The 57,384-nt window shown below is 69.1% G+C and carries 53 protein-coding genes (1 of these 53 only partly in view); 42 read left to right on the top strand and 11 right to left on the bottom strand.

Translation table 11 applies throughout. The features are described from left to right. Positions 1–14,487, top strand: a 14,487-nt coding sequence (locus ACWDUD_RS10650) for a non-ribosomal peptide synthase/polyketide synthase (RefSeq protein WP_450109292.1), incomplete at its 5' end; no start/stop codon positions are given. A 69-nt stretch (positions 14,488–14,556) separates the two neighbouring features. On the opposite strand, the gene ACWDUD_RS10655 is transcribed toward ACWDUD_RS10650, so the two are convergent. Next, the gene (locus ACWDUD_RS10655) at positions 14,557–15,651 is read right to left on the bottom strand and encodes an alpha/beta hydrolase (RefSeq protein ID WP_450109293.1); all 1,095 of its coding nucleotides are present in this window, start codon (positions 15,649–15,651) and stop codon (positions 14,557–14,559) included. A 256-nt stretch (positions 15,652–15,907) separates the two neighbouring features. Here ACWDUD_RS10655 and ACWDUD_RS10660 point away from each other — a divergent pair, with 256 nt between their 5' ends. After that, entirely contained in the window at positions 15,908–16,126 is a 219-nt protein-coding gene (locus ACWDUD_RS10660; RefSeq protein ID WP_197257071.1) for a hypothetical protein, read from the top strand. Between the two features lie 130 nt (positions 16,127–16,256). Next, positions 16,257–17,330: an alpha/beta hydrolase gene (locus tag ACWDUD_RS10665; RefSeq protein ID WP_450109362.1), complete on the top strand. Its 1,074-nt coding sequence runs from the start codon at positions 16,257–16,259 to the stop codon at positions 17,328–17,330. A gap of 93 nt (positions 17,331–17,423) precedes the next feature. On the opposite strand, the gene ACWDUD_RS10670 is transcribed toward ACWDUD_RS10665, so the two are convergent. The 4 genes from ACWDUD_RS10670 to ACWDUD_RS10685 are packed head-to-tail and all read right to left on the bottom strand — an operon-like array spanning position 17,424 to position 20,927. Continuing rightward, a complete protein-coding gene (locus ACWDUD_RS10670) occupies positions 17,424–18,194 on the bottom strand; it encodes an SDR family NAD(P)-dependent oxidoreductase (protein ID WP_450109294.1) in 771 nt (256 codons plus the stop codon). 23 nt (positions 18,195–18,217) lie between these two features. Next, complete coding sequence (locus tag ACWDUD_RS10675) at positions 18,218–19,081, bottom strand: ABC transporter permease (protein WP_450109295.1); 864 nt, start codon at positions 19,079–19,081, stop codon at positions 18,218–18,220. Then, the gene (locus ACWDUD_RS10680; protein ID WP_450109296.1) at positions 19,078–19,932 is read right to left on the bottom strand and encodes an ABC transporter permease; all 855 of its coding nucleotides are present in this window, start codon (positions 19,930–19,932) and stop codon (positions 19,078–19,080) included. The genes ACWDUD_RS10675 and ACWDUD_RS10680 overlap by 4 nt, the downstream gene beginning before the upstream one ends. After that, positions 19,929–20,927, bottom strand: coding sequence for an ATP-binding cassette domain-containing protein (locus ACWDUD_RS10685; protein ID WP_450109297.1), 999 nt, complete (start codon positions 20,925–20,927; stop codon positions 19,929–19,931). Before ACWDUD_RS10685 ends, ACWDUD_RS10680 begins: the two co-directional genes overlap by 4 nt. A gap of 337 nt (positions 20,928–21,264) precedes the next feature. Between ACWDUD_RS10685 and ACWDUD_RS10690 the strand changes: the two genes are divergently transcribed. Both ACWDUD_RS10690 and ACWDUD_RS10695 read left to right on the top strand, forming a co-directional pair. Next, on the top strand, positions 21,265–22,689 hold the full coding sequence (locus tag ACWDUD_RS10690; protein ID WP_450109298.1) for a wax ester/triacylglycerol synthase domain-containing protein: 1,425 nt from the start codon (positions 21,265–21,267) through the stop codon (positions 22,687–22,689). Between the two features lie 227 nt (positions 22,690–22,916). Then, the gene (locus tag ACWDUD_RS10695; protein WP_450109299.1) at positions 22,917–24,287 is read left to right on the top strand and encodes a wax ester/triacylglycerol synthase domain-containing protein; all 1,371 of its coding nucleotides are present in this window, start codon (positions 22,917–22,919) and stop codon (positions 24,285–24,287) included. Positions 24,288–24,311: 24 nt separating this feature from the next. Here the strand turns inward: ACWDUD_RS10695 and ACWDUD_RS10700 are convergent, their stop codons facing one another. Then, complete coding sequence (locus ACWDUD_RS10700; RefSeq protein WP_450109300.1) at positions 24,312–25,007, bottom strand: GntR family transcriptional regulator; 696 nt, start codon at positions 25,005–25,007, stop codon at positions 24,312–24,314. 114 nt (positions 25,008–25,121) lie between these two features. Here ACWDUD_RS10700 and ACWDUD_RS10705 point away from each other — a divergent pair, with 114 nt between their 5' ends. The 12 genes from ACWDUD_RS10705 (at position 25,122) to rpsQ (ending at position 32,496) form a co-directional block, all read left to right on the top strand. Continuing rightward, a complete protein-coding gene (locus ACWDUD_RS10705) occupies positions 25,122–26,786 on the top strand; it encodes an amidase (RefSeq protein WP_450109301.1) in 1,665 nt (554 codons plus the stop codon). A gap of 438 nt (positions 26,787–27,224) precedes the next feature. After that, complete coding sequence (gene rpsJ, locus ACWDUD_RS10710; RefSeq protein ID WP_003938093.1) at positions 27,225–27,530, top strand: 30S ribosomal protein S10; 306 nt, start codon at positions 27,225–27,227, stop codon at positions 27,528–27,530. 29 nt (positions 27,531–27,559) lie between these two features. Next, positions 27,560–28,213, top strand: a complete 654-nt coding sequence (gene rplC / locus ACWDUD_RS10715) for a 50S ribosomal protein L3 (protein WP_450109302.1) — start codon at positions 27,560–27,562, stop codon at positions 28,211–28,213. Next, positions 28,210–28,893 carry a 50S ribosomal protein L4 gene (rplD, locus tag ACWDUD_RS10720; protein ID WP_450109303.1) on the top strand — a complete coding sequence of 228 codons (684 nt, stop codon included), beginning with the start codon at positions 28,210–28,212 and terminating at the stop codon, positions 28,891–28,893. Before rplC ends, rplD begins: the two co-directional genes overlap by 4 nt. After that, a complete protein-coding gene (rplW, locus tag ACWDUD_RS10725; protein ID WP_197257056.1) occupies positions 28,890–29,195 on the top strand; it encodes a 50S ribosomal protein L23 in 306 nt (101 codons plus the stop codon). Before rplD ends, rplW begins: the two co-directional genes overlap by 4 nt. A gap of 37 nt (positions 29,196–29,232) precedes the next feature. Continuing rightward, positions 29,233–30,066, top strand: coding sequence for a 50S ribosomal protein L2 (gene rplB, locus ACWDUD_RS10730; protein WP_169685525.1), 834 nt, complete (start codon positions 29,233–29,235; stop codon positions 30,064–30,066). Positions 30,067–30,085: 19 nt separating this feature from the next. Then, positions 30,086–30,367, top strand: coding sequence for a 30S ribosomal protein S19 (gene rpsS / locus ACWDUD_RS10735; RefSeq protein ID WP_068163597.1), 282 nt, complete (start codon positions 30,086–30,088; stop codon positions 30,365–30,367). After that, positions 30,364–30,765, top strand: a complete 402-nt coding sequence (gene rplV / locus ACWDUD_RS10740) for a 50S ribosomal protein L22 (protein ID WP_068163599.1) — start codon at positions 30,364–30,366, stop codon at positions 30,763–30,765. The genes rpsS and rplV overlap by 4 nt, the downstream gene beginning before the upstream one ends. After that, positions 30,765–31,559: a 30S ribosomal protein S3 gene (gene rpsC / locus ACWDUD_RS10745; protein ID WP_197257053.1), complete on the top strand. Its 795-nt coding sequence runs from the start codon at positions 30,765–30,767 to the stop codon at positions 31,557–31,559. The genes rplV and rpsC overlap by 1 nt, the downstream gene beginning before the upstream one ends. 3 nt (positions 31,560–31,562) lie before the next feature. Then, positions 31,563–31,979, top strand: a complete 417-nt coding sequence (gene rplP, locus ACWDUD_RS10750; RefSeq protein WP_068163605.1) for a 50S ribosomal protein L16 — start codon at positions 31,563–31,565, stop codon at positions 31,977–31,979. After that, complete coding sequence (gene rpmC, locus ACWDUD_RS10755) at positions 31,979–32,215, top strand: 50S ribosomal protein L29 (protein WP_068163609.1); 237 nt, start codon at positions 31,979–31,981, stop codon at positions 32,213–32,215. The genes rplP and rpmC overlap by 1 nt, the downstream gene beginning before the upstream one ends. After that, complete coding sequence (gene rpsQ / locus ACWDUD_RS10760) at positions 32,212–32,496, top strand: 30S ribosomal protein S17 (protein ID WP_197257052.1); 285 nt, start codon at positions 32,212–32,214, stop codon at positions 32,494–32,496. The genes rpmC and rpsQ overlap by 4 nt, the downstream gene beginning before the upstream one ends. A gap of 102 nt (positions 32,497–32,598) precedes the next feature. Here rpsQ and ACWDUD_RS10765 read toward each other — a convergent pair whose 3' ends face one another. Then, on the bottom strand, positions 32,599–32,964 hold the full coding sequence (locus tag ACWDUD_RS10765) for an MmcQ/YjbR family DNA-binding protein (protein ID WP_450109304.1): 366 nt from the start codon (positions 32,962–32,964) through the stop codon (positions 32,599–32,601). A 234-nt stretch (positions 32,965–33,198) separates the two neighbouring features. Between ACWDUD_RS10765 and rplN the strand changes: the two genes are divergently transcribed. The 13 genes from rplN to map all read left to right on the top strand — a co-directional run bounded on the left by rplN (position 33,199) and on the right by map (position 40,450). Further along, positions 33,199–33,567, top strand: coding sequence for a 50S ribosomal protein L14 (gene rplN, locus ACWDUD_RS10770; RefSeq protein WP_068163686.1), 369 nt, complete (start codon positions 33,199–33,201; stop codon positions 33,565–33,567). Further along, on the top strand, positions 33,567–33,884 hold the full coding sequence (rplX, locus tag ACWDUD_RS10775; protein WP_006947157.1) for a 50S ribosomal protein L24: 318 nt from the start codon (positions 33,567–33,569) through the stop codon (positions 33,882–33,884). The genes rplN and rplX overlap by 1 nt, the downstream gene beginning before the upstream one ends. A 1-nt stretch (position 33,885) precedes the next feature. After that, on the top strand, positions 33,886–34,452 hold the full coding sequence (rplE, locus tag ACWDUD_RS10780; RefSeq protein WP_450109305.1) for a 50S ribosomal protein L5: 567 nt from the start codon (positions 33,886–33,888) through the stop codon (positions 34,450–34,452). A 4-nt stretch (positions 34,453–34,456) separates the two neighbouring features. Further along, positions 34,457–34,642, top strand: a complete 186-nt coding sequence (locus ACWDUD_RS10785) for a type Z 30S ribosomal protein S14 (protein ID WP_006947159.1) — start codon at positions 34,457–34,459, stop codon at positions 34,640–34,642. A gap of 187 nt (positions 34,643–34,829) precedes the next feature. Further along, positions 34,830–35,228, top strand: a complete 399-nt coding sequence (rpsH, locus tag ACWDUD_RS10790) for a 30S ribosomal protein S8 (RefSeq protein WP_068163625.1) — start codon at positions 34,830–34,832, stop codon at positions 35,226–35,228. A 13-nt stretch (positions 35,229–35,241) separates the two neighbouring features. After that, a complete protein-coding gene (gene rplF / locus ACWDUD_RS10795) occupies positions 35,242–35,781 on the top strand; it encodes a 50S ribosomal protein L6 (RefSeq protein ID WP_197257049.1) in 540 nt (179 codons plus the stop codon). Between the two features lie 2 nt (positions 35,782–35,783). Continuing rightward, complete coding sequence (gene rplR / locus ACWDUD_RS10800; RefSeq protein ID WP_248675545.1) at positions 35,784–36,194, top strand: 50S ribosomal protein L18; 411 nt, start codon at positions 35,784–35,786, stop codon at positions 36,192–36,194. Between the two features lie 31 nt (positions 36,195–36,225). Continuing rightward, positions 36,226–36,876 carry a 30S ribosomal protein S5 gene (gene rpsE, locus ACWDUD_RS10805; protein WP_197257047.1) on the top strand — a complete coding sequence of 217 codons (651 nt, stop codon included), beginning with the start codon at positions 36,226–36,228 and terminating at the stop codon, positions 36,874–36,876. After that, complete coding sequence (rpmD, locus tag ACWDUD_RS10810) at positions 36,876–37,055, top strand: 50S ribosomal protein L30 (protein ID WP_006554593.1); 180 nt, start codon at positions 36,876–36,878, stop codon at positions 37,053–37,055. Before rpsE ends, rpmD begins: the two co-directional genes overlap by 1 nt. A gap of 2 nt (positions 37,056–37,057) precedes the next feature. Continuing rightward, the gene (gene rplO, locus ACWDUD_RS10815; protein ID WP_068163632.1) at positions 37,058–37,501 is read left to right on the top strand and encodes a 50S ribosomal protein L15; all 444 of its coding nucleotides are present in this window, start codon (positions 37,058–37,060) and stop codon (positions 37,499–37,501) included. A gap of 272 nt (positions 37,502–37,773) precedes the next feature. Beyond that, positions 37,774–39,087, top strand: coding sequence for a preprotein translocase subunit SecY (gene secY / locus ACWDUD_RS10820; protein WP_450109306.1), 1,314 nt, complete (start codon positions 37,774–37,776; stop codon positions 39,085–39,087). Next, positions 39,084–39,629, top strand: a complete 546-nt coding sequence (locus ACWDUD_RS10825; RefSeq protein WP_450109307.1) for an adenylate kinase — start codon at positions 39,084–39,086, stop codon at positions 39,627–39,629. Before secY ends, ACWDUD_RS10825 begins: the two co-directional genes overlap by 4 nt. A gap of 23 nt (positions 39,630–39,652) precedes the next feature. Continuing rightward, positions 39,653–40,450 (top strand): type I methionyl aminopeptidase, encoded by a 798-nt coding sequence (gene map, locus ACWDUD_RS10830; protein ID WP_450109308.1) that lies wholly within the window; start codon positions 39,653–39,655, stop codon positions 40,448–40,450. 87 nt (positions 40,451–40,537) lie between these two features. Here map and dtd read toward each other — a convergent pair whose 3' ends face one another. Beyond that, positions 40,538–40,975: a D-aminoacyl-tRNA deacylase gene (dtd, locus tag ACWDUD_RS10835; RefSeq protein ID WP_197257039.1), complete on the bottom strand. Its 438-nt coding sequence runs from the start codon at positions 40,973–40,975 to the stop codon at positions 40,538–40,540. A gap of 172 nt (positions 40,976–41,147) precedes the next feature. Between dtd and infA the strand changes: the two genes are divergently transcribed. The 9 genes from infA to ACWDUD_RS10880 all read left to right on the top strand — a co-directional run bounded on the left by infA (position 41,148) and on the right by ACWDUD_RS10880 (position 46,513). Next, on the top strand, positions 41,148–41,369 hold the full coding sequence (infA, locus tag ACWDUD_RS10840; protein ID WP_003418601.1) for a translation initiation factor IF-1: 222 nt from the start codon (positions 41,148–41,150) through the stop codon (positions 41,367–41,369). Between the two features lie 92 nt (positions 41,370–41,461). Beyond that, on the top strand, positions 41,462–41,575 hold the full coding sequence (gene rpmJ / locus ACWDUD_RS10845) for a 50S ribosomal protein L36 (RefSeq protein ID WP_003938068.1): 114 nt from the start codon (positions 41,462–41,464) through the stop codon (positions 41,573–41,575). 227 nt (positions 41,576–41,802) lie between these two features. Continuing rightward, positions 41,803–42,171, top strand: coding sequence for a 30S ribosomal protein S13 (rpsM, locus tag ACWDUD_RS10850; protein WP_197257037.1), 369 nt, complete (start codon positions 41,803–41,805; stop codon positions 42,169–42,171). Continuing rightward, positions 42,171–42,584 carry a 30S ribosomal protein S11 gene (gene rpsK, locus ACWDUD_RS10855; RefSeq protein ID WP_006554585.1) on the top strand — a complete coding sequence of 138 codons (414 nt, stop codon included), beginning with the start codon at positions 42,171–42,173 and terminating at the stop codon, positions 42,582–42,584. The genes rpsM and rpsK overlap by 1 nt, the downstream gene beginning before the upstream one ends. Positions 42,585–42,608: 24 nt before the next feature. Continuing rightward, positions 42,609–43,214 carry a 30S ribosomal protein S4 gene (rpsD, locus tag ACWDUD_RS10860; RefSeq protein WP_197257035.1) on the top strand — a complete coding sequence of 202 codons (606 nt, stop codon included), beginning with the start codon at positions 42,609–42,611 and terminating at the stop codon, positions 43,212–43,214. Between the two features lie 112 nt (positions 43,215–43,326). After that, positions 43,327–44,388 carry a DNA-directed RNA polymerase subunit alpha gene (locus tag ACWDUD_RS10865; RefSeq protein ID WP_197257027.1) on the top strand — a complete coding sequence of 354 codons (1,062 nt, stop codon included), beginning with the start codon at positions 43,327–43,329 and terminating at the stop codon, positions 44,386–44,388. A 30-nt stretch (positions 44,389–44,418) separates the two neighbouring features. Further along, a complete protein-coding gene (rplQ, locus tag ACWDUD_RS10870) occupies positions 44,419–44,961 on the top strand; it encodes a 50S ribosomal protein L17 (protein ID WP_197257025.1) in 543 nt (180 codons plus the stop codon). A 5-nt stretch (positions 44,962–44,966) separates the two neighbouring features. After that, complete coding sequence (gene truA / locus ACWDUD_RS10875; protein WP_231611645.1) at positions 44,967–45,866, top strand: tRNA pseudouridine(38-40) synthase TruA; 900 nt, start codon at positions 44,967–44,969, stop codon at positions 45,864–45,866. An 80-nt stretch (positions 45,867–45,946) separates the two neighbouring features. Then, the gene (locus ACWDUD_RS10880) at positions 45,947–46,513 is read left to right on the top strand and encodes an NADPH-dependent FMN reductase (RefSeq protein WP_450109309.1); all 567 of its coding nucleotides are present in this window, start codon (positions 45,947–45,949) and stop codon (positions 46,511–46,513) included. Between the two features lie 19 nt (positions 46,514–46,532). Here ACWDUD_RS10880 and eccE read toward each other — a convergent pair whose 3' ends face one another. Then, complete coding sequence (eccE, locus tag ACWDUD_RS10885) at positions 46,533–48,155, bottom strand: type VII secretion protein EccE (RefSeq protein WP_450109310.1); 1,623 nt, start codon at positions 48,153–48,155, stop codon at positions 46,533–46,535. A 107-nt stretch (positions 48,156–48,262) separates the two neighbouring features. Here eccE and eccB point away from each other — a divergent pair, with 107 nt between their 5' ends. Further along, entirely contained in the window at positions 48,263–49,714 is a 1,452-nt protein-coding gene (gene eccB, locus ACWDUD_RS10890) for a type VII secretion protein EccB (protein ID WP_450109311.1), read from the top strand. A gap of 27 nt (positions 49,715–49,741) precedes the next feature. Here the strand turns inward: eccB and mycP are convergent, their stop codons facing one another. Next, positions 49,742–51,061 carry a type VII secretion-associated serine protease mycosin gene (gene mycP, locus ACWDUD_RS10895; protein WP_450109363.1) on the bottom strand — a complete coding sequence of 440 codons (1,320 nt, stop codon included), beginning with the start codon at positions 51,059–51,061 and terminating at the stop codon, positions 49,742–49,744. A 49-nt stretch (positions 51,062–51,110) separates the two neighbouring features. Then, entirely contained in the window at positions 51,111–52,586 is a 1,476-nt protein-coding gene (eccD, locus tag ACWDUD_RS10900) for a type VII secretion integral membrane protein EccD (RefSeq protein WP_450109312.1), read from the bottom strand. Between the two features lie 202 nt (positions 52,587–52,788). Here eccD and eccCa point away from each other — a divergent pair, with 202 nt between their 5' ends. Both eccCa and ACWDUD_RS10910 read left to right on the top strand, forming a co-directional pair. Then, on the top strand, positions 52,789–56,808 hold the full coding sequence (gene eccCa, locus ACWDUD_RS10905) for a type VII secretion protein EccCa (RefSeq protein ID WP_450109313.1): 4,020 nt from the start codon (positions 52,789–52,791) through the stop codon (positions 56,806–56,808). Next, positions 56,805–57,384 carry the beginning of a type VII secretion-associated protein gene (locus ACWDUD_RS10910; RefSeq protein WP_450109314.1) on the top strand. The gene runs 881 nt beyond the window's last position, so only the first 580 of its 1,461 coding nucleotides appear in the window; it begins with the start codon at positions 56,805–56,807; the stop codon falls past the right edge of the window. The genes eccCa and ACWDUD_RS10910 overlap by 4 nt, the downstream gene beginning before the upstream one ends.

Here is a 57,384-nt window from a genome sequence, read left to right on the forward strand (position 1 = left end):
CTGGGCCGCACCGATTTCCAGGTGAAGGTGCGTGGTTTCCGGATCGAGCTCGGTGAGATCGAATCGGTTCTGCGGAACCAGGATTCGGTGGCGCAAGCCGTCGTCGTCGTGCACAGCGACCGGCACACGGGCGAGCAACTCGTCGGATACGTCGTCCCCGCGGACGGCGCAGCGGTCGACGTGTCGGCGCTCGCGGCCGGGCTCGCGGCGGAACTGCCCTCGTACATGGTGCCCACCGCGTGGGTGGTGCTCGACGCGCTGCCGTTGAACATCAACGGCAAGATCGACCGCAAGGCCCTGCCGGCGCCGCAGGTGGTGCAGCGCGAGTTCCGGGCACCCACGACCCCGGTCGAGCAGGCGGTCGCCGCGGTGTTCGCCGAGGTGCTCGGCGTCGAGCGGGTCGGCTTGGACGACGATTTCTTCGCGCTCGGCGGTAACTCGCTGGTGGCGACGCAGGTGACGGCCCGGCTGGGTGCGGCGCTGGATGCGCAGGTGCCGGTGCGGGCGGTGTTCGAGGCCTCGACGGTGGCGGCGCTGGCCGCGGCGGTCGAGTCGCACGCCGGTTCCGGTGCGCGGGCGGCGCTGACGGCGCGTCCGCGTCCGGAGCGGGTGCCGTTGTCGTTGGCGCAGCAGCGGATGTGGTTCCTCAACCGCTTCGAGCCGGACTCCGCGGCCTACAACATCCCGATTCCGATGCGGCTGAGCGGTACGCTCGACGTCGCCGCGCTCGAAGCGGCCGTCCGTGACGTGATCTCCCGGCACGAGGTCCTGCGCACCTTCTACCCCGAGGTCGACGGCGCCGGTGTCCAGGAAGTGCTTCCGGCCGGGTGGCTGCCGGACGGTCTCGACCCGGTCCGGGTCGCCGACGACACCGAGCTGCGCACCCGGGTCGCGGAACTGCTGTCCGCGGGCTTCGACGTGACCGCGGCGCCGCCGGTGCGCGGCGCCCTGTTCCGGATCACCGAGGACGAGCACGTGCTCGCTCTCGTCGTGCACCACATCGCGGCCGACGGTGTGTCGACCGGACCGCTGGCCCGAGACATCGTCCTGGCCTACACGGCCCGCGTCGGCGGTCAGGCCCCCGCCTGGCAGCCCCTCGAGGTGCAGTACGCGGACTTCGCGCTGTGGCAGCGCGAGGTCCTCGGCGACGAGGCGGACCCCGATTCGTTGCTCTCGCAGCAACTCGACTACTGGGTCGACACGCTCGCCGGAACGCCCGACGTGCTGGACCTGCCCACCGACCGGCCCCGGCCGGCGGTGCGCGACGGCGTCGGCGGAACCGTCGACTTCGCGGTGCCGTCGGATGTCGTCGCCGGGATCAAGCGTCTGGCGGCGGAGCAGCGCGCCACGCCGTTCATGGTCGTGCACACCGCCCTCGCTGTGCTGCTGGCGCGGTTGTCCGGCAGCGACGACATCACGATCGGCACCCCGGTCGCCGGTCGCGGCGAGGCCGCACTCGACGACCTGGTCGGCATGTTCGTCAACACCCTGGTGTTGCGCACCCCGATCGATGCGGCCGCGTCGTTCCGCGACCTGCTCTCGGGAACGTCCCGCGCCGATCTCGGCGCGTTCGCGCACGCCGACGTCCCGTTCGAACGCCTCGTGGACCGCATCAACCCTGTTCGCTCGCAGTCGTTCTCGCCGCTGTTCCAGGTCATGCTGGCGTTCCAGAACTACGGCCAGTCGGTGGTCGAGCTTCCGGGTCTGTCGGTGTCTGCGCTCGAATTCGACTGGCAGGCAGCGCAATACGATCTCTCGGTCACCCTGGTCGAACCGGCCGGAGGTGACGGGTCCTACCTGGGCGAGATCGGCTACGCCGCGGACATCTTCGATGCAGCGACCGTGTCCGCCATCGCGGAGCGCCTCGTCCGCGTCCTGGCGGCCGCGACGGCCGATCCGGACGTCGTCGTCGGCGACCTCGAACTGGTCGACGACGATGAACGCCGCCGGATGCTCGTCGAGTGGAACGACACCGCCCGACCGGAGACCGACGAACTGCTGCTCGACGGATTCGCCGCGCAGGTGCAGCGGACGCCGGACGCGCCGGCGGTGGTGTTCCGCGACGAGATCCTCGACTACGCGGCGTTCGACCGCCGGGTGAACGCGCTCGCGCAGGTCCTCGTCGACCGGGGCGTGGGTCCGGAAGTGCTGGTCGGCGTGTGCATGAGCCGATCCGTCGACATGCTCGTCGCGATCTACGCGATCCTGCGGGCCGGCGGCGGCTACGTTCCGATCGATCCCGAGCATCCCCTCGACCGCACGGCGTACGTGCTCGAGGTCGCGGCACCGCTGCTCGTGCTCACCACCGCCGCGGACCGTGACGCCCTGCCGGGCGAGGTCGCGGCGATCGACGTCGCGGACCTCGACCTCGGTGTCGATACGGCGCAGGTCGAGACGGCGCAGGTCGTGACGGCCGCCGGTCTGCGACCGGACAACACCGCGTACGTGATCTTCACGTCGGGTTCGACGGGACGCCCCAAGGGCGTCGCCGTCTCGCACCGGTCCGTCGTCAACCAGATCGCCTGGATGGCAGAGCGGTACGACCTCGGAGCCGGGGACACCGCGCTGCACAAGACGCCCATCACGTTCGACGCGTGTGTGTGGGAGCTGTTCTACCCGCTGCAGGCCGGTGCCCGGCTGGTGATCGCGGAGCCCGGCGGCCACCGCGACCCCGAGTACCTCGTGCAGGTCTCCCGCCGGTGGGACGTGTGCATCCTCGAGTTCGTGCCGTCGATGCTCGCGCTGTTCCTCGCCGACGACGGCCTCGCCCTGCCGCCGTCGCTGCGGTACCTGTCGGTCGGTGGCGAGGCACTGCCCCCGGAACTGGTGGCGCGTTTCGTGTCGCGTTCGGATGCGGTGCTCGACAACACCTACGGACCGACCGAGGTCACCGTGACCTCGACGGTGTTCCGTTGTGTCGCAGAGGAATCCTCGTCGGTTCCGATCGGTGAGCCGATCCGCGGCGTCCGTGCGTACGTCCTCGACGCACGCCTGCATCCGGTGCCCGTCGGTGTCCCCGGCGAGCTGTACCTGTCGGGTGTCCAGGTCGCCCGCGGCTACCTCGGCCGGCCGGACCTGACCGCCGAGCGTTTCGTCGCCGACCCGTTCGATACCACCGGTGGTCGCCTCTACCGGACCGGCGACCTGGTGCGGTGGCTGCCCGACGGCACGCTGGACTACCTCGGCCGCACCGACTTCCAGGTGAAGGTGCGTGGTCTGCGCATCGAACTCGGCGAGATCGAGACGGCGCTGACCGACCTGCCGGAGATCGGGCAGTCCGTCGTTGTGGTCCACGACGGTGAATTCGGTCAGCAGCTCGTCGCCTACGTGGTGCCGTCGCCGGGCGCGACCGTCGATGTCGACGCCGCCCGCGACCGCCTCGGCGAATCGCTGCCCCGGTACATGGTTCCCGACGTCGTGATGGTGCTGGACGAGCTTCCGCTCAACCACTCCGGCAAGCTCGACCGGCGCGCTCTGCCGGAGCCGGTGCTCGCCGTGCGCGAGTTCCGCGCCCCGACGACCGCGGTCGAGGAGATCGTCGCCGCCGTCTACGCCGAGGTGCTCGGTCTCGATCGCGTCGGCCTCGACGACGACTTCTTCGCCCTGGGCGGCAACTCGCTCGTCGCCACCCAGGTGGTCTCCCGGATCGGCAGCGAACTCGACACCCGGATCCCGGTGCGCGCGCTGTTCGAGGCCCCGACGGTCGCCGCACTCGCCGCGGTCGCCGAGCAGCACGCCGGTGCCGGCGGCCGGGTCGCGCTCACCGCGCGGCCGCGGCCGGACCGTATTCCGTTGTCGCCGGCGCAGTCCCGGATGTGGTTCCTCAACCGGTTCGATCCGGAATCGGCCGCGTACAACGTGCCGGTCGCGATCCGCCTGACGGGTGAACTCGATGTGACGGCCCTCGAAGCGGCCGTCAACGACGTCGTCGCCCGGCACGAAACCCTGCGCACCGTGTACCCGGAGGTCGACGGCGCCGGCACGCAGGTGATCCTGACGGCCGCGCAGGCACGGATCGAGCTCCCGCCGCGCGAGGTGACCGAGTCCGAGGCGCTCGAGCGGGTGTTCGCCGCGGTGGGAACCGGATTCGACGTCACCACCGCGGTGCCGGTGCGCGCGGAGCTGTTGCGCGTCGCCCCGGACGAGCACGTGCTGGTGGTCGTGGCGCACCACATCGCGGCCGACGGTTTCTCGATGGGACCGCTGACCCGGGACGTGATGGTCGCGTACGCGTCCCGGTCGCGCGGGGAGCACCCGTCGTGGGCACCGCTCTCGGTGCAGTACGCGGACTACACGCTGTGGCAGCGCGAGGTCCTGGGGGCCGAGGACGATCCGCGGTCGCTGATCGCCGGCCAGCTCGACTACTGGACCACCGCGCTGGAGGGTGTGCCGGATCAGCTGGATCTGCCCACCGACCGGCCCCGGCCGGCCGTCGCGTCGAACACCGGCCGCGACCAGCGTTTCGAGATCGGAGCGGACGTCCAGGCCGGCATCGCCGACCTGGCGCGGCGTACGGGCGTGACCGCGTTCATGGTGGTGCACGCGGCGTTGGCCGCGGTCCTGGCACGCATGTCCGGCAGCGACGACATCGCGATCGGCACGCCGGTCGCCGGTCGCGGCGAGGCCGCGCTGGACGACGTGGTGGGCATGTTCGTCAACACGCTGGTCCTGAGGACGCGCATCGACGGCTCGGAGCCGTTCACCGACCTGTTGTCCCGGGTCAAGGACACCGATCTCGGTGCGTTCGGGCACGCGGACGTGCCGTTCGAGCGGCTCGTCGAGGTGCTGGATCCGCCGCGGTCGCAGGCGCGGCACCCGCTGTTCCAGGTGATGCTCACGTTCGAGAACATCGGGCAGTCGAGCTTCGAGCTGCCGGGGCTGACGGTCGCCGGTGTGCAGGCCGAGAACCGCACCGCGAAGTTCGACCTGCAGTTCGTGCTGTCGGACACGTTCGCCGCCGACGGTTCGCCCGCGGGAATCGCCGCCGGTGTCACCTACGCGACCGATCTGTTCGACGAGGCGACCGTGGCGTCGCTCGCGCAGCGGTTCACCCGGGTGCTCGCGGCGGTCGTCTCCGATCCGGTTCTGCGGGTCGGTGACGTTCCGGTGCTGGATGCGGCCGAACGGATCTCGGTCCTCGAAACGTGGAACGACACCGCACACGCGACGGATTCGACGGCGACCCTCGTGGATCTGTTCGAGGCGCAGGTCGCGCGCACCCCGGACGCCCCGGCGGTCGTGTTCGGTGACGAGACCCTGACCTACCGCGAATTCGCGTCGCGGGTGCACCGGCTGGCGCGGGTCCTGATCGCGTCGGGTGTCGGTCCCGATGCGCTCGTCGCCCTGACGATGCGTCGGTCGACCGAACTGCTCGTCGGCATGTACGCGGTGGTCGTGGCGGGCGGCGCGTACGTGCCGATCGATCCCGACCAGCCGGCCGAACGCAACGAGTACGTGCTCGCGACCGCGGATCCCGTGCTCGTGCTGTCCACGAGCACCGACGCGATCGAGGCTCCGGGCCGGGACGTGGTGCTGCTCGATCGGCTCGACGTCTCCGGCTACCCGGACGGTCCGGTCACGGACGCCGAACGGCTCGGTGCCGTCCTCCCGGACAACACCGCCTACGTGATCTTCACGTCCGGTTCGACGGGCCGCCCGAAGGGTGTGGCGGTCGCGCACGCCGCGATCGTCAACCGTCTGCTGTGGATGCAGGGGCAGTACGAACTGACCGCGGACGACGTGGTCGTGCAGAAGACCCCCTTCACGTTCGACGTGTCGGTCTGGGAGTTCTTCTGGCCCTTGCAGATCGGTGCCCGCCTGGTCGTCGCGGCACCGGACGTGCACCGCGATCCGGCGGCGCTGGCCCGGCTCGTCGCCGACGCCGGCGTCACGGTCGTGCACTTCGTGCCGTCGATGCTCGCCGCGTACGTCGCCGAGCCGAGCGCGGCGGCGGGATCCGGACTGCGGATGGTGTTCGCCTCGGGTGAGGCGCTGCCCGCGCCGATCGCCGCGCGGATGCGGGAACTCGTGCCCGGGGTCGCCGTGCACAATCTCTACGGGCCGACCGAGGCCGCGGTGGACGTGACCTTCCACGAGGTCACCGACGCGGACGTCGTGGCCGTGCCGATCGGTGCGCCCGTGTGGAACACCCGGGTGTACGTGCTCGACGACCGGTTGCAGCCGGTGCCCGTGGGTGTCGCCGGGGAGCTGTACCTGTCGGGTGTCCAGGTCGCGCGTGGCTACGTGCGGCGTCCCGACCTGTCCTCGGAACGGTTCGTCGCCGACCCGTTCGCGACCGGTACGCGCATGTACCGGACCGGTGACCTCGTGAAGTGGTCGGCCGCCGGGGAGCTGGAATACATCGGCCGCACCGACTTCCAGGTGAAGGTCCGCGGTCTGCGCATCGAACTCGGCGAGATCGAGTCGGCGCTGACGGACCTGCCCGAGATCGCACAGTCCGTCGTGGTGGTCCACGACGGGGAACTCGGTCAGCAGCTCGTCGCGTACGTGGTGCCGGCGGACGGCGCGGATGTCGAGGTGGCCGCGGTGAAGTCCGCGGTCGGGGCACGCGTGCCCGCGTACATGGTTCCCGACGTGGTGACCGTGCTCGACGCGTTCCCGCTCAACGCGTCCGGCAAGCTCGACCGCAAGGCCCTGCCCGCGCCGGTGTTCGAGGCCCGGGAGTTCCGTGCCCCGGCCACCCCCGTCGAGGAGATCGTCGCGGCCACGTTCGCGCACGTTCTCGGCGTCGATCGCGTCGGTGCCGACGACGACTTCTTCGCGCTCGGCGGCAACTCGCTCGTCGCGACGCAGGTCGCGGCGAGGCTCGGGGCGGCCCTCGACACCGAGGTGCCCGTGCGTGTCCTGTTCGAGGATTCGACGGTGACGGCCTTCGCGGCCCGCGTCGAATCCCGCGCCGGTTCGGGCCGGCGTGCGCCGCTCGAGCCGCAGGCGCGCCCGGACCGGATCCCGCTGTCGCTGGCGCAGTCCCGCATGTGGTTCCTCAACCGGTTCGACACCGCGTCCGCGGTCGACAACATCCCGGTGGCGGTGCGCCTGTCCGGCGAACTCGACGTCGACGCGCTGCGTGCGGCGGTCGCCGACGTCGTGGCCCGGCACGAGGTGCTCCGCACCGTGTACCCGGAGGTCGACGGCGCCGGGCACCAGGTGGTGCTGCCTGCCGGTGAGGCCGGGGTCGAACTGGACGTGCGGGCCGTCACCGCGGACTCGGCGTTCGAGGTGGTCACCGAGATCGTCGAGTCCGGATTCGACGTCACCGCACAGGTTCCCGTGCGTGCCGCGCTGTTGCAGCTCGGCGACGGCGAACACGTCCTGGTCTTCTCGGTCCATCACATCGCCGCCGACGGCTTCTCGATGGCACCGCTGACCCGGGACGTGATGATCGCGTACGCCGCCCGCTCGCGCGGCGAGGCCCCGGCGTGGGCACCGCTGCCGGTGCAGTACGCCGACTTCACGCTCTGGCAGCGCGAGGTGCTCGGCGCCGAGTCCGATCCCGATTCGGTGATCGCACGGCAGCTCGGCTACTGGACCGAGCGGCTGGCGGGCATCCCCGACCAGCTGGACCTCCCGAGCGACCGGCCGCGGCCGGCGGTGGCCACCAACCGGGGCGCGGCCTACACGTTCACGCTCCCGGCCCGGCTGCAGGACGCGATCGGCGCGCTGGCGCGTGACCGTCACGCGACCCCGTTCATGGTCGTGCACGCGGCGCTCGCGTCCCTGCTGGCGCGGTTGTCCGGCACCGACGACATCGCGATCGGCGCACCCATCGCGGGCCGCGGCGAGGCCGCGCTCGACGATCTCGTCGGCATGTTCGTCAACACGCTGGTCCTGCGCACGGACGTCGCGGCGGGCGAAGCGTTCGAGGAACTGCTCGGCCGGGTCCGGTCCACCGACCTCGGGGCGTTCGCGCACGCCGACGTCCCGTTCGAGCGCCTCGTCGAGGTGCTCGACCCGGCACGGTCGCAGGGCCGGCATCCGCTGTTCCAGGTGGCGCTGTTCTTCCAGAACATGAACCGCACCGCGCTCGAACTCGGCGGACTGTCCGTCGCACCCGTCGAGACCGAGACGAACCTCGTCAAGTTCGACCTGCAGGTCGCGGTCGCCGAGATGTTCGACGACGCCGGCGCATCGGCCGGTGCCGCGGTGGAGATCCAGTACGCCACCGACCTGTTCGACGAGTCGACGATCGTCGCGTTCGCGGACCGCTTCGTGCGGATCCTCGAAGCGGTGACCACCGACCCGGCGATCGCAGTCGGTGACCTGCCGGTCCTCGCGGCGGACGAACGCGCCGAGATCGTCGATGCGCGCAACCGGACGCAGCATCCCACCGTCGACACCCTGCTGCTCGACAGCTTCGACCGGCAGGCGGTCCTGACTCCGGACGCGAATGCCGTGGTCTACGAAGGTGATTCGCTCACCTACGCCGAGTTCGATGCTCGTGTCACCGCGCTCGCGCGGCACCTGATCGCGCTCGGGGTGGGTCCGGAGTCGCGGGTCGCGCTCGCGATGCGCCGTTCGCTCGAACTGGTCGTCGGCATGTACGCCGTGCTCCGCGCGGGCGGCGCGTACGTGCCGGTCGATCCGGATCATCCGGCCGATCGCATCGCCTACATCCTCGACGCGGCGGACCCGGTCGCGGTGCTCAGCACCGAACGGGACGACTTCACCGCCGCGAGCGGCCGGACCGTGCTGTTCCTCGACACCCTGGATCTGTCCGGTGTCCCGACCGATCCGATCGAGGACTCCGAACGGCGCGGGTCCGTGTACGCGGGCAACACCGCGTACGTGATCTTCACGTCCGGGTCCACCGGCAAGCCCAAGGGTGTCGCGGTCCCGCACGGCGCGATCGTCAACCAGATGGAGTGGATGCAGGGGCAGTACCGGTTCACCGAGGCCGACGTGTACCTGCAGAAGACCGCGACGACGTTCGACGTGTCGCTGTGGGGCTTCTTCCTGCCGCTGCGGGTCGGGGCGACCCTCGTCGTCGCAACCCCGGACGGCCACCGCGACCCGCTGTACCTCGCGGAGCGGATCCGTTCGGCGGGGGTCACGGTCACCGACTTCGTTCCGTCGATGCTGTCGGTGTTCGTCTCCGCGGTGGCGGCGGGCGACGTCGCGGGCCTGCGCGACGTGTTCGTCATCGGTGAGGCCCTGCCCGCAGCGACCGCCGAGGCGTTCGCGCGGATCAGCGGCGCCGGGCTGCACAACCTGTACGGCCCGACCGAGGCGGCCGTCTCGATCACCTACCGGCAGGCCGCGCCGGGCGATACCGGCTCGGTGCCGATCGGTGTGCCGCAGTGGAATTCGAAGGTCTACGTCCTCGACTCCCGCCTGAATCCGGTACCCGACGGCGTGCCCGGCGAGCTGTATCTCTCCGGCGTGCAGTTGGCGCGCGGTTACCACGGCCGCGTCGACCTCACGAGTGACCGGTTCGTGGCCGACAGGTTCGAGGCGGGCGAGCGGATGTACCGCACCGGTGACCTCGTGTACTGGCAGGGCGGTGAACTCGTCTACATCGGGCGCACCGACTTCCAGGTCAAGTTCCGCGGCCAGCGCATCGAGCTCGGCGAGATCGAGGCGGCGCTGCTCGACGACGACGCGGTCATCTCCGCCGCGGTGCTCGTCGTCGACACCGCCACCGGTGAACAGCTCGTCGCGTACATCGTGCCGGGAGCACCGGAGTCGTTCGACCTCGATCGGGCCCGCCAGGCGCTGAGCCGGAAGCTGCCGACCTACATGATGCCGTCGGCCATCGTCGTGCTCGACGCGTTCCCGCTCAACGCGTCGGGCAAGCTCGACCGCAAGGCGCTGCCGGCGCCGGTGTTCGAGGCGCGGGAGTTCCGGGCGCCGTCCACCCCGGTCGAGCAGATCGTCGCCGGAGTGTTCGCGGACGTTCTCGGCATCGACGCGATCGGTGTCGACGACGACTTCTTCGAGCTCGGCGGCAACTCGCTCGTCGCGACCCAGGTCGTGGCCAGGCTCGGAGCGGCGCTCGACGCCGCGGTGCCGGTGCGTGCGCTCTTCGAGGCGACGACCGTCGAAGCGCTCGCCGCGCGTCTCGAGTCGCACACCGGCGGACCGGGTCGTGCCGCACTCGTGCCGCAGCCCCGCCCCGAGCGGATCCCGTTGTCGGCGGCGCAGTCCCGCATGTGGTTCCTCAACCGCTTCGACCCGGGTTCGGCCGCGTACAACATCCCGATCGCGATCCGCATGGCGGGCGCACTCGACGTGGCGGCACTGCAGCTCGCCGTCGACGACGTGGTCGCCCGCCACGAGGTGCTGCGCACCGTCTACCCGGAGGTCGACGGCACCGGGGTGCAGGACGTGCTGTCCCCGGAGCGGGCCCGCCTGACACCGGCCGTCGAGAACGTCTCGGAGACCGCCGTACTCGAGCGGGTCGCCGAGCTGGTCACGGCCGGGTTCGACGTCACGACGGCGGTTCCGGTCCGCGCGGCTCTGCTGCGGATCGCCGAGGACGACCACGTGTTCGTGTTCGTCGCGCACCACATCGCCGCGGACGGTTTCTCGATCGCGCCGCTGACCCGCGACGTCGTCACGGCGTACGCGGCCCGCGTGCAGGGTGGCACCCCCACCTGGGCGCCGCTGCCGGTGCAGTACGCGGACTACACGCTGTGGCAGCGGGACGTGCTCGGCGACGAGGCGGATCCGCAGTCGCTGCTCGCGCAGCAGCTCGGGTACTGGACCGAAGTCCTCGCCGGGGCTCCCGAGGAGGTGACGCTGCCGACCGACCGGCCGCGTCCCGCCGCGCTGTCGCACCGCGGTGCCACCCACCGGTTCACCGTGCCCGCCGACGTGCGGGCCGGTATCGACCGGCTGGCGGGGGAGCGGGGATCGACGCCGTTCATGGTGGTGCACGCCGCGTTGGCGCTGCTGCTGGCGCGGTTGTCCGGCAGCGACGACGTCACCGTCGGTGCTCCGGTGGCCGGTCGAGGTGACGCCGCGCTCGACGATCTCGTCGGCATGTTCGTCAACACGCTCGTGCTGCGCACCCCCGTGGTGGCCGACGAGACGTTCGCGGACCTGCTGGCGCGGGCCAGGACGGCGGATCTCGGCGCGTTCGGACACGCCGACATTCCGTTCGAGCGTCTCGTCGAAGCGCTCGACGTCGAACGGTCCACGGCGCGCAACCCGCTGTTCCAGGTGGCTCTGGTGTTCCAGAACCAGCCGGCTGCGGCGTTCGATCTCGGTGGACTGCGGCTCGCCGCAGTCGAATTCGAGGACGGAGTCTCCCGCTTCGACCTGCAGGTGACCGTCACCGAGGTCGGTGCCGGAGGCGAATACCGCGTCGACCTGACCTACGCGACCGACCTGTTCGACGAGTCGACCGTGGTGGCGTTCGCCGAGCGGTTCGGCCGGGTGCTCGCCGCGGTCACCGCCGATCCCACGATCGTCGTCGGGGACGTCGAGGTCCTCGCGGACTCCGAGCGCGCGGCCCTCGTCGGCGCCGCCCGCGCGGGCGCCGCTGCCGCTCGCGCTCCTCGCGGCCGGGTGTGGACGTCGACCCTGCCCGCGCTCATGGCGGAGGCCGTCGCGAAGAACCCGGACGGGACCGCGCTGGTCTTCGGCGACCGCTCGCTGACCTACCGGGAACTCGACGAGCAGTCCTCGCGCCTGGCGCGGGTGCTGCTCGGCCGGGGAATCGGATCGTCCGATCTCGTCGCGATCGCGGTGCCGCGGTCGATCGAGTCCGTGCTCGCCGTGTGGGCGGTCGCGAAGACCGGCGCCGGCTACGTCCCGGTCGACGTGAAGTACCCGGCCGATCGTGTCGCGCACATGATCGACGATTCGGGAGTCGTTCTGGGCCTGACGATGTCGGCGCACGTCGACGGACTGTCGGACGGTGTCGACTGGCTCGTGCTCGACGACGCGGACGTGCGGTCCCGGTGCGCTGCCGAATCCGATGCGCCGGTCACCTACCGGGATCTGCCCGCACCGATCCGGTCGTCGCAGGTCGCGTACGTGATCTACACGTCCGGTTCGACGGGTCTCCCGAAGGGCGTCGCCGTCACCCACGCCGGTCTGCACAACTTCTGCGTCGAGCAGTACGAGCGGTACTCGCCGACGGAGCAGTCGCGCGTCCTGCACGTGGCATCGCCGAGTTTCGACGCGTCCGTCCTCGAACTGCTGCTGGCGCTCGGCGCGGCCGCGGCGATGGTGGTCTCGCCGCCGGACGTGTTCGGCGGGGACGCACTCGGGGACCTGATCCGGCGCGAGTCGGTGACGCACGCGTTCATCACCCCGACGGTGCTGGCGTCGATGGATCCGGTGGGTCTGGATTCGTTGCAGCATCTCGTCGCCGGTGGCGAGGCGGTCTCGGCGGACATCGTGGAGAAGTGGGCGCCCGGACGGTCGCTGTACAACGGCTACGGGCCGACGGAGACGACGATCATGTCGAACATCTCCGAACCGATGGTCCCCGGTGCGCCGGTCACGATCGGCGGGCCGATCCGCGGAATGCGGGAACTGGTGCTCGACAGCCGGTTGCGGCCCGTGCCGGTGGGCGTGCCCGGCGAGTTGTACATCGCCGGTGTGCAACTCGCTCGCGGATACCACGAGCGTCGCGGTCTGACCGCGGAGCGATTCGTCGCGGATCCGTTCGGTGTTCCCGGTGACCGCATGTACCGCACGGGCGATGTCGTGACGTGGACGGCGGACGGCGAGATCGCCTACGTCGGGCGCAGCGACTTCCAGGTCAAGATCCGCGGTCTGCGCATCGAACTCGGCGAGATCGACGCGGCCCTTTCCGCGCACCCGTCCGTCGACGTGGCCGCGACGGTCGCGCACAAGGACGGCGAGTCCTCGTCGGCGCAGCTCGTCGGATACGTGCTGCCGGTGGCGGGGGAGCGGATCGATCCGGCCGAACTCAAGGAGTTCGTGGCGAGAAGCGTTCCCTCGCACATGGTTCCGTCGGCGATCATGGTCCTCGACCAGCTGCCGCTGACCCCGGTCGGCAAGCTGGATCGCCGGGCCCTGCCGGCGCCGGTGTTCGAGGCGCGGGAGTTCCGCGCACCCGTCACGCCGGTCGAACTCGCGGTCGCGGCCGTGTTCGCGGAGGTCCTCGGTGTCGAGCGGGTCGGTCTCGACGACGACTTCTTCGAACTGGGCGGGCATTCGCTGCTGGTGATCAAGGTGATCAACCGGTTGCGGGACCTGACCGGTCTCGAGGCCGGGGTCCAGGAGTTGTTCGACCACCCGCAGGTCGAGGATCTCGCGCGGGCGATCGACCCGCAGCGCAGCGGACCGGACGTCGCGAGCTTCGCGGAACACGTGAGCCTCGCCGCGGACATCACCGCCGACGGGGCGCAGCCGCCGCGCGTCGAACCCGAGGTCGTGCTGTTGACCGGTGCCACCGGTTTCCTCGGCTCGCACCTGGTGCGGGAACTGCTCGATCGCACCGACGCCGAGGTGTGGTGCCTCGTCCGGGCCGAGTCGCCCGAACACGGCCTGGCCCGCATCGTGGAATCGATGCGCCGCTTCGGATCCTGGCGGGACACCGGAGCCGACCGCATCGTCGCGGTGCCGGGTGATCTCGGGCAGGACCGGCTCGGGCTCGACGAGGACCGGTTCGCCGAACTCGCCGAGCGGGTCGACGCCATCGTGCACAACGGGGCACGCGTCAACCACATCGAGACGTACAGCCGGTTGCATCGGCCGAACGTGCTCGCGACGGAGGAACTGCTGCGGCTCGCCGCGACCGTCCGGCTCAAGCCGCTGCACTTCGTGTCCACCGGCTCGGTGCTCACCGACGAGGCGGCGCTCGCGGAAGGGCGGCCGTACGTCGCGGGCGAGGACGATCTGCTCGAGGCGGAGCGGGTCGGCGGCTCGGGGTACGTCCAGTCGAAGTGGGTCGGCGAGGCCGTGGTCCGGCTCGCCGGCGAACGGGGCGTTCCGGTGTCGATCTACCGGCCCGGTCTGATCACCGGCGACGTGGAAACCGGTGCGTGCGGCTCGGACGACGCGTTCTGGAACATGGTGCGCGCCATCGTCGCGCTGCAGCAGATCCCGGACATCGCGACCGGCACGGTGCCGATGGTCCCGGTCAACTACGTCGCGCGGGCGCTGGTGCAGCTCGCCGTCGATCCGGTGACCTGGGGCGGGACCTACCACCTCGTGTCGCAGCGGCGGGTGCCGATGGCCGATCTCGAAACACAGTTGCGCGCGCACGGATTCGACCTGCGCACGGTGACGGTGCCCGAGTTCGGGGAGGCGTTGTTCACCACGGCGGAGAAACTGTCCGCGGCCGGTGACGACAGTCTGATGCGTGCGATGCTCGTGTCCGGCCAGTTCGCGACCGGTCTCGCCGAGATCGAGACGTTCTCGGACGAGAAGACTCGCGCGCACCTGGCCGGGACCGGCGTGGACTGCCCGGTCGTGGACGCGGAGGTGCTCGGTCGGTACGTGGAGTACTACGCCCGGACCGGCTTCTTCCGCCGGCTCGACGGCTAGAACCGGAAACGGCCGGACCGGAACGTGGGTTCCGGTCCGGCCGTTCCGGTTTCGAGCTGTAGATACGGATCAGACGCCGAGCGCACCGGCGAGGACCGGCCAGGAGTTCTGGAGCTCGTCACGCCAGTAGCCCCACGAATGCGTTCCGGTGGGCCGGAAGACGACGGTCGCGGGAATGTCGAGTTCGTCGAGCCTTCGCGCCATGTTCTGCGTGCAGCCGTTCGTCGCGGCCTCGATGATCCCCCCGACGACGACCTGGTTCGCGAGTACCCCGATGTCCCCGTCGATGTCGGGTCCGGTGAGGGTGTCGTACTGTCCGGGCAGGCCGCTGCCGTTCGACAGGTACAGAGCCAGACCACGCAGCTTCTCGGCGTTGACGTAGGGATCGTTCTCCACCCAGTCGGGGTCGTCCGGTGGGCCCCACATGTTCTCGGTGTTTCCGTCGCCCCAGGTTTCGACCACGAGATTCACGTACGCCTGCCCGACCGGGTCCGACGTCTGCGCGCAGCCGCTGTACGCGGCGACGCCGCGGTAGAGGCCCGGTTTCGCGAGGGGAAGCTGCAGCACCGACGTGCCCGACGACGAAAGGCCCGCGATCGCGTTGACGCCGTCGGCGCCCAGACCGGCGTCGATCAACGGGGGCAGTTCCTCGGTGAGGAAGGTGGTCCACTTGTTGACACCGAGCACCGGATCGGGCCGCTGCCAGTCGGTGTAGTAGCTCCACTTGCCGGCCATCGGGGTCACCACGTTGATGTTCTTGTCGGCCAGGAACGTCGCCGCGTCGGTCCGTGCCCGCCAGGTCGCACCGTCCTCACCGCCGCCGGCGCCGTTGAGCAGATACAACGTGGGGCGGGGCACGCTCGTGTCCTTCGGACGGATGATATCGAGCGGGATCTCCCGGTCCATCGACCCGGAATACACGTACATCACGAGGGACTGGGCGTCACGCACCTCGATCCGTGTGATGCGTGAACCGTTGACCGACACCGGCGATGCGAGCGGCCGTGCGTTGTCGATGACCGGATCCGCCTCTGCGGCACCGGCGGTGACAACGGGGAACAGTGCGGTGACGAGGGCGAACGCTGCCGCCTGGGCCACTCGCGCACGCCGCGTTCTGCTCTGGCCGGGCGCGCGGAGCGCATCGCGTGATGCCGGTCGGATCATCGTCGTGGACCTGCCTGTCGGGGGCGTCGGAAGCCCCGACGCCGGCTGGGTTCGGTTGTCTCATCGTCGCGAAACGGGTTTCCGTTTCATCACGGCAATAGTCCCTCGACGGCCGATGCACGGCCGGAGATCCGAACTTCTTTACGGTATCGTCACCGTTGGCGTACGGTGTGATCCGCACCGATGGGGGGTTCGTGCTGTCGCCGCCATCGTTGAACCGGCCGCTGCGGCGGTCGCCTACAGGAGGAGTTCTCAGATGCGTCGTGCACTGACCGTTCTGCTCGGCAGCGCAGCCGCTGCCGGTATCGCTTTCGGCGCCGCGGGTGCCGCTCAGGCGGAACCGATCGTGCCGCAGGCGCCGATCCCGTTCATCGGCCTGACCGTGGATCAGCTCACGGACGCGGTCACCCCGCCGAACTGCCCGCCGGGCAACCTGTTCGCCGTGATCGGCGGTCAGTGCTTCGTGATCGGCTGATACGCGACAACCGTTCGCAACAGTCGACGATGGGATCCCTTCGGGGGTCCCATCGTCGCATGTACGAGGGCGCTGCTCCGCGGTGACCCGACACGCAGGAACAGCAATGGAGAAGGTGGGAAGCGAGCGCATGCGCCGAAACACGAACCGTACGGCGGTAGCCGTCGCGAGGTCCGTTGCCGTGGTACTGACCGCGGCCGCACTGCCCATGGCTGTGGGCACTGCCTCTGCGGGGGCCGATCCGGTCCTCGACACCGGGAAGGTTCTCGCTTCGGTCGAGTCGCCCAACGGTTCGAAGATCACCAAGGCCGAGGTGTACGACGAGCACTCGATCATCATCTGGGTCTACTCGGCGTCGATGGGACGTGAGATCCCGGTCGACGTGTGGCGTCCGGCCGACACGAGCGAACCGCGGCCCACGCTGTACCTGCTCAACGGTGCCGGTGGCGGCGAGGACGCCGGGACGTGGCGTCTGCAGACCGACGCGATCGACTTCCTGACCGAGAAGAACATCAACGTCGTGTCGCCGCTGGGCGGCCGGTTCAGCTACTACACCGACTGGTACTCCCCGGACCCGGTCCTCGGCAACAACAAGTGGACGACGTTCATCACCGAGGAACTGCCACCCATCGTCGACGCCGCGCTCGGCACCAACGGCGTCAATGCCATCGCCGGCCTGTCCTCCTCCGGCACGTCGGTGTTCTCGCTCGCGACCGCGAAGCCGGGCCTGTTCAACGGCGTCGCCGCCTACAGCGGGTGCGCGCAGACGTCGGACCCGATCGGCAAGCAGTTCGTCAAGCTCACGGTCGAGACCTGGGGCGGCGGCGACGTCGTCAACATGTGGGGTTCGGACGAGGACCCGGCGTGGGAGGCGAACGATCCGTACCTGCACGCGGAGAAGCTGCGCGGCCTGGAACTGTACGTCTCGAACGGCACCGGCCTGCCCGGCCGCTACGACAACGGCGACGGCCCCGGTATGAACGGTGACGCCGGGAACGTGGCCAACCAGGTCATCGTCGGTGGCGTGATCGAGGCCGCCACCAACTACTGCACGCACAATCTGCAGGACCGGCTGAACGAGCTCGGCATTCCGGCGACCTTCAAGTTCCGCGACGACGGTACCCACTCGTGGGGCTACTGGGAGGACGAGCTGAAGGAGTCGTGGCCGGTGCTGGCACGCGCGCTCGACATCGACGAGAGCTGATCCGCGAGCGCATCGCGACAGCCGCGACGAACATCTCGGGGCCGGTGACGAACTTCGTCACCGGCCCCGAGGTCGCTTCTACCGGGGAGCGGTTCAGGCCCGCCAGACGAACCGGCGCGGCTTGAGCCGGTCGAGGGTGGTCCACAGCTTGTAACGCCGGCCGGGGATGCTCACGACCCGGCCCTTCGCCGCGTCCTCGAGGGCGGTCCGCGCGACGTCCGCGGTGTCGAGCCACAGCTGCTTCGGGACGCCGGACACGTCCTGCCCGCCACGAGGATGGAACTCGGTGTCCATGAATCCGGGGCACAGCGCGACCATGCGCACCCCGTCCGCGGCGACCTTGTGGGCGAGACCTTCCGAGAACTTCACGACCCACGCCTTGCTCGCGCTGTAGGTCGACGCCGGGCCCGTGAACAGACCCGACACGCTCGCGACGTTGACGATCGTGCCGCGGCCGGCCGCGCGCATCGGCGGCAGCGCGGCGTGGGTCAGTTCCATCACCGCGGTGACGTTGACCCCGAGCTGGCCGCGCAGCAGGTCGAGGTCCGCGTCCCAGAACTCACCGTCGGTGAGGAAACCGGCATTGTTGACGAGGACGTCGACACCCTTCGCGAGCCGTTCGGAGGCCGCGTCCCGCCCGGCCTCGGTCGCGAGATCCGCCGCGATGATCTCCGCGCGGACGCCGTGCGCGCCGGCGAGTTCGTCCGCCAGCGCGTGCAGCCGCGCCTCGTCGCGCGCCACCAGAACCAGATCGTGCCCCTGCTCGGCGAGCAATCGGGCGAATGCAGCGCCGAGTCCGGAGGTGGGGCCGGTGACGAGTGCGACCGGGCGGGTCGACGGTGATGTGGCTGCGGAATCAGTCATGCGGCCACCGTAGTGGACCTCGCTCAATTGTGGGCGGCTGCATGGCGATAGCCGCGGACAGCCGGATACAGGAAGACCGCGATCATTCCGAACGACCACGCGCAGGTGAGCAGCAGCGGCTCGAGGACGGGTCCGCCGAGCGAGAGACCCTTCATCGTGTCGACCGCGCAGGAGAGCGGCTGGTACTGCACGACCGGCTGCAGCCACGTCGGATACGCCATCACCGGCACGAACCCCGAATTGAAGAACATCAGCAGAGTGCAGACGATCGACACCGTCTCCACGAGCGGGGAATCGCCGGACATCACGGCCAGCGCGGTGATCATCACCGCGAAACCCATTCCGAACAGAATCGGGATCAGCAGCATGACGACCCCGGCGAGCGGTCCCTGCAGGAAACGGAATCCCAGGGCGGTTCCGACGATCACGATGAGCAGGGTCGTGGCGAAGATCCGTACGGCCTCGGCCATCATGCGGCCGACGAGGCCCGAGGCGCGGTGGACGGGCATCGCCCAGAACCTGCTGAGCAGGCCCTTCTTGCGCTCTTCCCGCAGTCCCACGGCGCTGACGACCGACCCGAACATCGCACCGATCAGCGCGATCAACGGAACGTTGCCGTAGATCGCGGGTTGCCCGGTCGCCGCGGTGATCGAATCGCCCAACACGAGCCGGAACATGAGGAGCGTCAGTGCCGGATACAGCAGTGCCTGAATCATCGTCGCCGGGTCGCGTGACCAGCGTCGCAGCAGCCGGCCGCACTGCATCAGGCTGTGTTCGACGAGCGCGCGTGCCGAGCCCTCCGGATGCGCCGCGTCGGGCTCGGGGAAATCGAACATCCGGTCGGCGTCGAAGGCGCGCTGCGGTACGCGGTCGGTGTTCGTGCTCATCCGCGCCTCACACTCGCCCAGACCGCGAGGGGCGCGCACACCACGAGCAGGCCCGCGCACCACAGGGCCGCCGGCAGCAGCACCGAGGCGGTGATGCCACCCTCTGCCATGTCGCGCATCGCGAAGGAGAACTGGGAGATGGGCTGGTTGCGGACGAACGGGCGGATCCACTCGGGAAAGCCCTCCTCCGGAACGAACCCGCAGGACAGCATGCCCAGGATCAGCTGCGGCAGAGCCAGCGCCTGCGAGGTCGCCTCGGGACTCTTCGCCAGCGAACCGATCGCGTCGGCTCCCAGCGACAGGGTGACGCCTATGAGCAGTCCGAATCCGCAGAACGCCGCTGCCTGCCAGAAACCGGCGCTGAACCGGAACCCGATGACGTGCCCGAAGAGCAGCGCGGCTGTCAGCGCCACCACGGACCGAAAGAAACTGCTGGTCATACGGGAGGTGAGCGGTGCCGGCGCCGATACCGGCATCGTCTTGAGCCGGGTGGTGAATCCGTTCGCGGATTCCCTCGCGGCGACCTGCGAAGCGGAGATCGCGGTGAAGGCCATCGCCTGCAGCACGATGATCGGCATGAGGAACTGCGCGTAGTCGATGCCCTTGATCTGCATGACGAACTTCAACGGCAGGTAGAAGCCGATCGTGAAGACCAGCGGCGCGATGATCGCGATGAACAGTTGTCCCTCGCGGACCATCGCCCGGATGGACCGGCCCGACAGGGCCCGCCACTGGTGGAAACCCGACGGTTCGACCCGTCGGTGCACACCGACGTTCCTGTCGGGTAGCGACAGCCCGGCATCGCGTCGAAGGCCGCGCTGTGCAGTGGCCCCCTTCGCGGTCGCGGTCACGGGGCCACCTCTTCTGCCGGCTGTTCATCGGGAAGGGCGGAGTGACCGGTCAAGGTGAGGAACACGTCGTCGAGTGACGGGCGGCGCAGTCCGATGTCCGCAAGCGGAATCGTCTCGGAGTCGAGCCGGCGCAGCGCTTCGGCGAGCGTTGCCGCCCCGCCCGGCGCGGGAATCGAGACGCGGTCGATACTCGGGTGCTGCGCAACCTCGGCACGCACCTCGTCGGGCACCAGGTCGCCGAGCGCTTCGATCACCCGCGGCACCGCTGCCGGGTCTGCCGGGACGACCTCGCAGAAGCTGCCACCGGTGCGGGCCTTCAGTTCGTCGGCCGTACCCTCCGCGACGATGGTGCCCCTGTCGATGACGATGATGTTGTCGCTGAGAAGATCGGCTTCTTCGAGATATTGCGTGGTCAGCAGCACCGTGATGCCCTGGTTCTTCAGTGCCGCGACGAGCGACCAGACGCCCTGGCGGCTCCGGGGGTCCAGGCCGGTGGTCGGTTCGTCGAGGAACACCACCTCGGGCCGCACGACGAGTCCGCACGCGATGTCCACCCGTCGCCGCATGCCGCCCGAGTAGTGCCGGACCGCGCGCCGACCCGCCTCCACGAGATCGAATTCCTCCAGGAGGGCTTCCGCCCGGGCCTTCGCCGTCGCGCGGTCGAGTCCCATCAGGCGACCGAAGAGGATGAGGTTCTCGCGGCCGGTCAGCGCCTCGTCGAGCGCGGCGTACTGCCCTGTCATCATGATCGAGCGCCGGACTTCCGGCGCCTGGGTCACCACGTCGTAGCTGGCGATCCGCGCGCGGCCGCTCGTGGGCCGGATCAATGTCGACAGAATCTTGACGGTTGTCGTCTTTCCGGCGCCGTTCGGTCCGAGGATTCCCAGGACGCTGCCCGGGGGTGCGGAAAAGGAGATTCCGCTGAGTGCGTGCACATCACCGAACGATTTGTGGACGTCCTCCACCACTACCGCGTCGTCCTGATATCCCAGCATCACGCTCCGCCGTCGAGTTCGATCGAAATGGCCCGCTCGGTCCCGTACCCCTGCTCTCCTTCTCGCCGCGAGCACCATCGCTGTCTCGCTGATGCTACCCGCGCGGGCGAACCGGACACGTCCGTCCGGAATCGCGCCGTCCGGAATCTTCGCGGATCCGGACCGGGAGGCAACTTCGCGTGTTCTGGTTGTAATGCCCGTTTCCGGTCCGAACCGACAACGTGTCGGCTATCGTGAAATCCGCGTCGGGGCGGGACTTGCGGGGAGATTCCGAGTGAAAATCCTTCTGCGTGATGGCCAGGCACGACTCGCAAAGCGAGTGCAATATCGACGGGCGATGACACCGCGCCACGCCCTCGAATTGGTTTCCGACGCGGCTGCGGGGGAATCGGCGATCGTCGACGTCTGGGTATTCGCTCCCGGTCCGGACGGTGCCGGGCCGCTCGACCGGAATTCTCTGCTCGAATGGATCGGCGACCGCATCGCGCGCTCGCGGGCACTCACCGAGCGAGTCGAATTCCACCGCTTCCCGGCGGAACCGAACTGGATTCGGGACAGCGACCCGCAGTGGGAACAGCAGGTGTATTTCGTCGACGTCGCCGGGGAGAACTGGGCCGCATTGCGGCGCAGATTCGCGGCCGTGCTCGCGGAACCGATGGATCTGAGCAGACCGCCCTGGGAATTGCATGTATTGACCGGGGCGAAAGGAATCGACGGTTTTCCCGACTGCTCGACTTTCGTCGCCCTGAAATTCCACCACTGTGTCGGCGACGGAATCGAGACCGTGGCGATCGCTCGCCGGCTGTTCGACGACACGGACGGTGAAGCCGAGCCCGCCGATCCGGACGTGCTGTCCGGTCCACCGCTCCTCGTGCAGGCGGCGGCCTTGCCCGTCCGGGTCGTACGCATGCTGCGCGCCTGGCGCCGGGCCCGCGCCGCGGTCGCGGAGTTCGAGGATCTGGTCGCCCGCGAGGAGATCACCCCGGCACCGGCAGCGCCTCGTACCCGCTTCAACGGGCCGTTGTCCGGCCGCACGACCGCCAACGTCCTTCGGTGGGACCTGCGCGCCGTGCAGGAGACGCGGCGGAAGGTGCCCGGCGCGACCCTCAACGACTTCGTCCTGGCCGTGGTGGCCGGTGGTCTGCGCCGATACCTCCAACGCCACGGGGAATTGCCCGCGGAATCACTCGTCGGAGCGATCCCCATGTCCGTGGTCCCCACCGCGGAGCGGTCGCGTGCACCCGAGCGTGGTTCCAACCAGTTCTCGATGGTCCTGCTCTCGCTGGGCACCGACCAACCCGATCCGCTCGTGCGTTTCCGGTCCATCGTGTCCGCTGCGGCCGCGGGCAAGGCCCGGGCACGAACCGCGGCCGCCGTAGCCGTGACCACCGCGCTCGACGACTACCCCTGGTGGGTCGCCAAGCGCATCGTCGCCGCTCACCAGCGACGGGTATCGGCGGGAGCGCGGGTGGTCGCGAACACCACCGTGGCGAACGTGCCCCGGGGTTCGGGTGTGCTCACGTGCTGTGGTGCGCAGGCAGTTTCGGCGTTCGGTGTGCTCGCCGTCCACGGCGGGGGAGGGCTCGGACACATCGTGACGTCGTTCGGAGACGAACTGGCGCTCACGTTCACCGCCGACGAGTCGATGATGCCGGACCCCGACGCCTACCGGGACGACCTGCTCGCCTCCTTCGACGCGCTGGTGACGGCTCTCGACGGTCGTTCACAGGGTGATCCCCCGAGGAACCGCATCTCAGTGTGACCTGAGACAGCTTCGACGTGTATTTCCGTTACCCACCGTTACCGAAAGGTAATGTCCGTATTCGGTGTCGTACCGACTGCCGGTACGACACCGACACCGCAAGGGGTGTCGTGACATCACCAGATAGGGACGGACGCGGAATGAATGGACGGTCGGGGGCCGGACGCACAGCACGACGCCGGGTGATGACACCCAGGCACGCACTCAATCTGACGGATCCACGGACCGTGGACGAATCGAAGTTCATACAGATCTGGGTCTTCGAACCGGGCGAGCCCGGCCAGGAGCCGATCGGCCGCGACGAACTCGTCGAGTGGATGACCACCCGGCTCGACCGGTCCCGGGTGTTCACCGAGATCGTCGAATTCCGGTCGCCGTTGGCATATCCCGTCTGGCGGACGGCCGAGCACGTCGACGTCGCCGACCACATTCGGTGCCTCGACCTCGACGGTGCCGGCTGGGACGGGTTGACCGCCGAACTGGCTCGTATCGTCGCCGCGCCGATGGATCTGAGCAGGCCGCTGTGGGAACTGCACGCGATCACCGGGGTGCGGGACGTGCCCGGCATTCCGGACGACGCCTACTACATCGTGATCAAGTTCCAGCACGCGATCGGGGACGGCATCGAGGCGGGCGCGATCTCGCGGCGGCTTTTCGATGCTCCCGACGCGGACGTCGAGAAGCCCGAACCCGAGTACACCCCGCCGGGGCTGTTGCGTCAGGTCGCGGCGGTCCCCGGGCAGGTGGTGAGCATGCTGCGCGCCGCACGCCGCACCAAGGAAGCGGTCGCCGAACTCGACGCCCTGACCGCCCGCGGGGAGATCCCGCCCGCGCCGACCGCGGTGCCGAACCGGTTCAATTCGCCTGCGAGCGGCGGTGCGGTGGTCGTGGACGTCGCACGGCGATCGCTCGATGCCGCGCAGGCCGCTCGCCGGACCGTGCCGGGAGTCACCGTCAACGACTTCGCACTCGCCGTCATCTCCGGGGCGATGCGTGAGTACCTGCGCCACCACGGTGAGCTCGGTGCCGACCCGGTGGTGGTCGCGTCGCCCATGTCGCTGGTGCCGCTGGCCGAGCGTCGCGGGAACCCGGAACAGGCGTCGAACCAGTTCGGGATGATCCTGGTCGACCTGCACGTGCAGGAACCCGACCCGAGAGTCCGCCTCCAGAAGATCGCCGAATCCACCGCGCAGGGCAAGCAGCGCAGCCGCAGCGCCCCGGCGATGATTGCGACCACCGCCCTCGACGACTACCCGTGGTGGATGGCCCGCAAGGTCGTGGCGGCGACGCACCACGCCGTCGAAGCCGGGACCGGTATCTCCGCGAACGCCATGATCACGAACGTTCCCCGTGGATCGTCCGAACTCACCCTGTTCGGCCGGCGCTCCCTCGAGGCCTTCAACCTGTCGTCGGTCCACTCGGGATTCGCGATGAGCATCACGTCGCTCGGCAGTGAATTGTCGATCAGCTTCACCGCGAACGCGGCGGCGATGCCGGATCCGCAGCGCTTCCGGCGGGCACTGGAGGATTCGTTCGACACGCTCGTGTCCGCACTGGGTACCACCGATCCGGACCGCCCGGCCGTTCCCGTCAGCTGATCTGCGCGACCGGGACCCGCTCGCTCAGTCCCAGACTCCGACTTCGTCGAGGTGCCGGACCAGCCGCTGGGCACCGTCGGTGAAGTGCTGCCGGGTCACCTCCCCGGCAGCATCGGAGTCGCCGCGGGCGAGCGCGTCGATCAGGCGTGTGTGACTCTGCACGGCGGCGGCGCCCCAGTCGGGGTCCGAGGAATAGAAGCTGGCCGGCGTGTAGCGGGTGGCATTGAGCAGGAACCAGGACAGTTTGCGCGCGTCCGCCGCCCGGTTCAGGGTCCGGTGGAACACGAACTCGATGTCCTCGATCCGTCCGCCCTCGTTGGCGCGCACGGCCTCACGCAGCTGCTCATTGAGTTCGGTGAGTTCTGCGACCGTCTCCGGTGTGATGGCCCGCGCCGCGCGCCGGGCGAGTTCCTCCGCGATCTGTCCCTGGAGCCAGAACAGGTCGTCGATGTCGCCGCGACTCAGCGGTGCGACGACGTACCCGCGGTGCGGGACCAGCTCGACCAGGCCCTCGCCGCGCAGGGTCAGCAGCGCCTCCCGCACGGGTGTGACGCTCACGCCGAGTTCCGCGGCGGTCTCGTCCAGCCGGATGAAGTCTCCGGGCCGCACGCCGCCGGACATGATGCGATTGCGTACGTGGACGGCGACGTCGTCGGACAGCTGGGGACGGCGGCGCAGCGCGCGGGACCCGACGGGACGCGGCCGGGCGGACGATGTCATGGGCACTCCTCGGGTCCGGGGCTCGGTGGGGGACCGGATCCGGTCGGTGCAGTATCCCACCCCGGCGCCCGCCCCGGGCCCGCACGGCGATGCGGATCCACCTATTGTCGTTCCGTGACTGCGACCATCAGCCGTCGGCGGTTTCTGGGAGGAGCGGCAGCGGGCGTAGCCGCATGGGGCATGGCCGGGACGCCGGCCGGTGCCGCGACCCCGGAGCGTCGGCTGCCCGACCCCGGCTCCATTTCCGAAACCGACCCGGCGCTGATGAGTGCGCTCTCGGCCGCCGCACTGCTGCACGGCGGCGACCTGCATCCGCGTGAACTGCTCGACGCGTGCATCGCGCGCAGCCGAGCGTTCGACGGTGAGATCGGCGCATGGATCCGGATGTATCCGGAGGTCGCGTACGCGGCGGCGGATGCGGCTGCCGAACGGCTCCGACGCGCCCGCCGCGACGGTGTCGCGGAATCACCGCTGTGCGGATTGCCGGTCGCGTTGAAGGACATCTTCGCGGTGGCTGGGTTACCGCTGACCGCCTCGAGCCGTGTGCGCGAGGGCAACATCGCGGCAGGGGATTCCGGGGTCTGGAGCAGGCTGCGTGACGCCGGGGCCGTTCTCGTCGGTCACGTGCACACCGACGAATTCGCGTTCGGGGTTGCGACCCCGCAGGTAGGCAACCCCTGGAACACGGATTTCTCGCCCGGCGGGTCGTCGGGTGGAAGTGCGGCGGCTCTGGCTGCGCGGTTCGTTCCGCTCTCGGTCGGCAGCGACACCGGGGGCTCGGTGCGGCTGCCGGCGAGCGCGTGCGGCGTCAGTTCGATCAAGCCGTCGTTCGGCCGGGTCACCAAGTCCGGCATGATTCCGCTGACCCCGACCCGTGATCACGTCGGTGTGATGGGACGCAGTGTCGCCGATGCCGCACTGCTCCTGGACGTGCTCGCCGGGGAGGACCCGTCCGACCCCGGGACGCTGCTCGCACCGCCGCTCGCGGGGGAGGGCTTCGCGATTTCGGCGCGCGGCGGCGCCGCCCCGCTGGGTCGGGTGCGTCTCGGTGTCCCCGACGCTGCCGTCGTGAAACTTCCCGCGGCGCTGCGGTCGCTGTTCGACGACCTGCTCGATGCGGCCCGTGCCCTGGGAGCGCAGATCGTTCCCGTGGTGGCCCCGGCCGAGCCCGACTCGATGGTCACCGGCGACAGGGTCGAGGTCGGGGCCTACCATCGGCAGTTCTCGGACCGACTGCACCTGTACCGGCCCGACCTCCTGCCCTCTCTGGCGGCGGCCGCGGCGGGACTGGCGCTCCCGGCGGCCGAGTATTTCGGCCTCGAACGCGACCGGCTCCGGTTCCAGTACGACTACAACCGGATGTTCGTCGACAACAACCTCGATGCGGTGGTGTATCCGGGGACGTTCGTCGACGGCGCGGGCAGGGACGAATTCCTCGGGTACACCGTGTCCGAAAGTGTGCAGGGGGATGTTCGGTGGGCGAATTATGCTGGGGCGCCGGTGGTTTCGCTTCCGGTCGGCCGGTCGTCCGCGACCGGCATCCCGTTCGGTGTGCAGCTCGGTGCCCGAGCCTGGCAGGACCGTGAGGTCGTGGCTCTCGCTCTCGAGCTGCAGGAGGCGTTGCCTGCCTGGCGTGACGTGCCGGCGATCGCAGCGGCGCCTCGCGAGATTCCCGAGGCGCGGGTGATTGCGCCGGGCCCCGGACCCGACCCGACGAACACCCTCGACGCACGAGCGACGATAATTCCTTCCATCACGACGGCCACCGGGCCGAAGTGACGCCGGCGCACGTGGGCACCGGGCCTCCCGAGTTGAGTTTGTGGGAGCAGTCCTGCATACTGGTCGGGTTGCCTTGACCGGGTCATGGTTTTTTTGCGGCTCGGAACGGGTTGGTGTGACAGTCGCGGATCGAGCCTGACGGCCTGGTCGCGGCCACATGCAAGACGGAAGCAGTACCCCTGTGTGCCCGTATGGGTGCATCCGGTGGGTTCCCGCGGCATCGAGCTTCGGTGCCGGGGAATGAGCGGAAGGGCGACACGCCCGACCGCGTGGACCGGAGAACTATTGACAGATGAACAGCGGCAGCGGATCGGGTGCGTCCCGGTATCGCATCGTGTCAGTGCTGTTCTCGGTCGCCGTTCCGGTGGGGCTGTGCAGACGAGGTGGCTCCCGGCTCGTTCGGGTGCTACGAAACGCGGCAAGAAAAGGACACTAAGCGTGGCGGGACAGAAGATCCGCATCAGGCTCAAGGCCTATGACCACGAGGCGATCGACGCATCTGCGCGCAAGATCGTCGAGACGGTGACCCGTACGGGTGCCCGCGTGGTCGGCCCGGTGCCGTTGCCCACCGAAAAGAACGTGTACTGCGTCATCCGCTCGCCGCACAAGTACAAGGACTCGCGCGAGCACTTCGAGATGCGTACTCACAAGCGGCTGATCGACATCCTCGACCCGACGCCGAAGACGGTCGACGCTCTCATGCGCATCGACCTCCCGGCCAGCGTCGACGTCAACATTCAGTGAGCTTGTAGAAGACGCAGCGGAGATAACAAATGACTAACCAGATCAAGGGAATCCTGGGCACCAAGCTCGGCATGACCCAGGTCTTCGACGAGAACAACCGGGTCGTTCCGGTCACCGTCGTCAAGGCCGGACCGAACGTGGTCACGCAGATTCGCACCGAGGAGCGCGACGGCTACAACGCCGTGCAGCTCGCCTTCGGCGCCATCGACCCCCGCAAGGTGAACAAGCCGGTCAGCGGCCAGTTCGCCAAGGCCGGCGTGACCCCCCGCCGCCATCTCGTCGAGCTTCGTGTCGAGGACACCTCGGCTTACGAGATCGGCCAGGAGCTCACTGCAGAGGTCTTCGAGGACGGCGCGTTCGTCGACGTCACCGGCACCTCCAAGGGCAAGGGCTTCGCGGGCACCATGAAGCGCCACGGCTTCGCCGGCCAGGGTGCCTCGCACGGTGCGCAGGCCGTGCACCGTCGTCCCGGTTCCATCGGTGGCTGCGCCACCCCGGGCCGCGTGTTCAAGGGCACGCGCATGTCCGGCCGCATGGGTAGCGACCGCATCACGACGCAGAACCTCTCGGTCCACAAGGTGGACGCCGAGAACGGCCTGCTGCTGATCAAGGGTGCGATCCCGGGCCGCAAGGGTGGCCTCGTGATCGTCAAGACCGCAGTGAAGGGTGGTGCACGGGCATGACCAGCACCGAGACCGCAACCAAGCTGACGCTGGACGTCAAGGCGCCGGGTGGCAAGACCGACGGCACCGTCGATCTCCCCGCCGAGATCTTCGACGCTCCCGCGAACATCGCGCTGCTGCACCAGGTCGTCGTGGCACAGCTCGCCGCGGCTCGCCAGGGCACGCACGCCACCAAGACCCGCGGCGACGTCCGCGGCGGTGGCAAGAAGCCGTACCGGCAGAAGGGCACCGGCCGCGCCCGTCAGGGTTCGACCCGCGCGCCTCAGTTCGCCGGCGGTGGCACGGTCCACGGACCGCAGCCGCGTGACTACAGCCAGCGCACGCCCAAGAAGATGAAGGCCGCCGCCCTCCGCGGTGCCCTCTCCGACCGGGCGCGCAACGAGCGCATCCACGTGATCACCGAGCTCGTCGCCGGGCAGACCCCGTCGACCAAGAGCGCGCGCAGCTTCCTCGCGGAGCTGTCCGATCGCAAGAACCTGCTCCTCGTCGTCGGCCGTGAGGATCTCGCGGCGTGGAAGAGCGTGCAGAACCTGCAGAACGTGCACCCGATCGCGCCGGATCAGCTGAACACCTACGACGTGCTCTACAGCGACGACGTCGTCTTCAGCGTCGAGGCGCTCAACACGTTCATCCACGGACCGGCCGAGTCCGTGCAGCTCGCGAAGGAGGAGAGCAAGTGAGCACGATCGCCGATCCCCGCGACATCCTGCTGGCTCCGGTCATCTCCGAGAAGTCCTACGGGCTGATGGAGGAAGGCACCTACACCTTCCTGGTGCACCCGGACTCGAACAAGACGCAGATCAAGATTGCCGTCGAGAAGGTCTTCGGCGTCAAGGTGAGCAGCGTCAACACCGCCAACCGTCAGGGCAAGCGCAAGCGGACCCGGTTCGGTTACGGCAAGCGCAAGGACACCAAGCGCGCGCTCGTGACCCTCACCGCCGACAGCAAGCCCATCGAGATCTTCGGAGGCCCGGTCGCGTAAGCGGTCGGAACTCGAGAGATAGAGGACGAGAAGACTCATGGCAATTCGTAAGTACAAGCCGACTACCCCGGGTCGGCGCGGCGCGAGTGTCTCGGACTTCGCCGAGATCACTCGGTCGACGCCCGAGAAGTCGCTGATTCGCCCGCTGCACGGTCGCGGTGGTCGTAACGCGCACGGCCGCATCACCACCCGTCACAAGGGTGGCGGACACAAGCGCGCCTACCGCCTGATCGATTTCCGTCGCAACGACAAGGACGGCATCCCGGCCAAGGTCGCTCACATCGAGTACGACCCCAACCGCACCGCCCGCATCGCGCTGCTCCACTACGTGGACGGCGAGAAGCGCTACATCATCGCCCCCAAGGGCCTGGTGCAGGGTGCTCCCGTCGAGTCCGGCCCGACCGCGGACATCAAGCCCGGCAACAACCTGCCGCTGCGCAACATCCCGACCGGTACCACCATCCACGCGGTGGAGCTGCGTCCGGGTGGCGGCGCCAAGATGGCCCGTTCCGCCGGCGCGAGCATCCAGCTCCTCGGTAAGGAAGGCACCTACGCCACGCTGCGTATGCCCTCCGGTGAGATCCGTCGCGTCGACGTGCGCTGCCGCGCCACCGTCGGCGAGGTCGGCAACGCCGAGCAGTCGAACATCAACTGGGGCAAGGCCGGCCGTATGCGCTGGAAGGGCAAGCGCCCGACCGTCCGCGGTGTCGTGATGAACCCGGTCGACCACCCGCACGGCGGTGGTGAGGGCAAGACCTCGGGTGGTCGCCACCCGGTCAGCCCGTGGGGCAAGCCCGAGGGCCGCACCCGCAAGAACAAGGCGTCCGACAAGCTCATCGTCCGTCGTCGCCGTACCGGCAAGAAGCGCTAGTCAAGGAGGGAGTTAGAGAATGCCACGCAGCCTCAAGAAGGGCCCGTTCGTCGACGACCACCTCCTGGCGAAGGTGGATCTGCAGAACGAGAAGGGCACCAAGCAGGTCATCAAGACCTGGTCGCGCCGTTCCACTATCCTGCCCGATTTCATCGGTCACACGTTTGCCGTCCACGACGGCCGCAAGCACGTGCCGGTGTTCGTCTCGGACTCGATGGTCGGACACAAGCTCGGCGAGTTCGCGCCGACCCGTACGTTCAAGGGCCACATCAAGGACGACCGGAAGAGCAAGCGTCGATGAGCACTGAAACCACCAACCCCAGCGCTCGGGCTGTTGCGCGCCACGTGCGTGTGACCCCGATGAAGGCGCGTCGCGTCGTCGACATCGTTCGCGGCAAGTCGGTCGAGGACGCCCTTGCGATCCTCAAGTTCGCTCCGCAGGCCGCTGCCGAGCCGGTCGCCAAGGTGATCGCCTCCGCCGCTGCCAACGCGCAGAACAACCTGGACCTCGACCCCAGCACGCTCGTCGTCGCGACGGCGTACGTGGACGAGGGTGCGACCCTGAAGCGGTTCCAGCCGCGTGCCCAGGGCCGCGCGTTCCGGATCCGCAAGCGGACGAGCCACATCACCGTGATCGTCGAGAGCGTCGCCTCCCGCTCGACCGCGTCCAACCGTAACCGCCGGAAGGGAGCTCAGTAGTGGGCCAGAAAATCAACCCGCACGGCTTCCGCCTGGGCATCACCACCGACTGGAAGTCGCGTTGGTACGCGGACAAGCAGTACGCGGAGTACGTGAAGGAAGACGTCGCGATCCGTAAGTTCCTGGCCTCCGGCCTGGAGCGCGCGGGCATCGCGAAGGTCGAGATCGAGCGGACCCGGGACCGCGTGCGGGTGGACATCCACACCGCGCGTCCGGGCATCGTCATCGGCCGCCGCGGCGCCGAGGCCGATCGCATCCGCGCCGAGCTCGAGAAGCTGACCGGTAAGCAGGTCCAGCTGAACATCCTCGAGGTCAAGAACGCGGAGTCCGAGGCGCAGCTCGTCGCCCAGGGCGTTGCCGAGCAGCTCAGCAACCGTGTCGCGTTCCGTCGTGCGATGCGCAAGGCCATCCAGTCGGCCATGCGTCAGCCGAACGTCAAGGGCATCCGGGTGCAGTGCTCGGGCCGTCTCGGCGGCGCCGAGATGTCCCGCTCGGAGTTCTACCGTGAGGGTCGCGTTCCGCTGCACACGCTGCGCGCGGACATCGACTACGGCCTGTACGAGGCGAAGACCACCTTCGGTCGCATCGGCGTGAAGGTCTGGATCTACAAGGGCGACATCGTCGGTGGCCGTCGTGAGCTGGCCGCTGCTGCCGCTCCTGCGGATCGCCCGCGTCGCGAGCGCCCCAGCCGTCCGCGTCGCTCCGGTGCTTCGGGCACCACCGCGACGAGCACGGAAGCCGGCCGCGCCGCCTCCGCCGATGCACCCGCTTCGACTGAGAATCAGGAGGGCTGACGCATGTTGATCCCACGGCGGGTCAAGCACCGCAAGCAGCACCACCCGAGCCGTACGGGTGCCGCCAAGGGCGGAACCCAGGTGACCTTCGGTGAGTACGGTATCCAGGCTCTCGAGCCGGCCTACATCACCAACCGGCAGATCGAGTCCGCTCGTATCGCCATGACCCGGCACATCAAGCGTGGCGGCAAGATCTGGATCAACATCTTCCCGGATCGCCCGCTCACCAAGAAGCCGGCCGAAACCCGAATGGGTTCCGGTAAGGGCTCGCCCGAGTGGTGGGTCGCGAACGTCAAGCCCGGTCGCGTGCTGTTCGAGATGAGCTACCCGAACGAGGAGATTGCCCGCGAGGCCCTGCGCCGCGCGATGCACAAGCTCCCCTGCAAGTGCCGCATCGTGACGAGGGAGGAGCAGTTCTGATGGCTACCGGTACCCCCGCCGCGGAACTCCGCGAACTGAGCGACGCAGAACTGGCCGACAAGGTCCGTGAGTTCAAGGAAGAGCTGTTCAACCTGCGCTTCCAGATGGCCACCGGACAGTTGGACAACAACCGTCGCCTCCGCGTGGTGCGGAACGAAATTGCCCGGATCTACACGGTGCTGCGCGAGCGTGAGCTCGGCCTGTCCACCGGCCCGAATGCGGGTGACGTGGCATGAGTGAGGAAAAGGCAGTGAGCAAGAACGAAGAGCGCGCGAGCCGCAAGGTCCGCATCGGCTACGTCGTCTCGGACAAGATGGAAAAGACCATCGTGGTCGAGCTCGAGGACCGTGTGAAGCACCCGCTGTACGGCAAGATCATCCGCCGTACCACCAAGGTGAAGGCGCACGACGAGAACGGTCTGGCCGGCATCGGCGACCGCGTCCAGCTGATGGAGACGCGTCCGCTGTCCGCCAGCAAGCGTTGGCGTCTGGTCGAGGTGCTCGAGAAGGCCAAGTAAGGTCCTCTCGCCCTCGCGGAGCGAATCACGCGGCCCGGCATCCCTTTTCGGGGTGCCGGGCCGCGCCGCGTTCGGTGCCGGGGGCGGGGGAGGGCGAGGCAGTCAGTTCCCGGGCCGGTTCACCGAATCCGCCAGCGTGGCGGGTGCCTGCACGCAGTAGGAGTCGGTGAGCATCTCGGCGAGTTCGGTCCAGTCCGTCGCGTCGTCGAGCAGGATGCCGACTGTGGTCTCACCCCAGTTCGTCCGGAAGTAGGGCTCGCCCATGTTCTCGAATGCGGGGACCTCGCCGGGTTCGGTGCGGAAGACGATCCGGAACAGGCCGTCCTCGCCGCCGAACGCGTGCGCGACCGTCGCGCCGCGGACCCGCCAGCGCACTCCCGTCCACGCAGGTTCGTCGACGCATTCGGGAAACGCGCGGAGGATCTCGTGCAACCGCTCGAGAATCGGGCCGGGAAGGTCGGGACGCATGTGCCGACGGTAACCGGCCGGGCCGACAGAGTGTCTGCGCCGCGTCGCGGGCGTCGAGCGGGGAGCGACCTCACAGTTCGCGGATTTGCCCTGCATGCTGTATATCGCCTACCCTGGACGGGTTGCTTCGCGGGACCCGTGTGTCTTTCGCACGTGCGCCGCGAGTAGCCGACGACCGCGTACGTCCAGGTCGGAAATCTGACGTACAAACCAATCCAGGTCAAGGAGAAGTTAGTGATCCAGCAGGAGTCGCGACTGCGCGTCGCCGACAACACGGGTGCCAAGGAGATTCTCTGCATCCGCGTTCTCGGTGGCTCGTCCCGTCGCTACGCCGGAATCGGCGACATCATCGTCGCCACCGTCAAGGACGCGATCCCCGGTGGCAACGTCAAGCGTGGCGACGTCGTCAAGGCCGTTGTCGTGCGCACCGTCAAGGAGCGCCGCCGGCCGGACGGCTCGTACATCAAGTTCGACGAGAACGCCGCGGTCATCATCAAGGGTGACAACGACCCGCGTGGCACCCGCATCTTCGGCCCCGTCGGCCGCGAGCTGCGCGACAAGCGGTTCATGAAGATCGTCTCGCTCGCTCCGGAGGTGCTGTGATGAAGGTGCACAAGGGCGACACCGTGCTCGTCATCTCGGGCAAGGACAAGGGTGCCAAGGGCAAGGTCATCGCGGCCTACCCGAAGGAGAACCGTGTCCTCGTCGAGGGCGTGAACCGGATCAAGAAGCACACGGCGGTCTCGGCCAACGAGCGCGGCGCCTCCTCCGGGGGCATCGTGACGCAGGAGGCCCCGATCCACGTTTCCAACGTCGCGGTCATCGACTCGGACGGCAACCCCACCCGCGTGGGCTACCGGACCGACGAGGAGACCGGCAAGCGCGTTCGGATTTCCCGGAAGAACGGGAAGGACATCTGACATGACCACCACCGAGAACAAGACCCAGCCGCGCCTGAAGGCCCGCTACCGTGCCGAGGTCCGGGACGCGCTGCAGGCGGAGTTCGACTACGCCAACGTCATGCAGATCCCGGGCGTCGTCAAGGTCGTCGTGAACATGGGTGTCGGTGACGCCGCTCGCGACGCCAAGCTGATCAACGGCGCGGTCGCGGACCTGACCCTCATCACCGGTCAGAAGCCCGAGATCCGCAAGGCCCGCAAGTCCATCGCGCAGTTCAAGCTGCGTGAGGGCATGCCGATCGGTGCGCGCGTCACGCTGCGCGGCGACCGCATGTGGGAGTTCCTGGACCGTCTCGTGTCCATCGCGCTTCCCCGTATCCGGGACTTCCGCGGCCTGAACGGCAACCAGTTCGACGGAAACGGCAACTACACGTTCGGCCTGAACGAGCAGTCGATGTTCCACGAGATCGACGTGGACAAGATCGACCGCCCCCGCGGCATGGACATCACCGTCGTGACCACCGCTACCAACAACGAAGAAGGCCGTGCCCTGCTCAAGCACCTCGGCTTCCCGTTCAAGGAGAACTGAGCCCATGGCTAAGAAGGCACTGGTCAACAAGGCCAACAAGAAGCCGAAGTTCGCGGTTCGCGCCTACACCCGCTGCCAGCGTTGCGGCCGTCCGCACGCTGTGTTCCGCAAGTTCGGACTCTGCCGTGTCTGCCTTCGCGAGATGGCACACCGCGGTGAACTTCCCGGGGTTCACAAGAGCTCCTGGTGACGTGAACGGCGGGCGGGTCGCCACTGCGTGACCCGCCCGTCCTCACACCCGTCAGGGGTCCGATCCGTTCTCGCAGTTCGGACCCGCACGAAACCAAGTTCGTTGTAGGCCCACGGCCGGAACCGCGACCACGTCGCGGCGTCGGTGTTGTATGGGAACCGCAGCGAGAAAGGTGAACAGGTCAGCTATGACCATGACCGACCCCATCGCAGACTTCTTGACGCGTCTGCGCAACGCCAACACGGCGTACCACGATCAGGTGAAGCTGCCCCACTCGAAGATCAAGGCGAACATCGCCGAGATCCTCAAGCGTGAGGGCTACATCGCCGACTTCCGCACCGAGGATGCCGAGGTGGGCAAGACCCTCGTCGTCGACCTCAAGTACGGGCCTTCCCGCGAGCGCAGCCTCGCCGGTGTGCGCCGCGTGTCGAAGCCCGGCCTGCGCGTGTACGCGAAGTCCACCAACCTGCCCAAGGTCCTGGGCGGCCTCGGCGTGGCGATCATCTCCACGTCCTCCGGCCTGCTCACCGATCGCCAGGCGGCCAAGCAGGGAGTGGGCGGGGAAGTCCTCGCCTACGTCTGGTAAGGGAGGCCAACACATGTCGCGTATCGGAAAGATTCCCGTTACCGTCCCCGCCGGCGTCGAGGTGACCATCGACGGCCAGGACGTCGCCGTCAAGGGCCCCAAGGGCAACCTGTCGCTGACGATCGCCGAGCCCATCGCCATCGCGAAGGGTGAGGACGGCGCGCTCCAGGTCACCCGCCCCAACGACGAGCGTCGCAGCCGTGCGCTGCACGGTCTGTCGCGCACCCTCGTGCAGAACCTCATCGTCGGTGTGACCCAGGGCTACACCACCAAGATGGAGATCTTCGGCGTCGGTTACCGCGTGGCGCTCAAGGGCCAGGACCTCGAGTTCTCGCTCGGCTACAGCCACCCGGTGCTCATCGAGGCCCCGGAGGGCATCACCTTCGCGGTCGAGACCCCGACGAAGTTCTCGATCTCGGGTATCGACAAGCAGAAGGTCGGCCAGATCGCGGCCAACATCCGTCGTCTGCGCAAGTCCGACCCCTACAAGGGCAAGGGCATCCGCTACGAGGGTGAGCAGGTCCGTCGCAAGGTCGGAAAGACGGGTAAGTGATCATGAGCGAGCAGACAGAGAACCAGAAGGCCAAGCGCATCCCGCGCGGCAAGGACGTGTCCACCACGCGCCGGCTGTCGAAGACGCGTCGTCACTTCCGTCTCCGCAAGAAGATCTCGGGCACCGCAGATCGTCCGCGTCTCGTCGTCAACCGGTCGTCGCGTCACCTGCACGCGCAGCTGGTCAACGACCTGACGGGTACGACGATCGCAGCTGCGTCGACGATCGAAGCCGATGTCCGCGCCCTCGAGGGCGACAAGAAGGCCCGTGGCGCCAAGGTCGGTCAGCTGATCGCCGAGCGCGCGAAGGCTGCGGGCGTGGAAGCTGTGGTCTTCGACCGCGGCGGCCACACCTACAGCGGCCGCATCGCGGCCCTCGCGGACGCGGCTCGCGAAGGCGGGTTGAAGTTCTGATGACCATTTTTTCGAACGGAAGGAACGCCTGATGCCGGGACGTCAGCGGCGTGACGGCGGCAACGGCCCCGCCGGACAGAGTGGCCCCAACACCGGGGACAACCGTGGTGGTCGCGACCGCCGCGATCGCGACTCGCGTGGCGGCGCTGCCGCCGAGAAGTCGAACTACATCGAGCGTGTCGTCTCGATCAACCGTGTGTCGAAGGTCGTCAAGGGCGGTCGTCGCTTCAGCTTCACCGCTCTGGTGATCGTGGGCGACGGCAACGGCCTGGTCGGCGTCGGCTACGGCAAGGCCAAGGAAGTTCCCGCGGCCATTCAGAAGGGTGTCGAGGAGGCTCGCAAGGGCTTCTTCCGCGTCCCGCTCATCGGCAAGACCATCACCCACCCGGTGCAGGGTGAGGCCGCTGCAGGTGTCGTCCTGCTGCGTCCCGCCAGCCCCGGTACCGGTGTGATCGCCGGTGGCGCGGTGCGTGCCGTGCTCGAGTGCGCAGGCATCCAGGACATCCTGTCGAAGTCGCTCGGCTCCGACAACGCCATCAACGTCGTGCACGCGACCGTGGCTGCCCTCAAGCAGCTGCAGCGTCCGGAGGAAGTCGCGGCTCGCCGCGGTCTGGCCCTCGAGGACGTGGCTCCGGCCGGCATGCTGCGTGCGCGTGCACAGGCTGCTGGGAGCGTGAACTAATGGCAGAGCTGAAGATCACCCAGATCAAGAGCACCATCGGCGCCAAGTCGAACCAGCGTGACAGCCTGCGCACCCTCGGCCTGCGGAAGATCCGTCAGTCCGTCGTGCGTGAGGACAACGCGCAGAACCGCGGCTTGATCAACGTGGTGCGTCACCTCGTCACGGTTGAGGAGGTCTGAGAATGACCATCAAGCTGCACCACCTGCGTCCCGCTCCGGGCGCGAAGACGGACAAGACCCGCGTCGGCCGCGGTGAAGGTTCGAAGGGCAAGACCGCAGGCCGCGGTACGAAGGGCACCAAGGCGCGTAAGAACGTCTCGGCGGCCTTCGAGGGTGGCCAGATGCCGCTGCACATGCGGCTTCCGAAGCTCAAGGGCTTCAAGAACGCCTTCCGCACCGAGTACCAGGTCGTCAACGTCGGCGACATCGCTCGTGTGTTCCCCGAGGGTGGCACCATCGGCGTCGACGAGCTCGTCGCCAAGGGCCTGGTTCGCAAGAACCAGCTCGTGAAGGTGCTCGGCGAGGGCGAGATCTCCGTGGCCGCTCAGGTGACCGCGGACAAGTTCTCCGGCTCCGCCAAGGAGAAGATCACCGCAGCCGGCGGCACCGCGACCGTTCAGGCCTGACCTGTTCGCTCGTGCCCGTGCACGGCTCTCGAACGGCCGCGCTGCAGCTACTGCTGCGGTGCGGCCGTTCGTCGTTTCGAGTTGCTGACGTACCCTTGCGGGCACGTCCTTGCGTCTGCGTGGCCCGGCATCGGGCCACGCGCCCGGTGTCGTGCGAGGCCCCCTCGCGTGGTCGCCGCACCGGGCCGCACTGTTAGAGTTCAAGAGTTGTCCACCGTCCGACGGGTGGTACCCATGACCCGTCGTCCCCGCCCGGCCTGCCAGGAGGATCTTTGCTTTCCGCCTTCGTTTCGGCCCTCAGGACCCCGGACCTGAGGCGGAAGATCCTCATTGCGATCGGACTGGTCGCGTTGTACCGGCTCGGTGCGACGCTGCCGTCCCCGGGCGTCGACTACGGAAACGTCCGCGCCTGCATCGACCAGATCTCCGGAGGCGAACAGGCGGGCATCTACTCGCTGATCAACCTGTTCTCCGGCGGCGCGCTGCTACAGCTGTCGGTGTTCGCGATCGGCATCATGCCGTACATCACCGCCAGCATCATCGTGCAGCTGCTCACCGTCGTGATTCCCCGGTTCGAGGAACTCCGCAAGGAGGGCCAGTCCGGTCAGGCGAAGATGACGCAGTACACCCGCTATCTGGCGATCGCATTGGCGGTGCTGCAGTCGACCGGCATCGTGGCGCTCGCCGCGCGAGGGCAGCTCCTGCAGGGATGTTCCGAACCGATCCTGGCCGACGACAGCATCTTCGGCATGGTCGTCATCGTGCTCGTGATGACGGCGGGCGCGGCGCTGGTCATGTGGTTCGGTGAGCTCATCACCGAGCGCGGTGTCGGCAACGGCATGTCGCTGCTGATCTTCTCCGGTATCGCCTCGCGCCTGCCGTCCGAGGGGAACATGATCCTCGAATCCCGCGGCGGCCTCGTCTTCGCGATCGTGTGCGTCGTCGCGCTGGCGATCATCACCGGCGTGGTGTTCGTCGAGCAGGGCCAGCGCCGGATCCCGGTGCAGTACGCCAAGCGCATGGTCGGGCGCCGCATGTACGGCGGCTCGTCGACCTACCTGCCGCTGAAGGTCAACCAGGCCGGCATCATCCCGGTGATCTTCGCGTCGTCCCTGCTGTACCTGCCGAACCTCATCGCACAGCTCACCGGTGCGAGCACGGCGACCGATCCGAGTTGGTGGCAGCGGTTCATCAACGAGTACCTCGTCAATCCGAACAACCCCGTCTACATCGCGATCTACTTCGCGCTGATCGTGTTCTTCGTCTTCTTCTACGTCGCGATCACCTTCAATCCGGAGGAACGCGCCGACGAGATGAAGAAGTACGGCGGGTTCATCCCCGGCATCCGTCCCGGCCGACCCACCGCGGACTACCTCACGTACGTGCTCAACCGCATCACCGTGCCGGGCGCGCTGTACCTGGGTCTCATCGCCACGCTTCCGCACTTCTTCCTGTCCGGTAGCCAGACCGCGTCGAGCATCTTCGGCGGCGCAGCGGTGCTCATTCTCGTCAGTGTCGCGCTGGACACTGTCAAGCAGATCGAAAGTCAACTCATGCAGCGCAACTACGAAGGGTTCCTCAAGTGAGACTTGTACTCCTCGGTCCTCCCGGTGCCGGCAAGGGCACGCAGGCCGCAATCCTGTCGGAGAAGCTCGGCGTCCCTGCCATTTCGACCGGCGATCTCTTCCGCGCCAACATCGGCCAGGGCACCCCGCTCGGCGTCGAGGCCAAGAAGTACATCGACGCCGGCGAGCTCGTGCCCGCCGAGATCACCAACAACATGGTGCGCGCCCGCCTCGCCGAGCCCGACGCGGCGAACGGCTTCCTGCTCGACGGGTTCCCCCGCAGCGTGGAGCAGGCCCGCGAACTCGAGTCGATGCTCAAGGATCTCGACACCGCCCTCGACGGCGTGCTGTCCTTCGAGATCGACGAGGAGATCGTCGTCGAGCGGATGCTCGCCCGCGGTCGCGCCGACGACAAGGAAGACGTGATCCGCAACCGCCTCCGGGTGTACCGCGAGGAGACCGCGCCGCTGCTCGACTACTACGCCGATTCGCTCGTCACGGTCGATGCGGTCGGTGAGGTCGAGGAGATCAACGCCCGCGCACTCGCTGCGCTCGGCAAGTAACAAGCAGGACCGAGGAGTTCGACATGGGTTTCGGGCGCAAGCGCAAGGTCGTCCCGTTCCGCACGTCCGGTGAACTGGACGCGATGGCGGCTGCGGGCGCGATCGTCGGGGCCGCGCTCGTCGCGGTGCGCGACGCCGCGAAGCCCGGTGTCAGCACCCTCGAGCTCGACCGGGTGGCGGAGGCGGTCATTCGCGATGCGGGGGCCGTCCCGTCGTTCCTGGGCTACCACGGGTTCACCGGTTCGATCTGCTCGTCGGTGAACGACCGCGTCGTCCACGGCATCCCGTCCGCCGACGACATCCTCGCCGAGGGCGACCTCGTGTCCATCGACTGCGGGGCGATCCTCGACGGATGGCACGGCGATTCGGCGTGGACGTTCGGCGTCGGTGAGCTGTCGCAGGCCGACGCCGATCTGAGCGAGGCGACGCGGCTGTCGATGGAGGCCGGCATCGCCGCGATGCTTCCCGACAACCGGCTCACCGACGTCTCGCACGCGATCGAACTCGGCACCCACGCCGCGGAGAAACTGCACGGCCGCAGCTACGGGATCGTCGACGGATACGGCGGTCACGGCATCGGCCGCGAAATGCACATGGACCCGTTCCTTCCGAACGAGGGCGCGCCCGGCAAGGGTCCGCGTCTGGTCGTCGGATCGGTGCTCGCGATCGAGCCGATGCTCACGCTCGGCACGTACGACACCGAAGTGCTCGAGGACAAGTGGACCGTCGTGACCACCGACGGCAGCCGGGCCGCGCACTGGGAGCACACCGTCGCGGTCACCGGGGACGGGCCGCGCATCCTCACGCTCCGACCCGAGTAATCGCAGACCCCTGCTTTTCCGAGCGAATGTACCGTTCGATCGGTTGAAGGAGACGAACGGTACATTCGCTCGGATGGGGGAGGCGGCTCACACCTCGAGCAGGAGGGTCACCGGGCCGTCGTTGACGAGGCTCACCTCCATGTGCGCGCCGAACACTCCGGTGGCGACCTCGGCTCCGAGAGCGCGCAGGGCTGCGACGAACTCGTCGACGAGAGGTTCGGCGACCGGACGCGGTGCCGCCGCCGACCACGACGGGCGCCGGCTCTTCCGGGTGTCGGCCATCAGCGTGAACTGGCTGACGACCAGCAGCGGAGCACCCAGATCGGACGCGGATCTCTCGTCCTCGAGGATCCGCATCGTCCACACCTTCCGGGCCAGGGTCGCGGCCTTCGCGGCGTCGTCGTCGTGTGTGACGCCGACGAGAACGAGCAGTCCGTGTCCGCCTTCGGCGGGGGAGATGCGCGCGACCTCGGTGCCGTCCACCGACACCGCCGCCGTCGTGACCCGTTGAACCAGTGCCCGCACCCGCGGTCCTCCTCATGTCGGCTTATTTGGCCAGGTGGGAAACTTCCCGTACGATTGATCGGTGGTGCGCTCTGCGCTCCGGTGATCGGCTTGCCCGTGAACCGGGACTCGCCGAGCGTCACGGTATCGGATGCCGATGCAACCACACACCGAACGACGGATCGCGGAGGATATGGCTAAGAAAGACGGGGCAATCGAGGTCGAAGGCCGTGTTGTCGAACCGTTGCCCAATGCGATGTTCCGCATTGAGCTCGAGAACGGTCACAAGGTCTTGGCTCACATCAGTGGCAAGATGCGCCAGCACTACATTCGCATCCTGCCCGAGGACCGGGTTGTCGTGGAGCTCTCCCCCTACGACCTGTCGCGCGGACGCATCGTCTACCGCTACAAGTAAGAGCTTCCCCGGCTACACGGTCGGGGAGAACCATGTCTTCGACACGGTCTTTTGCCGTGTCCGGGGGCGTACATACAGGAGATCGGACGCACGTGAAGGTTCAGCCTAGCGTCAAGAAGATCTGCGAGAAGTGCAAGGTGATCCGCCGCAACGGCCGGGTCATGGTGATCTGCGAGAACCTGCGTCACAAGCAGCGTCAGGGCTAGATCGACTCTTCTTCGCGAAGATCGGCTTGGCAACAAGCAGCTCGGCAACGAGCACGAAGACCTTCCAGCACCAGTCGCACGGTTACGATTCCCGATTCGTCGGGAAGCTGTGCGATCAACCCCCGGTTCGGAGGCCGGGGCCCCACTGTGTTTGTCGACACACAGTTTCTTCGACGCAGGGGACGGGCTGGGAGCAGACCTCCGCACACCGAAAAGGAATGCCACTCATGGCACGTCTCGCAGGTGTCGATCTTCCCCGCGAAAAGCGGATGGAGATCGCACTGACCTACATCTACGGCATCGGCCGTACCCGCTCCAAGGAGATCCTGGCGGCAACCGGCGTGAGCCCGGACCTGCGCAGCAAGGACCTCTCGGACGAGGACCTGGCGAAGCTCCGCGAGTACATCGAGGAGTCCTACAAGGTCGAGGGTGACCTCCGCCGCGAGGTCCAGGCGGACATCCGCCGCAAGATCGAGATCGGCTGCTACCAGGGCCTGCGACACCGTCGTGGTCTGCCCGTGCGTGGACAGCGCACCAAGACCAACGCCCGCACCCGTAAGGGTCCGAAGCGCACCGTCGCAGGAAAGAAGAAGTAATGCCTCCCAAGTCACGCAGCACCGGTCCGAAGAAGACCCAGAAGGCACGGCGCAGGGACAAGAAGAACGTTCCGCACGGCGCTGCTCACATCAAGAGCACCTTCAACAACACGATCGTGTCCATCACGGACCCGCAGGGCAACGTGATCTCGTGGGCGTCCTCCGGCCACGTCGGCTTCAAGGGCTCGCGCAAGTCGACCCCGTTCGCCGCGCAGCTCGCCGCCGAGAACGCCGCCCGCAAGGCGCAGGAGCACGGTGTCAAGAAGGTCGACGTCTTCGTGAAGGGCCCGGGCTCGGGCCGCGAGACGGCGATCCGTTCCCTCCAGGCCGCGGGCCTCGAGGTCGGCACCATCTCCGACGTCACCCCCCAGCCGCACAACGGCTGCCGTCCGCCCAAGCGGCGTCGGGTCTAACGGGAAAGGAATAGGTACTAGAAAATGGCACGTTATACCGGTCCCGTTACCCGCAAGTCGCGTCGTCTCCGTGTCGACCTCGTCGGAGGCGACCAGGCGTTCGAGCGTCGCCCCTACCCGCCGGGCCAGCACGGCCGCGCGCGGATCAAGGAGAGCGAATACCTGCTCCAGCTGCAGGAGAAGCAGAAGGCCCGCTTCTCCTACGGCATCATGGAGAAGCAGTTCCGCCGTTACTACGAGGAAGCCGCCTCCCGTCCCGGTAAGACCGGTGAGGTTCTGCTGACCATCCTCGAGTCGCGTCTGGACAACGTCGTCTACCGTGCCGGCCTCGCCCGCACGCGTCGCCAGGCACGTCAGCTCGTCACGCACGGCCACTTCCTGGTGAACGGCAAGAAGGTCGACATCCCGAGCTACCGCGTCTCCCAGTACGACATCATCGATGTCCGCGAGAAGTCGCTGAGCACGCTGCCGTTCCAGGTCGCCCGCGAGACCCTGGGCGAGCGCCCGGTTCCGGGTTGGCTGCAGGTCGTCGGTTCGCGTCTGCGGGTGCTGGTCCACCAGCTCCCCGAGCGCGCGCAGATCGACATCCCGCTGCAGGAACAGCTGATCGTCGAGTACTACTCGAAGTAAGGCGCACATGCGCTGCGGTGTTCTTCCGACCCGGATTCTTCGGGGTCACGGCCGGGAGAACACCGCATCCCACGAGGGCGTCATATAGCGGACGCCCACAAGGAGGCAACTCATGCTCATTTCGCAGCGACCCACGCTGACCGAAGAAGTCATCGCCGACAACCGCTCGAAGTTCGTCATCGAGCCGCTCGAGCCTGGCTTCGGGTACACCCTCGGCAACTCGCTTCGTCGCACCCTGCTGTCCTCGATCCCGGGCGCGGCCGTCACCAGCATCCGCATCGACGGCGTGCTCCACGAGTTCACCACCGTCCCCGGTGTGAAGGAGGATGTCACCGACATCATCCTGAATCTCAAGGGCCTCGTGGTGTCCTCGGACGAGGACGAGCCGGTCACCATGTACGTCCGCAAGCAGGGCCCCGGCACCGTGACCGCGGCTGACATCGTGCCCCCGGCCGGTGTCACCGTCCACAACCCGGACCTGCACATCGCCACCCTGAACGACAAGGGCAAGCTGGAGATCGAGCTCGTCGTCGAGCGCGGTCGCGGCTACGTCCCGGCCGTGCAGAACAAGGCGTCCGGCGCCGAGATCGGCCGTATCCCGGTCGACTCGATCTACTCGCCGGTGCTCAAGGTGACGTACAAGGTGGAGGCGACCCGCGTCGAGCAGCGCACCGACTTCGATCGGCTGATTCTCGACGTGGAGACCAAGAACTCGATCACCGCGCGGGACGCGCTCGCTTCGGCGGGCAAGACCCTGGTGGAGCTCTTCGGTCTGGCTCGTGAGCTGAACGTCGAAGCAGAAGGCATCGAGATCGGTCCCTCGCCCGCCGAGGCCGACCACATCGCCTCCTTCGGACTTCCCATCGAGGATCTGGACCTGACGGTCCGGTCCTACAACTGCCTCAAGCGCGAAGGTGTCCACACCGTCGGCGAGCTCGTGGCACGCACGGAGTCCGACCTGCTCGACATCCGCAACTTCGGTCAGAAGTCCATCGACGAGGTCAAGGTCAAGCTGCACTCGCTCGGCCTGTCGCTCAAGGACAGCCCTGCATCGTTCGACCCGAGCACCGTGGCCGGCTACGACGCCGCGACCGGTACCTGGAGCGACACCGATGCCGGTTCCTTCGGCGACACCGACGGCAACGAGGACTACGCCGAGACCGAGCAGCTGTAGCAGCTCACGGTCCGTTACTAGGAGAAAATCATGCCCAAGCCCAAGAAGGGCGCCCGCTTCGGCGGGTCGGCCTCGCACCAGAAGGCGATCATGGCCAACCTGGCCACCGCCCTCTTCGAGCACGGCCGCATCACCACCACCGAGGCCAAGGCCAAGGCTCTGCGTCCCTACGCGGAGAAGCTCGTCACGCACGCGAAGACCGGCACGCTGGCCTCGCGTCGTGAGGTGCTGAAGGTCATCCGCAACAAGGACGTCGTGCACGCCCTGTTCGCGGAGATCGGTCCGTTCTACGAGGACCGCAACGGCGGCTACACCCGCATCATCAAGACCGTCCCCCGCAAGGGCGACAACGCTCCGATGGCGATCATCGAGCTCGTCAAGGAGAAGACGGTCACCTCCGAGGCCGATCGCGCTCGCCGCGTCGCCGCCTCGCAGGCTGCCGAGGAGAACGTCGTCGAGGCTGTCGAAGCCGACGCGACCGACGCCGAGGTCGAGAACGCGGACGCCGTCGTCGAGGGTATCGAGGACAGCACCGCGACGGCCGCCGACGCCGACGAGGCCAAGAAGGACTAGTCCACTTGGTTTCGGCATCCGCTGATGCGAACGAACCCGTCGTCCCCTCGGGGGACGGCGGGTTCTCCGCATCCGAGCCCGGGGACATCACCCGGCTGCGACTCGACATCGCCTACGACGGCACCGACTTCTCCGGCTGGGCCCGGCAGCCCGGCCTGCGCACCGTGTGCGGAGAGATCGAGGAGAAACTCTCCGCGATCGTGCGCACCCCCGTCCTGCTGACGGTCGCCGGGCGCACCGACGCCGGCGTGCACGCCTCCGGGCAGGTCGCCCACGTCGACGTGCCCACCTCCGCCCTGCCCGACGACCCGTCCCGCTGGGTGCGGCGCCTCGCCCGCTTCCTGCCCAAGGACGTGCGGGTGACCGCGATCTCGATCGCCCCCGAACACTTCGACGCCCGGTTCTCGGCGATCCGGCGGCACTACGAGTACCGCGTCACCACCGCCGTGTACGGGGCGGAGCCGCTGCGCGCCCGCGACACCGTCGCGTGGCCGAAGGCCGTCGACCTCGACGCGATGCAGCGGGCGTCGGCGTCGCTGCTCGGCCTGCACGACTTCGCGGCGTTCTGCAAGCGCCGCGAGGGCGCGACCACCGTCCGCGAACTGCAGCGCTACGAGTGGACCCGGGACGGTGACATCCTCACCGCGCACGTGAGCGCCGACGCGTTCTGCTGGTCGATGGTGCGCAGCCTCGTCGGCGCGGCCCTCGCGGTGGGTGAAGGCCGGCGGACCGTCGAATGGATGACCGGTCTGCTCGACGAACGCGAACGCGCGGCGTCGGTCGCGGTCGCGCCGGCGCACGGCCTGTCGCTCGTCGGGGTGGACTATCCCGCCGACGAGGACCTCGCCGCCCGGAACGCGGCGACCCGCGAGGTGCGCGGCCCGATCGCTCCGGGGTGCTGCTAGGGGGCTTCGCCCCGGTGTGTCGTTGTGGCGGTTGGGGCCGCCACAAAGGCACACGGCCTACCGGGTGGTTGGATACAGCCATGGACGGGACCGAGCCGATCAAGCTGGACATCATCGTGGCGAGCGTGCGCGCGGGACGTGTCGCTCCTGTCGTCGCGAACTGGTTCGCGGACACCGCGCGCCGGCGATCCGAATTCGACGTCGGGATCCTCGATCTCGCCGACACCCCGCTGCCGCAGGATCTGTCCGGGGGAGCCGGGGCCGAGGCGTTCACCCGCCGGATCGGTGCCGCCGAGGCGTTCGTGATCGTCACCTCCGAGTACAACCACGGCTATCCGGCGTCGCTCAAGACCGCGATCGACACCGTCAAACACGAATGGCGCACCAAGCCGGTCGGATTCGTCGCCTACGGCGGGCTGTCCGGAGGGCTGCGGGCCGTCGAGCAACTCCGTCAGGTGCTGATCGAGGTGCACATGGTGCCGGTCCGCGAATCCGTGAGCTTCCACCGCGTCAAGCACGCGTTCGCCGCCGACGGCAGCACCTCCGACGGTGCCGCGATCGATGCGGCCGAACGGATGCTCGACGAGATCGCCTGGTGGGCGCGCACCGTGCGGGCCGGGCGGAAGACCGAACCCTATCCGGGCTGACACGCCCTGATCGGCGACCTCAGCGCGCGGTCGCGGGTTCGGCCGTGCGAGGCCGGCCGATGTGCGCGGTTTCGGCGGCGATGGTCACCAGCGTCAACGCGGTGCGTTGCGAGCCGGCGGTGAGAACCACCCGGTTGCCCACGGCACCCGGCTGCACGAGTGTCAGATCGGGACGCTCGCGCGGCCACTGATCCGGATGGGTGTGCACGTGCAGTGCGGTGACGTGCGGCGGCACGGTCGCCGGTCGCACGCCGTCGTAGACGACCGTGTCGAACTCGACGTCGCCCGGATGACGGCCCGCCAGACGCAGCCGATCCGGACCGGCCGCGCCGTCGAGCAGCGGCTGCCACGCGTGCGGGCGGTCGGTGTGGACGACGACCCGGGCGCCGACCGCGACCGCCCGGAACACGATCTGCAGGGCCAGATACAGTTCCCCGGCCACGTGCACCGAGCGCACGCCCGCCCCCGTCAGCCGCGCGGCGACCGCCTTCCCGGACTCGTCGGATCCGATGAGCTGGCCGCATCCGGCAACCGGCAGCGTCAGCGCGTCGAGATCCGCGGTCGTCAGGGAGCGCAGCATCGTCAGATTCTCGAGTCCCGGCACGGCGAGCGGCAACGCGGCCACGAGAGCGGCACGGTCGCGGCCCCGCACCGGACGCAACCCCGGCGCGGCGAGCGGCTCGGCGGAGCGTGTCGTGGTTCGCACGAGTGCACCGGCCCGGAACCGGTCCGGTGTCGAACCCGGCCGCAGCCGCACCGTCACGGTGGACGACAGCGACGGAAGGGACCAGAACCCGGTCAACGTCGCACGTTCGAGCCGGCGCGCCTCGACGACTCCGCCGCTGTCGAATCCGCCGGGCAACGGGACGTTCCGCCAGTGCCTTTCGAGCTCGGCGGGATCGACACCCCGGGTGATGCGCGCGACCGCGGCATCGATCTCGGAAGAACCGAGAATCCGTGTGCGCAGACCGGATTCACCCAGGATCCGCGCGAGTCGTTGCGCCGCGACCGTGATCGTCCGGGCGGCCCCTTCGGCGCCGCCGCCGCGCCGCGTGACGGCGTCGCGGCACCGGGACACGTCGAGCCGCAACGCAAGTCGTACCGTGCACACCGACGCGGCCGGGAGCGGCCCGACGAGCTGTGCGTAGACCCGGCCGGCCGGCGTCGTGTCGAGGACGCGCCGACCGTGCGCGACGACGTCGATCGCGTCGAGGGCGACGTCGTGGTGCGACAGGCCCCGCGCGATCGCCGCGAGCGGCAGCACCCGGCCCGGCGCGGCACGATCGCGGTCGAGGCGAGCGCTGTCGGCAGGCGGGGGAAGAACTTCGAGTACCGCGCTCAGGCAGCTTCCGTCCCGGATCAGTCCGATACGGTCGGATCCGAGGGGGTGATCGACCGGTCGCCCCGGCCGCCGGTATCGCCCGGTGAAGTACAGCCACAGCACCACCGCGAGGTCGGGCACACCGCGACCGCGGATGCGCACGAGTACCACCGCGGCGACGCACACCGCGACGGCGGCGGCGATCGCCACGGGTGCACCGGCCGCCGCCACGGCCACCCACGTCGCCGCGGCGACACACTGGGCGACGACGAGCCGCACGAGGCCCGTCCCTTGTGCCCGTGCGGATTCCACTCGGTCCATCGCTGTTCCCCCGACTCCGGTCGAGGCGGACCGCAGGGCCCACCCGACATTCCCCGAGCGAACTGTACTGTGTGGCGGCAGGGGGCGTGCGGTACGGGGGAGGAAGCATGGCAGCGCAACCCACCACACGGTGGCAGGTCAGCGGTTACCGATTCCTGGTGCGGCGCATGGAGCATGCGCTGGTCCGCCGGGACGTGCGGATGATCGGCGACCCGATGCGTTCGCAGGCGCGGGCACTCGCGGTCGGCGCCGTCGTTGCCTGTCTCGTTCTCGCCGGGTGCGCGGCGCTGGCGCTGTTCCGGCCACAGGACAAGATCGGCAACGCCGCCGTCGTGATCGGCCGCGACTCCGGGGCGATGTTCGTCGCCGTCGACGGTGCGTTCCATCCGGTGCTCAACCTCGCATCCGCGCGCCTCGTGCTGGGCAATGCGGCCGAACCGGTGGTGGTCGCGGACGAGGAGTTCGCGACGCGTCCGCGCGGCCCGCTCGTCGGCATCCCCGGGGCCCCGTCCGCCCTGACGCACCGCTCCGGCGACGAACCGTGGACCGTGTGCGACACGGTGGAGACCGGAAACCGTTCGACGACAACCACTCTCGTCGTCGGAACACCCGAGTTCGGTGATCGGATCGGCGTCCTCGACGGTGAAGCACTGCTCGTCGCCGCCGGAGGAACGCACTACCTGATCTACGACGGGACGCGAGCGGAAATCGACCTGCACGACCGCGCACTGACCCGCGTGCTCGGCATCGACGAGACGATGGTGCGCCCGGCCGGGGCCGGACTGATCGAGGCGATCCCGGAGGTGCCACGACTGACCGCACCCCTCATCGACGGGGCCGGCACCGAACCCGGTTATCCCATCGACGGACTGACGGTGGGCTCGGTGGTCGCGATGGCCGAGCCGGACGGCCGCCGCTACTACGTCGTGCTGCGTGACGGGGTACAGGAGGTGTCCGAGGCCACGGCCCAGATCATCCACTACTCGGATTCGCAAGGCGCCGCGGAGATTCCGATCGTCCCTCCGGATACGACCAACCAGGCGCCGACGGTGCACGAACTGGCGGTCGACACGTTCCCGCGGACCGTCCCGTCGATCGTCGACGCGGCCGACCGGCCCGTCGGCTGTCTGACGTGGCACCCCGTCGACGGTGCCGGCGAGCAGCGCCGCTCGGAACTGACGGTCTCCGCGGGTCGCGCACTGCCGATCCCGGAGGACGCCGTGCCGGTCGGGCTGGCCCAGGCCGACGGTCCGGGCCCGAACGCGGACACCGCATACGTGCCACCCGGGCGCGGCGCCTACGTGCAGAGCACCTCGATCGTTCCGGACGGCGACCGGCGCGGCTCGCTGTTCTACGTCGCGGACACCGGAGTGCGCTACGGCATCGTCGACGCCGAGTCCGCTGCCGCGCTGGGATTTCCGCAGACGCCGGCCCGCGCACCCTGGCAGATCCTGTCGCTGTTCGCGCCGGGACCGGCGCTGGGGCGCGCGGAGGCGCTCGTCGCCCACGACGGTGTCGCGCCCGACCCGCGACCCGCTCCGATGCGTCCTGCCGGATGAATCCGGCCGACACGAAAGATCGTTCGGTCAGGACGGGTGGCGGGTTCGGCGCCGCAACGGAATCGATGCGAGCACCGCGACCGCGAGCACCCCGCACACACCGCCGCCCGCCGCCACTGCGACAGTGCGCGGCCGGTGGTCCGGCGGTGGGACCGGCCGCGGCGGGTCGACCGGCACGGATGCCACGACCTCGGTCCGGGCGATGGGATCGGGGTCGGCGACCGCGGCGAGCGGGTCGATCACGCCGTGCCCGACCCGGGGATTCCAGCCTTCGGCGGGGGCGTGCGCGGTCGCCTCGATGCGCGCCGCCACGGCGCGGGCGTCGAGGTCGGGGTGGCGGGCACGCACCAGGGCGACCGTTGCCGCGACCAGCGGTGCCGCGAAACTCGTGCCCGCGATCGGCTGCGGTCCGTCCTGTCCCAGGTAGGCGTCGGTGAGCCCACCGGAGGTGGGATGCAACGACACCACGCCGCTGCCGGGCGCGGCCACGTCGACCCACGGCCCCGGCAGGCTGTACGACGACGGGGAGCCGTCCTCCTCGACCGATCCGACGGTGAGCACGTACTCGTCGTACCAGGCGGGCGACGCGATCGTGGTGATCGCGGACCACGGATCGCCGTCCGGTGCCAGCGGATCGACAGTGCCGGGATTCGATGAGCGGCACAGGTCTCCGGTGTTGCCGGCCGCCGCGACCACCACCGCGTCGTGGACGTCGGTCGCATACCGGACGGCGGCCCCGAGCGCGCGATCGTCGAGACCGTCCGCGGCCGCCACGCACGCGACCTCCGAGATGTTGATGACGGTCGCGCCCAGGTCGGCGGCGGTCCGCACCGCTGCCGCCATCGTGCGCACGTCCCCGTAGCCGGGGGAGTTGCGCGCGGTCGCGTCGTCGGGACGGTGGTTGCGGTCGGAGAAGTTCCGGCTGGACTGGCGGATCGCGATCACCTCGACATCCGGTGCGCCCCCGGCGAATCCCGAACCCGGCACCGGCTGTGCCGCGATGAGTCCCGCGACGAGGGTGCCGTGCGCATCGCAGTCGTCGGTGCCGTCTCCGGTGGAGACGTAGTCCCCGCGGGGGGACAGCTTCGGAAGTCGCGGATGCCGCGACACCCCGGTGTCGATCACCGCGACCTTCTGTCCGGCGCCGCGGGTGAGGGGCCAGACCGCCGCGAAGTTCAGGATGCGCTGGGCGGCAGGCGGGTGCGGAGCGTCCGCGGCGTCCCGCACCTGCGTGCACAGGTTGCGTTGTTCGGTCTCGTCCGGCGGCGCCGGCGCGGCGGCCGGCGGCAGCGCTCCCGCGTCGACGATCGGCGGTGCCGAGGTCGCGGGAGCGGCCGTGGCGAGCATCCCGGTGGCGACGAACGCGGCGGTCACGGACAGGGTGCGGGCCCGCACGTCAGATGCCGCGCACGGCGGAGTAGAGCCCGAGAACCCAGCAGGCCAGCGGGACGATCGTCGCCACGACGGCGTACTCGGTGATCTCGGCGAACCGGCGCTGCACCGGTGTGAAGGTGCGTCGAGGGGCGACGACCCCGAAGACCAGGGCCCCGACGAGCAGCACGCTCGCCGCCGAGAACAGCACGATGGGCGGCGCGGCATCGGTGATCGCTGCACCGGCGAGCAGCCCGAGCAGGACGAGGCCGCCGCCGAGCACCAGCGGCGCGGCCGTCTCCGCCCCGGCGTGGGTGCGACCGCGGAACATCAGCGCGATTCCCGAGGCGGCCGCGAGTGCGACACCCGGCCACTCGATTCCGTCACCTGCCCGGGGAATCGCCGCGCACCACGCACCCGCGACGGTCAGGACGACGACGGCATACACGAGGCCGGTGAGATAGGACCGGGCCAGGGCGGCACCGGCTTCGAGTTCGTCGAACGTCGGTGCCGGGTTCGTGTCGTCGGGGTCCGCGACCACCGGATCGAGGGACGTCCCGGGTGCCGGCACCGGTGGCAGCGGCAGCCGCGCGAGCATGATCGCGATCCGCGGCGCGAGCGTCCCGGCGAGCAACCCGGCCAGGACGAGACCGGCCCCGACCGAGGCCACCGGAACCTGAACGTACACCGCGACGGTCGACGCGATCGCGGTCACCGCCGCGACCGTCGCGACCGCGGTGAACGTCGCCGTCCCGACCGCGGCGAGGCGCAGGACCACCACGGCGACCGTCCCGGTGAGGACCGCACCGAGCAGCAGATGCGGGAGGTCGTAGTCCCCGGGTACGAGGAGCAACCCGGTCGCGAACGCGGCCGGGATCGCACACACCGAAAGCAGCAGCGCGACGGCACGGTCGCGGTAGACGCGGTGCAGGACGGCGGCCGCGGCGACGAGCAGCACGGTTGCGATCGCCGTCGCGGCGCCGGCGATCGCGCGCTCGGTCCCGGCCGGGGTCTGCAGCAGCGCCGCCGAACCCACGACGACGGCGAGGACCGCGACGACCGCGGCGACCGACTGCGCGGCCGGCGCCGACCAGCGGCGCAGGCGATCTCGGTCGGCGACCGCGACGTGATACATGACGTCGTCGAACAGCGGTGGCGGCGCGGGCGCGGCGGCGTTCTCGAGCACGAGCAGTTCACCGTCCCGGATGCCGTGTTCCTCGAGTGCGAGCGCACCGGACAGCGGCGCCCGGCCCAGCCGCGCGAGGGTCCACCGGTCGGGCTCCACCTGATCGGGGGTGGAGTCGAAATCGTTGTCGGTGCGGTGTGCCGCAACCAGATCCACGATCCCGGGTACGAGCAGCGCGACGGGTACACCCAGCGGCAGGGCCAGATCGACCTGGCTGTGCCGGGTCAGCACGGTGATCCGGCACAGGTCCGGAGCGCCGATGCCCCGGCTCGGTTCGGCGCCCGCGCGCGTCGGGTCGATGTGCGTAGCCGTCAACGATGTGTCCCCCCAGTCGCATCGAGTGTTCCGGTCCGGCGCGTCGAATTTCCCCTGCGGACGGACCGAACCCGCCGCAGACGATACGACATCCGAGGGACGGACGCCGGGCGCGGGGCGGGATGCGTTACCCTTCGTCGACCGTGGGACGGCGGGCGCGGGGGCGGCCGTGGGGGACGAAGGCGGTCGGGGGGAGTTTGCCGTGAGTACGGTGCGGTTCGTGCGCAGGGCCCGTCGGGAGGCACCGCGCATCCCGGGCGGTGAGGTGAGTCTGCAAGCGCCACCGGAGATTCCACGCGCGACCCCGGGTAACCTGCTGATGAAGTTGCTGCCGCTGGTGATGGTCGCCGCGATGATCGGCATGGTCGCGTTGATGTTCACCTCCGGGATGGCCCGCAACCCGATGTCGCTGATCTTCCCCGTCATGATGATGGTGTCGATGCTCGGGATGCTCGCCGGCGGCGGTCGTGGGGGTGGGGCGCGCAGCGCGGAGGCGAACGAGGATCGCAAGGACTATCTGCGGTACCTCGATCAGTTGCGCCGGGACGTGACCGACACCGGTGACCGGCAGCGCCGGGCACTCGAGTGGTCACACCCGGACCCGGCACTGGCCTGGACCCTCGCCGGAACGGTGCGCATGTGGGAACGGCGGGTGACGGATGCGGACTACTGCCATGTGCGCGTCGGCCTCGGCGGTCAACGACTCGCGACACGGCTGATCCCGCCCGAGACCGGTCCGGTCGAGGACCTCGAACCGATTGCGGCCGTGTCGTTGCGCCGGTTCGTGCGCACCCATTCGGTGGTGGCCGCGTTGCCGACCGCGGTGTCGTTGCGGGGTTTCCCCGTGGTCGCGATCGACGGTGACCGGGATGCCGCGCGGCGGCTCACCCGGGCGATGCTGGTGCAGCTGTGCACCTTTCACGGACCGGATGTGCTGCAGGTCGCGGTGGTGTGCGGCCCCGACACCGCGGCGGAGTGGGAATGGGTGAAATGGCTTCCCCACGCCCAGCATCCGGAGATGCGCGACGGAGCGGGAAGCGCGCGGACCGTGTTCGGTTCGATGCTCGAGCTCGAGACGGTCTTCGGACCGCAGCTGGCGATGCGCGGCCGTTTCGCGCGCAACGCCCCCGCGGTGGAGGGCGTGCCGCAGATCGTCGTCGTGGTCGACGGCGGCGTCCACGGGTCCGGTTCCGGTGTCTTCGGCGACGGCGGGATCGATTCGGTCGTGGTGCTCGATCTGTGCCGGTTCGTGCCTCGGCTCGCCGCGACCCGGGGGCTTCAATTGGTCATCGACGGCAGCGAGTCGGACGGCACGGAATCGGACGGCGGGAATCTGGGTGCCCGGGCGGGCAGCACGGTGGAGACGTTCGCGCGGGCGGACGGACTGAGCGTCGCGCAGGCACAGACCATGGCCCGGCGTCTGGCTCCCTACCGGATCTCCGCGATGACGGCCGGTGACAACGGAGGTGGCGACGAACGGCCGTCGACCTGGCAGGACCTGCTCGGTCTCGGCGATCCGGCGCAGTTCGACCCCGCCCGGGCCTGGGTGCCGCGGCGGGGCCGGGACCGGCTGCGGGTCCCCATCGGTGTGGGTGTCGACGGCGCCCCGGTCGAACTGGATCTGAAGGAAGCCGCGGAGAACGGCATGGGGCCGCACGGATTGTGCATCGGGGCCACGGGCTCCGGAAAATCGGAGTTTCTGCGAACACTCGTGCTGGGCCTGATCGCGACGCACGCACCCGACGCGTTGAACCTCGTGCTCGTCGACTTCAAGGGCGGCGCCACGTTCCTCGGTCTGGACCGGGCACCGCACGTGGCCGCCGTCATCACCAACCTCGCCGACGAACTGGCGATGGTGGACCGGATGAAGGACGCCCTCGAGGGCGAGATGAATCGCAGGCAGGAATTGCTCCGCGCTGCAGGCAATTTCGCGAACGTGGGGGACTACGAGCGGGCGCGGGCGTCGGGAGCGCCGCTGGCGCCGCTTCCCGCGCTGTTCATCGTCGTCGACGAGTTCTCCGAATTGCTCACCCAGCAACCGGATTTCGCTGATCTGTTCGCCGCCATCGGCCGGCTCGGCCGGTCGCTGCACATGCACCTGCTGCTCGCCAGCCAGCGCCTCGACGAGGGTAGGTTGCGCGGTCTCGACAGTCATCTGTCCTACCGGATCGGACTGAAGACGTTCTCGGCGAACGAATCCCGCAGTGTGCTCGGTGTGCCGGACGCCTACCACCTGCCGTCGTCGCCGGGCGCCGGTTATCTCAAGTGCGATTCCGCGGAGATCGTGCGGTTCGCCGCAGCCTACGTCTCCGGCCCCTACGAACCCGGCCGCGCCGCGCACCGGAACCCGGGCACCCGCGGACCCGATGCGGCCCGGCCCCGGCTGTTCACGGCGCGGGAGGTGCCCACCGAGCTGCCCCCGCCGATGCCGGTCCCCGACGCGACCGTCCCGGACCCGGTGCCGGACGGCCGCACGGTGCTCGACGTTCTCGTCGACCGGGTCCACGGCCGCGGCCTGCCCGCGCACGAGGTGTGGCTGCCGCCGCTCGACGAGTCACCGAGTCTCGACCGGATCGTGCCGCGGTCGCTGCTGACCGGTGAGACGCTGCGGCACGCCACCCTGCGCACCCCGATCGGCATCGTGGACCGGCCCTTCGATCAGCGCCGGGACCCGCTCGTCGTCGACCTGGCGGGCGCGGCGGGCAACGCCGTGGTGGTCGGTGGCCCCCGCTCCGGGAAATCGACGATGCTGCGCACCCTGATCATGTCGATGGCGATGACCCACACCGCCGAACAGGTCCAGTTCTACTGCCTGGACTTCGGTGGCGGCACACTCGCCGGGCTGGCGGGACTGCCGCACGTCGGCTCGGTCGCGGGCCGGCTCGACGCCGACCGGGTGCGCCGCACTGTCGCGGAGATGACCGGCTTGCTGCGGCGCCGCGAACGGATCTTCGCCGAATGGGGGATCGAGTCGATGGCACAGCTGCGCCGGCTGCGCGGCGACCGGCTCGTGGACACGTCCGCCGACCCCTTCGGCGACGTCTTCCTCGTCATCGACGGGTGGCCCAGCATCCGGAACGATTTCGAAGCCCTCGAGCATCCGATCGGCATCCTCGCGGCGCAGGGCCTGTCCTACGGGATCCATGTCGTGGTCTCCGCTCCACGCTGGGGGGATGTGCGGCCCGCGATGCGCGACCACCTCGGTACCCGCCTCGAACTGCGCCTCGGCGATCCGGCGGATTCGGAATTCGGCCGGAAGAAGGCGGAGACCGTCCCGGCGAACCGGCCCGGACGCGGCATCGACCGCGAGGGACTGCACGTGCTCTCGGCGCTGCCCCGCGTCGACGGCGGTTCCGATGCGGACGACCTCGGGGCGGCGGTGGCCGCCGCTGTGGACGCGATCTCGGCGGCGACGCCGGGTCGTCCGGCACCGCCGGTGCGGATGCTGCCGGAACTCGTCGAACACCGGGCGCTGCTCGCCGCACTTCCGGCCGGCACCCCCGCGTCGGCACACGCGCCGACGGCGGAGCGGCTGCGGATCCCGATCGGAATCGACGAGGCGGAGCTCGCGCCGGTGTGGCTCGACTTCGCGGAGAACCCCCACCTGCTGGTGTTCGGGGACTCCGGCTGCGGCAAGACCGCGCTGCTGCGGGGGATCTGCCGGGGCCTCATGGAATCGAACACCGGCGCCCAGGCCCGCATCGTCGTCGGCGACTACCGGCGCACCATGCTCGGTGTCGTCGAAGGCGATCATCTCGGGGGATACGCGCCGTCCGCGGCGGTGCTCGCCGCGATGGCCCGGGACCTGGCCGCGGTGTTCGAGAAGCGGCTGCCCGGCCCGGACACCACCCAGCAGCAGCTGCGGGACCGATCGTGGTGGACGGGGCCGGAGGTCTTCGTCGTCGTCGACGACTACGACATGGTCGCCACCTCGGGCCAGAATCCGCTGGCGCCGCTGGTCGAGTACCTGCCGCACGGGAAGGACATCGGTCTGCACCTCGTGATCGCCCGCCGCTCCGGCGGCGCGGGACGTGCGCTGTTCGAACCGGTGATCGGACGGCTGCGCGAGCTGTCGTCGGCGGGTCTGATCATGAGCGGAAACCGCGACGAAGGAGCACTTCTCGGCGCGATCCGGCCGAGCCGGATGCCGCCGGGACGGGGCATCATGGTGCAGCGCAGCGGCGAATCGCTCGTCCAGGTCGCGTGGGTTCCCGAACAGTGAGCCACCCCGACACGCTCGGCCTGCTCCTGGCGCCCGGCGGGGTCTTCGCGCGGTGGGCGGACGTCACGCTCGACTGTCCCGCGCTCGCCGCGGACATCGGCGACGGATTCGTGTTCGCGGAAGCGGCCGCGCGCCGCCCGTCCGAGACCCACCTCGACGTCGTCGCCCGGATCGGGGACCGGCCCGGCACCGAGGACGGCCCCGACCTGACCGGCGCACTGACCGGGCTGGTGCAGTACGCGGCGGCCGCGGTCTCCGCGCCCCCGGACGCCGGCACCGTCACGATGGTGTATCCGACTCGATGGAGCGAACGGCGCCGCGAGATCGCCCACACCGCAGCGCGAAACGTCGCCCGCAACGCCGTCCTCACCGCGGCGGCGGTCGCGGCGCGGCAGGCGGTGACCGCGTCGGCGGTGGAACGCTGTGTCGTCGTCGAGGTGGCGGACGGCGAGATCACCGCGTCGCTGCTCGGAGCGGCCCCGGCGTCGGACATGACGCCGCCCGTCGACCGCACCGCGGTGGACAGCCACCTCGGCGCCACGGATCTGGACACCGCGCACGGTTTCGCGCGCTTCG

The sequence above is a fragment of the Rhodococcus sp. NPDC003382 genome, from assembly GCF_053589135.1.

Bases quoted from the DNA above. Each gene is read 5' to 3' on its own strand.
- ACWDUD_RS10655 (WP_450109293.1), bottom strand. From the start codon at position 15,651: ATGATCCGACCGGCATCACGCGATGCGCTCCGCGCGCCCGGCCAGAGC.
- ACWDUD_RS10660 (WP_197257071.1), top strand. From the start codon at position 15,908: ATGCGTCGTGCACTGACCGTTCTGCTCGGCAGCGCAGCCGCTGCCGGT.
- ACWDUD_RS10665 (WP_450109362.1), top strand. From the start codon at position 16,257: ATGCGCCGAAACACGAACCGTACGGCGGTAGCCGTCGCGAGGTCCGTT.
- ACWDUD_RS10670 (WP_450109294.1), bottom strand. From the start codon at position 18,194: ATGACTGATTCCGCAGCCACATCACCGTCGACCCGCCCGGTCGCACTC.
- ACWDUD_RS10675 (WP_450109295.1), bottom strand. From the start codon at position 19,081: ATGAGCACGAACACCGACCGCGTACCGCAGCGCGCCTTCGACGCCGAC.
- ACWDUD_RS10685 (WP_450109297.1), bottom strand. From the start codon at position 20,927: ATGCTGGGATATCAGGACGACGCGGTAGTGGTGGAGGACGTCCACAAA.
- ACWDUD_RS10690 (WP_450109298.1), top strand. From the start codon at position 21,265: ATGACACCGCGCCACGCCCTCGAATTGGTTTCCGACGCGGCTGCGGGG.
- ACWDUD_RS10700 (WP_450109300.1), bottom strand. From the start codon at position 25,007: ATGACATCGTCCGCCCGGCCGCGTCCCGTCGGGTCCCGCGCGCTGCGC.
- rplC (WP_450109302.1), top strand. From the start codon at position 27,560: ATGACTAACCAGATCAAGGGAATCCTGGGCACCAAGCTCGGCATGACC.
- rplD (WP_450109303.1), top strand. From the start codon at position 28,210: ATGACCAGCACCGAGACCGCAACCAAGCTGACGCTGGACGTCAAGGCG.
- rplB (WP_169685525.1), top strand. From the start codon at position 29,233: ATGGCAATTCGTAAGTACAAGCCGACTACCCCGGGTCGGCGCGGCGCG.
- rpsS (WP_068163597.1), top strand. From the start codon at position 30,086: ATGCCACGCAGCCTCAAGAAGGGCCCGTTCGTCGACGACCACCTCCTG.
- rplV (WP_068163599.1), top strand. From the start codon at position 30,364: ATGAGCACTGAAACCACCAACCCCAGCGCTCGGGCTGTTGCGCGCCAC.
- rplP (WP_068163605.1), top strand. From the start codon at position 31,563: ATGTTGATCCCACGGCGGGTCAAGCACCGCAAGCAGCACCACCCGAGC.
- rpmC (WP_068163609.1), top strand. From the start codon at position 31,979: ATGGCTACCGGTACCCCCGCCGCGGAACTCCGCGAACTGAGCGACGCA.
- rpsQ (WP_197257052.1), top strand. From the start codon at position 32,212: ATGAGTGAGGAAAAGGCAGTGAGCAAGAACGAAGAGCGCGCGAGCCGC.
- ACWDUD_RS10765 (WP_450109304.1), bottom strand. From the start codon at position 32,964: ATGCGTCCCGACCTTCCCGGCCCGATTCTCGAGCGGTTGCACGAGATC.
- rplX (WP_006947157.1), top strand. From the start codon at position 33,567: ATGAAGGTGCACAAGGGCGACACCGTGCTCGTCATCTCGGGCAAGGAC.
- rplE (WP_450109305.1), top strand. From the start codon at position 33,886: ATGACCACCACCGAGAACAAGACCCAGCCGCGCCTGAAGGCCCGCTAC.
- ACWDUD_RS10785 (WP_006947159.1), top strand. From the start codon at position 34,457: ATGGCTAAGAAGGCACTGGTCAACAAGGCCAACAAGAAGCCGAAGTTC.
- rpsH (WP_068163625.1), top strand. From the start codon at position 34,830: ATGACCATGACCGACCCCATCGCAGACTTCTTGACGCGTCTGCGCAAC.
- rplF (WP_197257049.1), top strand. From the start codon at position 35,242: ATGTCGCGTATCGGAAAGATTCCCGTTACCGTCCCCGCCGGCGTCGAG.
- rplR (WP_248675545.1), top strand. From the start codon at position 35,784: ATGAGCGAGCAGACAGAGAACCAGAAGGCCAAGCGCATCCCGCGCGGC.
- rpsE (WP_197257047.1), top strand. From the start codon at position 36,226: ATGCCGGGACGTCAGCGGCGTGACGGCGGCAACGGCCCCGCCGGACAG.
- rpmD (WP_006554593.1), top strand. From the start codon at position 36,876: ATGGCAGAGCTGAAGATCACCCAGATCAAGAGCACCATCGGCGCCAAG.
- rplO (WP_068163632.1), top strand. From the start codon at position 37,058: ATGACCATCAAGCTGCACCACCTGCGTCCCGCTCCGGGCGCGAAGACG.
- map (WP_450109308.1), top strand. From the start codon at position 39,653: ATGGGTTTCGGGCGCAAGCGCAAGGTCGTCCCGTTCCGCACGTCCGGT.
- infA (WP_003418601.1), top strand. From the start codon at position 41,148: ATGGCTAAGAAAGACGGGGCAATCGAGGTCGAAGGCCGTGTTGTCGAA.
- rpsM (WP_197257037.1), top strand. From the start codon at position 41,803: ATGGCACGTCTCGCAGGTGTCGATCTTCCCCGCGAAAAGCGGATGGAG.
- rpsK (WP_006554585.1), top strand. From the start codon at position 42,171: ATGCCTCCCAAGTCACGCAGCACCGGTCCGAAGAAGACCCAGAAGGCA.
- rpsD (WP_197257035.1), top strand. From the start codon at position 42,609: ATGGCACGTTATACCGGTCCCGTTACCCGCAAGTCGCGTCGTCTCCGT.
- ACWDUD_RS10865 (WP_197257027.1), top strand. From the start codon at position 43,327: ATGCTCATTTCGCAGCGACCCACGCTGACCGAAGAAGTCATCGCCGAC.
- rplQ (WP_197257025.1), top strand. From the start codon at position 44,419: ATGCCCAAGCCCAAGAAGGGCGCCCGCTTCGGCGGGTCGGCCTCGCAC.
- ACWDUD_RS10880 (WP_450109309.1), top strand. From the start codon at position 45,947: ATGGACGGGACCGAGCCGATCAAGCTGGACATCATCGTGGCGAGCGTG.
- eccE (WP_450109310.1), bottom strand. From the start codon at position 48,155: ATGGACCGAGTGGAATCCGCACGGGCACAAGGGACGGGCCTCGTGCGG.
- eccB (WP_450109311.1), top strand. From the start codon at position 48,263: ATGGCAGCGCAACCCACCACACGGTGGCAGGTCAGCGGTTACCGATTC.
- mycP (WP_450109363.1), bottom strand. From the start codon at position 51,061: ATGCTCGCCACGGCCGCTCCCGCGACCTCGGCACCGCCGATCGTCGAC.